Source organism: Paractinoplanes ferrugineus (assembly GCF_016862195.1).
GTDB classification, from domain to species: domain Bacteria; phylum Actinomycetota; class Actinomycetes; order Mycobacteriales; family Micromonosporaceae; genus Actinoplanes; species Actinoplanes ferrugineus.
On the sequence record NZ_BOMM01000051.1, the window covers coordinates 1 to 56,195 of the forward strand.

Consider the following 56,195-nt stretch of genomic DNA (forward strand, 5'->3'; position numbering starts at 1 on the left):
TAGTCGAGACGGGCGGTTCCGAGCAGGTGGCCGTCGGTGTCGGCGACACTCACCTCGCGGACGTTGCGCAACTGGATCGAGCTCGCCCCGATCACCTTCGCGCCGCCGGTCGGCGTCGGACCCCACACGGCCGCCTGCTCGACCTTGCCCTCCAGGCTGTGCACCTCGCAGAGGAACGGCCCCTCGCCGCGCAGCTTGGTGACGTCGAGCGCCACCGACACTCCCCACAGCTTCGGCGTCAGCACGGCCTGGCCGGTCAGACCGCTGCCCTCGGCCGCCGAGAACTGGGCGGTCACCAGGTTGGCGCTGGGCAACACCGTCGTCGGCTCGGTCGTCCGGTTGGTGCGGATCACACCGGCACCGACGGCGATCGCGATCACCACCGCGGCGGCCGCGGCCAGCCAGCGTACGTTTGCCGCGCGCCGCTCCCGGCTGCGCTCCGACCGCATCCGCCGGAGCAGGCCCTCGACATTTTCCGGCGAGGGGCGGGCGGACATGCTTATCGGTGGTTGCGCCGCGACCCCGGCCGTCCGCTGCGCGTCGGGCAGGCGTTGCAGCAGCTCCGGTACGGGCGCCAGCCGGTCGAGCTCGTCCCGGCAGTCGTCACAGTCCCGCAGGTGGGCATCGAGCCGATCGGTGTCGGCCTCGTCCAGGCCGCCCAGAAGGTAACCACCGAGAAGCCGCCGCAGTTCGTCGTGCTCCGCGCTCATCGGAGAACCCCCATCTCCTCGAACGCCGTCCGCAACGCCCGAACCGCGTAGTACGCCCGGGACTTGACCGTGCCCTCCGGTACGGAAAGTTGCCGGGCCGCCTCGGCCACGCTCCGCCCCTCGTAATACATGGCGCGGACCACGGCCTGGTGGTCGTCGGACAGGCGCTCCAACGCCTCGGAAACCAGCCAGCCCTCCACCATCTGGTCGACGTTGTCCTCGGCCGGCATGGAGTTGACCGCGTTCTCGTCGGCCACCAGATGCGGGCGGCGCTGCTCGGCCCGCCAGGCGTTGGTGACCACGTTACGGGCAATGGTCAGCAGGTAGGAGCGGGTCCGCCGGTGATCGGCGTCGAGATGGTCGATGTGCTTCCAGGCCCGCAGCAGAGTTTCCTGCACCATGTCCTCGGCGCGATGCCGGTCGTGCACATAACGCAGGACGAAGCTGAGCAGGACCGCGTAGTGCTCGGTGTAGAGCGCGGTCATCAGCTCCTCGTCGGGGCTCCCCCGTCGCCTCATCCGCGTGCCCCTCGCTGGTCGCCGTCCCCCGTCGCCAACAACTTGTACACCGCGTTGCTGAATTCGGTTCGAACGACAAGCCCCAGGAAAAGGACGATGCCCGGTCCCCCTCGCCGGGACCGGGCATCGCGTCACGAGAAACCTAGCCGACGACGCACGCAGTCTGTTTGGCGTTCGTGCCCCGGCCGCCGTACCGGAAGGAGTCGGTTCTCGGCACACCCTTGCTCGTCACGAACTTGAACCCGTAGAGATTACGTTCACCGGCCGCACCGGTCACCTCTTTGCTGAGGACCGGGGTCGTCGGCGAGTCGACGTAGGAGACGGCGGCGAAGTAGGAGGCCGCGGATTCTTCCTGGGTTACGTCCGTCACCGGGTTGTTGCCGTTGCCCATGCAGGTTTTCGGCGTATCGCTGGTCGCGGCCACTTCGCCGAAGGTCTGAACCGCCTCGGTCTGCACGAACTTGATGCCCTCGTTCTCCCAGATCGAATCCGGGTAGAACCCCAGCCACTCCGATTCGAAGGCGACCCACCAGCCGCCGTTGGTGTGCTGGATGCCGAACTTACGGGGCGTTCCGGGGGCGAGAGTGTCTCCGGGCTTGACGCTCTTGCTGTACTGGACGAAGCCGCAGTTGTTGTAGCAGCTCGGCTTGCCGTTGACCCAGCGATAGACGAACAGGTGCGGGTCGTCGTCACCGTTGGTGACGCGGTCGACCGTCCAGCCGACCTCCACCGCGTTGAGCGTCTTCCGGTCCTTGGTCTGCACGGACAGCTCGGCGAGAGAATGGAAGTCGCCGTCGGCAAGGTAGGGCTTGCTGACCATCACGGTCGCATAGAGGCCGCTTGTCGTGGCCTCTTCCCAACCGCGGGCGTAGGTGTAGACGACTTCGCCGTCGTCGGCCTTAGCGGCCAACGGCGTGCCGATCGACATCGGCTTCGGCGGCGCGATGTCGGTCTTCTCCGACTCGAGCACCGTGTTCTCGTCGGCATTGCCCTTCGGCGCATAACTGCCACGGGGCTGCCACGCGCCGCTCGTGTCGGCACGCGCGGCGACGGCGCCGGATCGGCGAATTTCTCGGCTCGTCGCACCGGCCTTACCCAGTCGGATCGGCTTGGGGCGCTCGCCCCAGGGGAGAAGCGCCGGCGGGGTGACACTGCCGGGTGCGCCGGTCGGGGTGTCGGCGACGGGGACCTGGTCGCCGGCGGCGGCCGGGCTGCTGGGGGCGCCCGCAATCTGCTCCGCACCCGCGTTCAGCGTGGAGGCGACACCAATGGCGCCGACCACTGCCACGGCAAGGCCGGCGGCGAGTAGACCGCGGCGTGACTTCAACACGTGTCCGTCCTCGTTGATCGGGGGGGTCGGAGGTCGGGCGAGGTGACTCCGGCACCGGTTTCTCGGCGGCGCTCGCCACCATATAGCCATCTCGATTGACGGCGCGCCTGCCGACAGGATTTCCGTCTTAACGGCTGAGGCGCCTAGCCGATCCGGTGATTGGAAACTCCACTTTTGCCACCCAGCGTGTTCGATCGGTTGCTGAGGGACGCTTTTTCACGTGCTGTTCGGAAAGAGGCAAAGCGCTACGAGCTTCTTTCAGGTCCAGACTGGAAGCCGCGGCCGGGAGCCGGGGCCGGAGGCGCTCCGCCGGAACTCTGCGGTAGCAGCCCGGCACACCGGCCCGGATGGACGTTCGTTTGCCCGGAGGTGGCGATCTTCCTGCGCACACTCGCTATCGGGGCGCGCGTCGAAAGTCTGCGACCGGCGGTCACGGAACCTGACGCCACGTGTCCTGATTTATCCGCATCAGCGGCCGTTGATCCTTCACGCCCCGGAGCGACGCCCACCCGGCTGCCCGAACTCGAAAAGGTAATGAACGAAAAACGCGGCGCGACCGTTCCTCGGCGATCAATCCGGCGCTTTCGTGAATGCGGCCCTCGAGGCGACCGAAGAGGTGCGCCGCCGGCCGCCGATCGAGTCGCTTATAAGCCGTTCCCGGAACAAAGATCAGCGCCCGGCCGACCCGGACCGAGCGCCGGGGCCGGCGGCGACGATCGCTCGCTCCCAGTTGTCGGAACCGGGTTGACCGTCGATCACCGTCGGGCCAACATGGTGGTCATGCAGCGGACGGGCATCCCTCTCGTCGCCGACCTGGCGACCGATCTGGCGCACTGCGCCAGCGCTTGCTGTCCCAGCTGACCAGCTGCTCCGCGTTTTCCCACTGATTTCTCCCCGGACCACCCGGGGTACCGCTACCCTGGGCCACAGTCGGGCGTTAAACCTATAGGATTGATGGGCAATGTATGCAAACCGAGGAGCTTCCGTGACCGCCGTCGACACACGCCTCGACCACCTCGCCATCGCGAACCGCTACGCGGCCATGCCCGAGGAGTGGCCCGTGGCCCCCCGGTTCAACCCGGTCAACCGCTGGTACGAGCGACTGACGGTCGCCGACGATCATGAGGTCTGGCTGCTCACCTGGCTTCCCGGCCAAGCCACCGAACTGCACGACCACGGCGGCTCGGCGGGCGCGTTCCACGTCTTCGCCGGCACGCTCACCGAGGACACCGTCACCGTGCCGGTCGGCGGCCCGGCCCGGATCGCCGGTCGTGAGCTCGGCGAGGGCGCCGGCCGCCGCTTCGGCACCCGGCACATCCACCGCATCACCAACCGGTCGTCGCGGCCGGCCGTCAGCATCCACGTCTACGGCCCGGCGCTCACCACCATGACGAAGTACCGCTTCGGCGCCGACGGCCTCGAGGCGCTCAAGATCGAGAAGGCCGGTCGCGAATGGTGACCATCGCGCCGATGAGCATCGACGAGATCCTCGACCGGGCCCGCGCCCGCCTCACCCGGCTCGACCCGCACGAGACGGCCGCGGCCGTCGATCGGGGCGCCGTGCTCGTCGACATCCGGCCGGCCGCGCAGCGGGCCGAGTTCGGCGAGATCCCGGGCGCCGTGGTGATCGAGCGCAACGTGCTGGAGTGGCGTCTCGACCCCCGCAGCGAGGCCCGCCTGCCGTGGGCCGGCAGTTACGACCTGCAGGTCATCGTGACCTGTCAGGAGGGTTACACCAGCAGCCTGGCCGCGGCCTCGTTGCAGGACCTGGGCCTGGCCCGGGCGACCGACCTGGCCGGCGGGTACGCCGCGTGGCGCGCCGCCGGCCTGCCGGTGAGCGCCTGATCCTTCGCGGGTCTGACCTTCTGCGGCAGAGGGCCAGACCGAAGGCGACCGGCTTATCGGCGGGCTGGTCAGTTTTGTCCGTAATAGGCGATCAACGAGGTCTTCAACATCGGTGACCCGCTCTGTTGATCTGAACGGTTTTGTTGATACTGATCGGATGGAAGGTGACAGCCGGCTACCCGTGCCGGTCACGGCTTTCGGTCCGCTTCATCTTCTGGCGACCCGAGTGCACCGGCTGGCCAACACCGGCCGGTGCCACGACGCACTGGCCGCCGCCGACGCATACCTCGAGATAGCCCGCCGTTGCGGGGACAATCGCACCGCGCACTTCCTGCTCCAGGGCAAGATGTATGCCAACCTCCACATGGGGCGGTTCCGCGAGGGGGCCGAGCTCGCCGACCGGCTGCTGAACGCGCACCGCGCCGCCGGAAGCCCGATGGGCGAGGCCAAGACACTCTGTGACCTCGCCCACTTCGACGTACTACGTTCCCGCTACGTCGACGCCATGCGCAACCTGGCCCGCGCCGCCGTCCTTCTGGACGCCCCGCATCCCGGCCGTAACCGGCGCACCTCCGCGCTCTGCTCGTTCGCCGAGGCCGCCACCGCCGCCGAGATGTACGAGACCGCTTCCGCCACCTACGATCAGCTGAGCGAGGCGACCAGCGCGTTCGACCTGGTGCACGCGATGACACTGCTCTACTGGGGCCTTCGGCTCGACCACATCGGACGCCACGACGAGGGCGCGAGCCGCCTGCGCCGCAGCGCTGCGATCACCCGGCCGTACGTCGAGGAACGCCCCGACGACGTGGTCGCCGCCGCGATGCTGGCGCTGGCCCTGGCGAAGCTCGGCGACCTGATCCCGGCGGAGAAGCTGGCCCGCGAGGCGATCATGCCGCTGCGCGTCGCCGAGGACCACCAGCCGGCCCGGATGGCTCATCTCGCGCTGGGCATCGTGCTGCGCGCGCAGGGCCAGCTGGCCGAGGCCCGCCGCGAGTTCGTCGCCGCCCGTGAGCTCTGCGAGTTCGGCGGCCGCCCCGATGAGAAACCGATAATTCGGTACGAGCTGGCCCGCACCGCTCTGGAGATCGAGGAGAGCCAGTCGGTCCGGGACATGTTCGACGCGATCGAGGTCCAGACCAGAGAGCTGTGGCGGGTCCGTCTCCAACGGCTGGCGATGCTGCGCCAGGCCCGCCAGCAGGAGGAGGCGGAGGCGGCTCGGGCCCGGGCGGAACGCGAGATCCTCCGCGACCCGCTCACCGGCCTCGGCAACCGACGCCGCTTCGATCTGCTGCTCAACCGCATCGACTCCGGCCGGCTGGCCGCCCCACTGGTGCTGCTGCTGGTCGACATCGACTACTTCAAGGCGGTGAACGACGCCTACTCCCACTCGGTCGGCGACCGCGCCCTCCGCGAGGTGGCACACATCCTGCGAGCTCACTGCCGAGTCGAGGACGTCCCGGTCCGCTATGCCGGCGACGAGTTCACCCTGTTCCTGCGGGGCGACCTGACCGTCGGCCGAGAGGTCGCCGAGCGAATCCGGACCGCGGTCGCGAGAACCGACATAATCCCCGGCGTGAAGCTGACGGTGAGCGTCGGCTTGGCCACCTTGACCGACGGCATGTCCGGCGACGCCCTGTTCCGCCAGGCCGACGACCGTCTCTACGCCGCCAAATTCAGCGGCCGGAACACCATCGCCTCCTGAGGCCGACCGCCTTAGAGCGGTTTCACCACGCCGGATTTACCGCTGTAAAGGCTCCGGGAACCCACCGCGTCGCGCGGGGTGGCGGGGGCGTCGAGCCAGATTATGTACGGGGCGCCCGACGTCAAGCCGGAGATGGTGGCCGACACCGTGCAGTTGTCGCCGGCCTGCACGCTTTGCCAGGACGGCTCCGGCTGGGGGCCCACCACCAGTTCCTGCGGGACCGCGGTGATCCGGTAGTAGGAGCCGTATTTCGCCGGCCACTGGACGGTGAAGCCCCGGGAGATCGGGGTGATCACCATCGGGATCAGGACCTGGCCCACGTTGTCCGGCCACGGGATCGCGCACGCCGACGAGGTGGGCAGGAACGAGACCTTCGGCAGGGCGCTCTTCGGCGCGAACGTGCTGGCCGTGCTGGGGACGGCGGTGGGGCTGCCGGAGGTGACCCGCACCCACGGGGCCAGGGTCGCGGTGGGGGAACCCGAGGCGGCCGGTTTTGCCGGGCCGGCGCCGCAGCCGCTCAGGGCAAACGGCAGCACCGCCCAACCCAGGGCGATTTTCCCGATCCACCGCATAACCTTCCGATCGGCCCACCCGCCGTCTCGCTTAGCCGCGCGACGCGGGCGCGGCGGGCGAGCGGGGCGGGGGCGCGGCGCGGTATGGCGGGCGCTGAGGTCAGCCGCGGGGTGCGGCGGTGGTGCCGCGGATGACCAGCCGGGGCGGGATGACCACCTCGCGGTTGGTGATGCCGGCGCCGGCGATCCGCTCGACCGCCCGGGCCACCGCGAGCGTGGTCATCGTGTCGATGTCCTGGGCGACCGTGGTCAGGTCGATGTGCGCCAGCCGGCTGAAGCTGGTGTCGTCGTAACCGACGACGCTGATGTCGCCCGGCACCGACAGCCCGAGCCGGGGCAGTACGTCGAGCATGCCGGCCGCGCTCAGGTCGTTGAAGACGGTGACCGCGGTGGGCGGATCGTCGAGCAGCTCCCGGGCGGCTCGCACCCCGTCCTCCTCGCCGCTGCCGCCGACCACGACCCGGAGGTGTTCGTCGAGCCCGTGCCGGCGCATCGCCTCCTGATAGCCCTGCCGCCGCTCGGCCGAGGCGATCATGCGGCCGCCGTCGACGTGCGCGATCCGGGTGTGCCCGAGCGTGACCAGGTGGTCGACGGCCAGGCGCAGGCCCCGGACGTCGTCGGTGCGCACCACGTCGACGGCCCGGTGCCGGACCCCACGCATCATCGCGACCACCGGCATCCGGTCGCTCAGCGCGGCCAGCTCGGCGACCGGGATCTGCGGGCCGAGCAGGATCAGCGCGGCGCAGCGGTCCTGCAGCAGGCTGCCGATCGCGGTACGTTCGTCCCGGCGCGGGGTGACGGCGCTGAGGGCGAGCTCGTAGCCCTGCTTGTCGGCGGCGTCGTAGAGCCCGGTGAGCACGTCGTGCTGGAACGGGTGCTGCACGCCGAAGACGACCCCGATCAGCCGGCTCTCACCGCTGCGCAACAGCCGGGCGCGGCTGTCGGGTTGATAGTCGAGCCGGCGGGCGACCTCGAGGACCCGCTGCCGGGTGGCGGCGCTGGCGCCCGGGGCGTCGCGCATGACTATCGAGACCAGCGCGACCGACACGCCCGCCTCGGCGGCGACGTCGGCCAGCGTGGTCCGGCGCTCCCCTGCTCGCATGGGCCGGGATTTTACGTGTGATTACTAGAACGTTCTAACGCGCCACGCTCTAGAACGTTCTAGAGTCGGTGTGGTGGAGAAACTCACCGCCGGTCGCCGCTATGCGGCCCTGCTCGCCCTCGCCCTGGGTGGCTTCGGCCTCGGCCTCACCGAGTTCGCGGCCATGGGGCTGCTGCCCGAGGTGGCCCGCGATCTCCTGCCGGAGGCCTACGCGCGGTCCTCGGCGGAGGCGGTCGCCACGGCCGGTTGGATCATCACGGTCTACGCACTCGGCGTGGTCGCCGGCGCGCCGACGATCGCTGCCCTGACCGCCCGGGTCGCCCGCCGCAAACTGGTGCTCGGCCTGCTCGCGATGTTCCTGATCGGCACGGTCGCCTCGGCGCTCGCGCCGACGTTCGGGCTGATCCTGGCCGGGCGGTTCGTGGCCGGGTTGGCCCACGGGGCCTACTTCGGGGCGGCCGGGCTGCTCGCCGCGGCCATCCTCGGCCGGGGCAACCAGGGCAAGGGGTTCGCGATCGTGCTGGGCGGCCTGACGGCGGCGAACGTCTTCGGCGTACCGCTGATCACCGGACTGGGGCAGGCGGCCGGCTGGCGCATCGCGTACCTCGCGGTGGCCGCGGTGTTCGCGCTCACCCTGCTCGCCGTGCTCGCGGTCGTGCCGGAGGTGGCGGCGGCGCCGGGCGGATCGCCCCGGGCCGAGCTCGCCGCGTTCGGCAAACCGCAGGTCTGGCTGGTGGGTCTGGTGGCGGCGGTCGGCTTCGGCGGCTTCTTCGCGGTGAACACCTACATCGCGCCGGTCACCACACACGTGACCGGGCTGTCCGAGTCGGCGGTGCCGTGGGTGCTGGCCGTGATGGGCCTCGGCATGACAGTCGGCAACGTGCTCGGTGGCATCGCCTCCGACCGCGACCTCCGGCGCAGCGTGCTGTTCGGCTTTGTCGGCATGATCTTCACGATTGCGCTCTTCGGGCTGCTCGCCGGTAACCCGATCGGGTTGTTCGTCAGCGTCTTTCTGATCGGCGCGGCCAGCCTGTTCATGGGTCCGGCCCTGCAATCGCTGCTGATCTCGGTGGCTCCGGGCGCCCAGTTGATGGGTGCGGCGGTCAATCAGTCGGCCACGAACCTCGCCAACAGCCTCGGCGCCGCCCTCGGCGGTCTGGTGATCGCGGCCGGCTGGGGCTACCTGTCATCGGCCTGGCTCGGGGTCGTACTGGCGGTCGGCGGCCTGCTGTTGGCCCTGGCCAGCAACCGGTTGGACGCGCGGCAGCGGGCCGTGGCCGAGTCTCAGGCCACCGGTCCGAGGCGGTGGCCGGCCATTTCCAGCTCACCGTCGTAGAGGGTGACCGAGGTGTGCATGCCTGAGTCCTGATCACTGAGGGTCATCAGGGCACCGTCGATGTGATAGGTGCCGCGCGCCCGACGCTTACGCCCGGCGACCTTGCCGTCGTACGTACCGTCGGTCTTGATCTCGAGCTGAACGGTGCCGTCCTGGCTCAGCCAGAAACCCACCGGTGCCGAGGTCCGGACCAGTGCGGACTTCGGTCCGCGCACCGCCGGCTGCCCGCCCATCATCAGGGTGAGCAGGGCGGCGGCATCCAGATCGATGCGAGGCTGCGGACGCATGGCGGCTCCTGAGGGGTCCGGGGGTGTGGCCCCTAACTTCGGCCGCGCGCCGCGATCCCAGGAGGGCATTTCCGGTTGCGGATCGGTAGTTCAGTTGGCGGCCTTCAGCGCCGCCGTCACCACCACGATCATCTTGTCGAGGTAACCACCGGGCAGCGGAGTGCGGGCCACCGCCAGCCGCCAGTAGAGCGGGCCGAGCAGCAGGTCGACGGCCAGGTCGGGATCGGTGCCCGGGGGCAGCTCGCCGCGGCTTACGGCCTGGCCGATCAGCTGCTCCCCGACGGCCTGCTGGTGGGTTCGCAACGCCTTCTGGAGGGTCTCGGCGATCTGCGGGTTGCGGGATGCCTCGGCCATCAGGTCGGGGATGATCTGGGAGGCGATCCGGTGCTGGAGTGCCCGGCTTACGATCATCAGCAGCAACTGCAAATCGCCGGCGAAGCTTCCGGTGTCCGGCAGGGGTACGCTGCGCCCTGCCACGTCGGACACGATCTCGAGCACCATCTCGAGTTTGTTGTTCCAACGTCGGTAGATCGCGGTCTTGCCCACGCCGGCCCGGCGGGCCACGGCCTCGATCGAGAGCCGGCCGTAACCGACCTCGGCGAGCTCGGCCATGACCGCGTCACGGATCGCCTTGGTGATGTCGACGCGGAGCACCGCGGCTCCGGCAGGTGCACGCTTCGCTGTCGCCACGCGAACACTATACGCCACGACGTAACGGTTGCGTTCCGCCGTTCGGTCGGATAACCTCACGGGACGTCGATACGAGCCCGTTCCATCGACGGCAGCTTGGCATGCTTGTCAGTTGTGTTCTCGCGGAAAGCACCAGGACCCGACTCCCCCGCCGGGCCGACGAGATCGGAGCACCACCCCATGGCCCAGACGACCGTCGTCGAGCCCTACACCGGGCCGACGCCGAAAGAGCTGGCCCGGAAGCACGGGCTGAGCACGGCCGGGCGACTGCCCAGCCTGCCGGAATACACCAGACTGCTCTGGTCGTACCGGCACTTCATCTGGGAGTTCGCCGGGGCCAAGGTCTCCGCCTCGCTCGGCAACACCAGGCTGGGGATGATCTGGCAGGTCCTCACGCCCCTGTTCAATGCCGGTGTCTACTACATGATCTTCGGCGTTCTGCTGAACACGAAGCACGGCACCGACAACTTCATCGCATACCTCTGCGCCGGTGTCTTCATCTTCGGCTACACGCAGACCGTGGTGCAGACGGGCGTGCAGGCGATCAGCGGCAACCTCGGCCTGATCCGGGCGCTGCACTTCCCCCGGGCGAGTCTGCCCATCTCGATCACTCTGGTCGAGGCGCGCAACATGATCGCCTCGATGTCCGTGCTGATCGTGATCATGCTGGTCACCGGCGAGCCGATCACCTGGCAGTGGCTACTGATCATCCCGGCCCTGCTGCTCCAGACGATCTTCAACGCCGGCGCGGCCATGCTCGTCTCGCGGCTCGGCAGCAAGCTGCACGACCTGCGGCAGCTGATCCCGTTCATCATGCGGGTCTGGCTGTACGGCTCGGCCGTGCTCTACCCGGTCACCCAGTACACCCAGCACCTGCACGGCTGGAAGCTGGCGGTGATCGAGGCGAACCCGATCCTGGTCTACATCGAGCTCATCCGGCACGCGCTGATGGAGAACGTCAAGCTGGCCGGCAGCCCGGTGCTGCTCTGGACCGAAGCGGCCATCTGGGCGCTGGTCGTCGGGATCGGCGGATATGCGTACTTCTGGCGTGGAGAGAAGGGCTACGGCCGTGGCTGACACCGAGAAGATCCCCACCGTCATCGCGGACAACGCGCACATCATCTACCGCATCCACGGCTCGATCGGACCCAACCAGTCCTCGCCGCTGAGCAGCTTCAAGCGGTTGGTCACGCGGCAGAAGAGCACCGCGGTTCGCGAGGTCCACGCGGTCAAGGGCGCCAGCTTCGTCGCCTACAAGGGCGAGGCCATCGGGCTGATCGGCACCAACGGCTCGGGCAAGTCGACGCTGCTGCGGGCGATCGCCGGGCTGCTGCCGGTGGAGCGGGGCGGCGCGATCTACGCGGCCGGCCAGCCGTCCCTGCTGGGGGTCAACGCGGCCCTGATGAACGATCTGTCCGGCGAGCGCAACGTGACGCTCGGCTGCCTGGCCATGGGGATGACCCCGGCTCAGGTCAAGGAGCAGGTCGACGACATTATCGAGTTCTCCGGCATCAACGAGCGCGGCGATTTCAGCTCCCTGCCGATGCGCACCTACTCGTCCGGCATGTCGGCCCGGCTACGGTTCGCGATCGCCGCCGCCAAGAAGCACGACGTGCTGCTCATCGACGAGGCGCTGGCCACCGGTGACGCGAAGTTCCGCAAGCGCAGCGAGCAGCGGGTCCGCGACCTGCGCGCCGAGGCCGGCACGGTGTTCCTGGTCAGCCACAGCGAGCAGTCGATCCGGGACACCTGCGAGCGGAGCATCTGGCTCGAGGGCGGCGTGATCAAGGCGGACGGCTCGACCGAGGACGTCATGAAGGAGTACGAGACCTTCGTCAAGAAGTAGGCCTCGTACCCCTCTTCAAGATCTATTTCACCGACAGATGTACGTGGTTGGTGTGGTCGCTCGACGGATCGCCGTTGCCTCTGCTGTACGACTTCCAGCCACTACTTGGTAGCCAGATGCGCCGGAACCAGATGACGTAGAGCACGCCCAGCTTGCTCGAGTTGTTGATGAAGTAGTTCGCCAGGTTCGTCCCGTACGTCTTGCTGCTGCCCGACGCGACCCCGCCGAAGCCACCCTTGTCGGCCGCGAAGTCGCAGGCCCGGCCCTTGGGGTGCTCACCGCTGTTCTGTTCGCGGAAGCAGTGCACGTAGTGGTCGTAGCCGGCGGCCTGGGCCTCCTGCATGGCGTGCAGCAACCGCTGGGTGATGCGGCCACCGCTGGTCGGGTCGTCCACCATGCCGCTGCCACCGGTGAACTTGGTGGCCGAGTCGCTCTTGCCACCGTCGGTCGGCTGCGGGTCGTCCTTGCCGGCGTTGGCCGCCTTGAGCGCGCCCTCGGCCTGGGCCTTGCGCTTGGCCATCGTGGCGACCTGCTTCTGCTGGTCGCGGATGGTGGCCTCGATCGCGAGCTTGGCCTGCTCCTGCTGGTCGCGGGTCTCGCGCAGATCCTTGACCACCGCCTGCTGCTTGACCCCGACCGTCTCCAGGGTCTGCGCCCGATCCAGGAAACCGGTCGTCGAGTTGGCCGTGAGCAGCGCGCTCATCGGCCCGAGCCGGCCGGTCCGGTAAGCCTGCTGGACGATCTGGTCGACCGCCGCCTGCTTGGGCGCCAGCTGGGTGTCCAGTTCCTTGAGCTTGGCCGTCAGCTCGGCCTGCCGAGTCTTCGACTTGGCGAGCGCCTCCTGGGCATCCACGAAGCCCTTGGAGGCAGCCTCGAGCTGCTCGATGAGCGTCTTCGAGCCGCCCTCACCGTCATCGCCGGTGTCCCCCGGCGCCGCGCTGGCCGGAGCCGCCAGCATGGTGCTCGCCGCGATCAGCGCAAGGAATGCCACTAATCGGCGGCGGACAGTTTTCTGCCGCACAACATTTCCTTCCGTCGGCCGCCGACCGAGTTAGCTGACGGGTTCGGGATGGAAGTGATCCCTACCGCTTATGTGCGGATTCACCCCAAGGAACGTGGTTCCCCGGCTCGCCCTTCGGGCGATTGAGCGGCGATCCCCGGGCGGGGATCGGCACCGACGATACCCATGACATCGACCGATAGACAGCTCTCGTACTCAGCGCATTTCGTCGACAACCTTGCGTGACGTAATCACGGAAAGTCGCCGGATTGTCACGGCATTAGCATTTACCGGGCCCTGTGGTATAGCGGGACCTCGGGTAAAGTGGTCCCGGTTCTGCCGCCGAAGGCACCGCCCCCGAGGTGCCGGCAGACCACCGCCTAATCGCCCATGCGGGCGTGCCGGGGAACCAGGTCAGTGGGGTGAATCCGCGAAAGCGGTAGGGATCGCTTCCGTCCCGAACCCGTCAGCTAACTCGGTCGGCGGTCAACTGGAAGGATCGTGCATGTCCGTACGCTCTCGCCGGTGGCTGAACTTGGCCCTGGCGCCGCTCGTTGCTGTCGCGTTCCTGGCGGCACCCGCTTCGCCCGCGAGCGCGGAACCCAACGACCCGTCGTCCTCGTCGGCCCAGCCCGACGAAAAGGGCGACGACAAGGCCGACCAGACCCTCGACGACGTGCTGGAGTCGTCGAACCGCAAGTTCGTGCAGGCCAAGGCCGCGGTCGCCAAGTCGACGGCCAACCAACGGGCCCTGAACGTCAAGGTCACGCTGGCCGAGGCCAAGCGCAACACGTTGATTCCCGAGGTCAACGTGATCGCCGCCCAGCAGTACCGCACCGGCCACCTGGGCACGGCGAGCTTCCTGCTCGGCAGCAACGGCTCGAACGACTTCCTGAAGAAGGCGGTCTCCCTCGAGGAGCTCAACACGCTGCACGACCGGAAGCTCAACGAGCTGAACGCGGCGATCGACGAGGTCAACGCGACCAAGGCGGCGCTCGACGCCGAGGTGAAGGCCGAGCAGACCAACCTCACCGCGATGAAGAAGCAGAAGGAAGCGGCCGACAAGGCGCTGAGCCTGATCGGCGGCAACAGCCTCACCGCCGGCTTCGTCGATGCGCAGTCCAAGACCGCGGCGCCCGCACCACGCAATTCGGACGGCGGTTTCTCGCCGGAGAAATGCACGGTGAACGATCCGACGACCGGCGGTTGCATCACCGCGCGTACATTGCACATGTACCAAGAGGTGAAGAAGGCCGGCTTCAGCAACTTCGTCGGTTGTCACCGCGACGGCGGCCCGTTCGAGCACCCGAAGGGCCGGGCCTGCGACTGGTCATTGCAGAAGAGCGGCTTCTCGGAGGCGCACAACGCCACCATGAAGAAGTACGGCAACGACCTGATGGCGTTCCTCGTACGAAACGCCGACCGACTCGGCATCTACTACGTGATCTGGTACGCGCAGATCTGGTTCCCGGCCAGTGGCTGGAAGGCCTACCACGGCCCGAGTAACCACAAGGACCACGTACACGTATCAATGCTCTGAAAAAAGGCCCCCGCCGAAAGCGGGGGCCTTTTCCTTGCCGGTCAGTCCTGCGGAGCCCGGCGGACCGGAGCCCGGTTGTACGGCTGGGTCGGCGGCGGGCCCACCGGACCAGCCGGCGGAATCGGCACCGTCACCGGCTTGACCTGGGTGACCTCGACGTCCTTGCCGTGATGGTGGATCACCAGGCGAGCCGAGCCACCGCCGTTGCGCAGCGAGTAGGTCACCTCGTCGGCGGTCACGTTCACCCGCAGCCGCAGACCGCGCCAGAGCAGCGAGAACTCCAGGTTGTTGATCCGGCTGGGCAGCCGCGGCGCGAACGTCAGCTGGCCGTTGAAGTCACGCATGCCGCCCAGACCGGCGACCAGCGAGATCCAGGTGCCGGCCAGCGACGCCACATGCACGCCGTCCCGCGAGTTCTGGTGCAGGTCGTGCAGGTCCATCAGGGCAGCCTCGCCCAGATAGTCGTGCGCCAGCTCGAGGTGGCCGACCTCGGCCGCCACGACCGCCTGGATGCACGCCGACAACGACGAGTCCCGGACGGTGCGCGCGTCGTAGTAGGCGAAGTTGCGCTGCTTCTCCTCCGGGGTGAACGCGTCACCACGGACGTACATCGCCATCACCAGGTCGGCCTGTTTGACCACCTGCTTGCGGTACAGGTCGAAGTACGGGTAGTTCAGCAGCAGCGGGTAGGCCTCTTCGGGGGTGTTCTCGAAGTCCCACTCCTGGAGCCGGGTGAAGCCCTCGGACTGCTGGTGGACCTGCAGCTCGCGGTCGTACGGGATGTGCATGGCCGCCGCCGCGTCGCGCCAGGAGGCCATCTCCTCGTCGTCCACGTTCAGCTGACGCGCCAGGTCGGGGTGCCGCTTGGCCGCCTCGACCGCGCTGAACATGTTCTGCTGCGCCATCAGGTTGGTGTAGATGTTGTCGTCCACCACGGCCGTGTATTCGTCGGGGCCGGTGACCCCGTCGATGTGGAAGCGGCCGTGCCGGTCGTGGTGGCCCAGCGAGCGCCACAGCCGGGCGGTCTCGACGAGCAGCTCGAGGCCGACCTCACGCTCGAAGTCGTAGTCGCCGGTGGCCTGCACGTAGCGCCGCACCGCGTCGGCGATGTCCGCGCCGATGTGGAAACCGGCGGTGCCGGCCGGCCAGTACGCCGAGCATTCCTGCCCGCGGATGGTCCGCCACGGGAACGCGGCGCCCTGCAGGCCGAGCGTCTGAGCGCGCTCCCGGGCCAGGTCGAGCGTCGAGTGCCGCCAGCGCAGCACGTCGGCCGCCGCGGCCGGCTGGGTGTAGGTGAGGGCCGGCAGCACGAACGTCTCGGCGTCCCAGAAGGTGTGGCCGTCGTAGCCGGGGCCGGACAGGCCCTTGGAGCCGATCGGCCGCTTCTCGGCGCGCGCACCGGCCTGGAGCGTGTGGAACAGCCCGAAGCGGACCGCCTGCTGCACCTCGGGGTCGCCCTCGACCTTGACGTCGGAGTGGTCCCAGAAGGCGTCGAGGTATTCCCGCTGGGCCTCGACCAGCCCCTCCCAGCCGTCCAGCCGGGCGCTGGCCAGGGCCCCGCCGACCTGGTCGCGCAGGGCGGGCAGCGAGCGGCTGCCGGACCATCCGTACGCCGCGATCTTCACGACTCGCAGCTTCTGGCCGGGGCTGACCTTGGCGGCAACCGTGGTGCGCAGCCAGTCGGGGTGGCCCTCGGTCCGGATCTCATGCTTGCCGGGCGCCTCGATGAAGTGCTCCATCGCGGCCGCCATCCGCAGGTCACTGGCCTTGGTGCGGTGCACCAGGATGCCACCGGTGCTCTGCTCGAGGACCTCTTCGGCCTGCAGCGGGTGGTCGAGCACGGCCGCGACCCGCGGGTCCTTGCTCATCGGTGGCAGCTGCTCGTTGGCGACCAGCTCGGACTGCAGGATCAGCCGGGTGGAGGCGTCGAGCGGCTCCACCTCGTAGAGGAAGGCGACGACGGCGCGCTGGGTGAAGGACACCAGGCGCACGGTGCGGACCCGGATGGCCTGGCCGGACGGGGAGACCCATTCGACGGTGCGCTCGAGCGTGCCGGCCCGCAGGTCGAGCACGCGCTCGTGGGAGCGGAGCTCGCCGTACCGCACGTCGAACGGCTCGTCGTCGACCAGCAGCCGCATGAGCTTGGCGTTGGTCACGTTGATCATCGTCTGGCCGGACTCGGGGAAGCCGTAGCCGGCCTCCGCGTACGGCAGCGGACGCAGCTCGTAGAACGAGTTCAGGTAGGTGCCCGGCAGGCCGTGGGGCTCGCCCTCGTCCAGGTTTCCGCGCATCCCGATGTGCCCGTTGGCCAGTGCGAACACCGACTCGGACTGGGCCAGCAGGTCCAGGTCGAGCCGCGTCTCCCGAATGTGCCAGGGGTCGACGGGATATGCCCGTTCACGGATCACGGTGGTGCCTCTCGCGAATGAGTAAGAGAAAAGTCTTGAAGATATAAGCGCTGATACGTGCTCAGCGCGTCAGGAGTTCGGACAGGTCCGTGACAACGATGTCGGCCCCGTGTTCCAACAAAGCGTCAGCCTGCCCGACGCGATCAACACCGATCACGATCCCGAAGCCGCCCGCCCGACCGGCGGCCACGCCGGCCTGAGCGTCCTCGAACACGGCACAGCTCTTCGGGTCGATCCCCAGAAGCTTCGCGCCGTAGAGGAACGTGTCGGGGGCCGGCTTGCCCGGCAGGTTCTGCTCTCGGGCGACCACGCCGTCCACCCGGGCCTCCAGGAAGTCCGCGATGCCGGCGGCCTCCAGCACGTCCTTGCAGTTGGCACTGGCCGAGACGACCGCCCGGCGCAGTCCGGCCTGCTGAGCCGCCTTCAGATATTCCACGGAGCCGTCGTAGACCTGAACCTTGCCTTCTTTGATCTTCTGAAGGACGAGGAGGTTCTTCTGGTTGCCGATGCCGTTCACGGTCGTCTGGTCGGGACCGTCATCCGGCGTCCCCTCGGGCAGGGTGATCCCGCGGGAGGCCAGGAAGGTGCGGACACCATCGGCGCGTGGCCGGCCGTCGACGTATCGGTGGTAGTCGGCGCCGGAGTCGAACGGCACGAAGTCTTGTCCGTGCTGCGCCGACCACGTCTCGAGGAACGTGTCGAACGTTTGTTTCCACGCAGCATTGTGCACAAGGGCGGTCTGCGTGAGAACACCGTCAAGATCAAATAGGCATGCCGTCACATGCGAAGGTAGTCCGAGCACGCGCCCAATGTAGTCGCATGGCGCGCACGGTGAGCCCCGAAGGGCACCTTCACATTTTTCCGGCGCTTTACGAGTTGTTCAAATCAGTGTTTCGGCAGCACAATGCGCATCCCGATCGTGGTACCGATCGGGCCGGTGGCCACCGTGACCTCGTCGCACAGCTGGTAGGCGAGCCAGATGCCCCGCCCACCCACCTCGAACGCCTCCGGAACCTCGGGCGGACGCAGGAACCTCGCGGGTATCCCGGGCCCCGAATCGCTCACCGAGCACCACGCCGAGTCGTCGGCCAGCCAGAGCAGCACCCGCCCCCGGCCACCGGCGTGCAGCACGACGTTGGTGATCACCTCGTTGACCGCGAGCACGAAGCCGTGGAGCCGGTCCCCGACCAGCCCGACGTCGACCAACCGGCCGGACACCTCGTGCCGGAGCACCGCGATCTCCTCCCGCCCGAAGGGGCGATCGAGCAGTCGCGAGGCGTCGACGGCGGGTGACGAGCCGGCAGCTGACGAGACGCCAGCTGACGAGATGGCGGCGCCGAACGGCTCCGCTCCCGGAGCTGTTCGCAAGCTTGGACGCAATCTCTCCTCCACCGTGGTGCAGCCTAATCGCTTTTGCCCACAGATGGCACCCATGCAGTCCGCCGTCAGCGCCAGCCGACGTCGATGCGAGCACCGCTCTCGTCGAAGAAGTGCAGCATGTCCATCCGGACCGCCACGGCGAGCGGGTGCCCCGGCGAGACCGCCGGGTAGGGCGCCAGGCGCACCGCCAGCTCGGCCGGTCGGCGATGGTGCCGGCCCGGGTCGAGCACGCTCTTCTCCTCGCGGGACTGCACGACTGTCGAGGCGGCGCTCCGGCCGGTCAGCTTCTGCAGGGTGCTGCCGAAGCGCCGCAGCGCCCCGTTGGCCTGCTCCTGCTCACGTTTGCCGGAGCCCATCTCGTCGACCACGATCGCGGTCGCCCCGATGTCGAGGAAGGCCAGCGACTCGTGCCCGTGGTGCTCGAGGTAGCGGATGCGGCCGCGTAGAACGTCACCCTGGGCCTCGGGGGCGACCGGGGTGAGCGCCTCGGCCCGCATGCCGACCACGATCTGCTCGCCGTGGTAGTGCGCCACGGCCCGCGCCCGGATGTCGGTCCAGGGCAGGTAGAGCGCCTGCTCACCGAAGTTGAGCGCCACGTACTGGTCGAGGTGGACGTAGACCTGCGCCTCGAGCAGGTTCATCCGGGGCGAACCGAGGAAGGCGGCGACGTACAGGGTGGCGGGCCGCCCGTAGACCTCGGTCGGAGTGCCGACGTCCTGCAGGACGCCCTTCCGCATGATCGCCACGCGGTCGGCCATGGTCAGGGCCTCCGCCTGATCGTGCGTCACATACATGGTCGTGACGCCGAGCTCACGGGTCAGGCCGGTGATCTCGGCCCGCAGCTCGGCGCGCAGGCCGCTGTCGAGGTTGGACAGCGGCTCGTCCATCAGGAAAAGGCCGGGGCGACGGACGATGGCCCGGCCCATCGCGACCCGCTGGCGCTGGCCGCCGGAGAGCTGGCTGGGCTTGCGAGCGAGCACGTCACCGATGCCGAGGGCGCTGGCCACGTCGCCGACGCGTTCGAGTCGGTCGCCCGGCTCGATGCCGGACAGCCGGAGCGGGAAGCCGATGTTGTCGCCGACCGTCATGTGGGGATACAGCGCGAAATCCTGGAAGACCATGGCGATGCTGCGATCCCGCGGCGCCAACTCGAGCACCGGGTCACCATTGAGGAGAATGTCCCCTTCGGACGGATCCTCCAGTCCTGCGATCATTCGCAGGATGGTGGATTTACCGCATCCGGATGGCCCGAGCAGCACGAGGAACTCGCCGTCCTTGACGTCGAGACTCACGTGATCGACGGCAACCGTGCCGTCGGGCCAAACCTTGGTGACGTCCTTGAGCAAGACGGTGGACACCGTGATAACTCCTGCCGGGAAAGTTTGCAATGATCCCGGTCCCACGACGCCCGGCGATCTAGCTCACTCTGACGAGGAGTATCTATATGGCGCCATCGGGTGAACGTGCCATTTGCTCACGGTAGTGGACTGATTACAAGGTTTCTTCACTCACTGCGAAATACCCGGCGAACCACGCGTTCCGCCGCCCCGCCGTCGTCGAGATAGCAGAACCGGGCCCGGAAGGCGGCGCGCTGGTCATCGGCATAATCCCGGCCCCGCAAGATCTCCAGCAGCTGAGCGAAGTCGGTCGCCATCGGCCCCGGCGACAGGTCGGCGAGGTCGAAATAGACGCCGCGGACCTCTCGGTAGACGATCCAGTCGGGCGCGTAGAGCACCACGGGCCGATCAAGGACCGCGTAATCAAACATCGCGGACGAATAATCTGTGATCAGTACATCGGCTGCCAGATAGAGATCTTCAACCACGGGATAGCTGGAAACATCAGTAATCGGGTGCTTCCCGGCTGCCACCGGCACGCGCGGGGCCGCCGGCACGTGCAGGTAGTGCGCCCGCACCAACAGCGTCGTGTCCGGGCCGAGCTCGGCGGAGAGCTGCTCCACATCGAGCACCTCGGTGTCCTTCGGAAGCCACTCGCGGTGCGTCGGCATGTAGAGCACCACCCGCTGCCCGGCCGGGACGCCCAGCTTCGCCCGCGCCGCGGCCGCGTCCGCCTCGGTCGCGGTCGCCAGCCGGTCGTTACGCGGGTAGCCGACCTCGAGGTTCTCGTAACCGCACGGGTAGGCCCGCTCCCAGGCGACCGTCGAGTGCGCGTTGGCGCTGACGCTGAAGTCCCAGCGGTCGGCCCGGCGCATCCGGGCCACGAAGTCCGCGTCGGTGGCCGCGCCCGGGTAATCGATCTGGTCGAGCCCCATCGTCTTCAGCGGCGTGCCGTGGTGGGTCATCACGTGCGTGGTGCCGCGCCGCTTGACCATCCAGTTCGGCCAGTTCACGTTGTTCACCAGGTAACGGGCCCGGGCCAGCGCGCGGAAGTAGGCCCAGGACCCGGCCTCCACGAAGTCGGTGCCGGCCGGCACCGAGCCCTTGCGCGCCTTACCGACCACCCAGACCGGCCGGATCTCCGGGACCAGCTCGGCCGCCTTCGCCGCGATCGCCGCCGGGTTGCAGGCCACCCCGCGATACCAGTACGCGCCGTACAGCGCGAGCGACTGGTCGACCGGAAGCCGCAGCTGGACGCGGTAGTAGAGGTGGTGAGCGAACCGCCGGAGCCGGTCGACCACCTTGCCCCGGAACCGGCGCAGCTTGGCCCGGTTGCGCCGGCCCTTGCGGATCGCCTGGTCGGCCAGGACGAACCGGCGGTAGGCGCCGCGGGCCACCAGCCGGTAACGCAGCGCCTCGCCACGACCCGGCGACGGGAAACCGGCTGGTGGCAGGTGGCGGTGGTACATCTCGGTGACCTGGGCGAAGAACCGCCGGCGGGACTCCTTCGGCAGCCGGTTGTCGTTGCGCAACACCCGCACGAGGTGCCACAACATCCGGCGGAACAGCAGGCCACGCACCTCGTCGCCGGGGTCGGCGTACTTCGCGGACAGGGCCAGCGCGGTCTCCCAGTGCTCGAAGACCTCGAAGTGCCGGTCCCCGACCGTACGGGTGATCGCCCCGGTGCGCCGCTGCCGGTAATGCACGCAGGTGCGGGACAGGGTGCTGATCCGGGGAGCGGCCACCAGCAGCGGGAAGGTGAACGAGACGTCCTCGTACCAGCCGGTCGAGAAGCCGAGGCCGAGCCGGCTGAGCAGCTCTCGCCGGATCACCCGGTTCCACGCCACGTGCAGCACGTCGAGCGCCTTCGGCCACTCCTGCAGGGAGAACACCGGGGGCGCGCCGGCCAGCACCTTCTCGGCCGAGCCCGGTTGCACCGCACCGTGCCAGTGCACCCGGTCCCAGCCGACGACGAGCAGGTCGCAGTCGGTGGCGCGGAGCCGGGCGGCGACCGCCCCGAGCGAACCGGCGGCGAGCCAGTCGTCGCTGTCGAGGAACCACACGTATTCGCCGGTCGCGTGCTCGAGACCGAGATTACGGGCCATGCCGAGGCCGACGTTGGTCGGCGACGTGACCACCCGCACCCGCGGGTCACGGGCGGCGTAGTCGGCCAGGATCTGACCGCTGTGGTCGGGCGAGCAGTCGTCGACCGCCACGATCTCGAAGTCGGTGAACGACTGGCTGAGCAGCGAGTCGAGGCATTGCCGTAGATAACCCTGCACCCGGTAGACGGGCAGGACGATGCTGAGCAGGGTCACGTGCGGTTGCCACCCCTCCAGTCGACAACGGCGTTGATCAGGAACAGGCCGCCGACCACGACCGCCAGCAGCACCTCGGCAAGCGTGGCCCGGCCGAGCAGGGTCAGCACGGTGAGCACCACCACTCGGACATCCCAGCCGAGCGCCGAGTCGAGCCGCCGGCCGGCCGGGGCGCTCTTCTCCATCCGGGCGACCGCGTCGTAGTGCCGCATGGCCAGCGCCAACAGCAGCAGGAACACCACCGGCGTGGGCACGCTGCCGATCAGCCCGGCCGCCACCACCAGAAGGTATTCCCCGGCCCGCAGGAACGCCGGTACCAGCCAGTCGAGCGGTCCGCGATGTCCGTTGCCGGCCGGCAGTCCGGCCGCCAGCACCAGCACGGCGGTCACGATCAGCTCGAGCCGGGCCGGCGGTTCGGCCCAGCCGGCAAGCAGCGCCACGGTCAGGGCGAGCGAGGCCACGGCGCCGAGTGCGGCGAAGGCCAGCGGCATCGGCCCGCCGAGCTTGGCGAGCACCTTGCGGACCAGGACTCCGTCATCGCGGCTGGCCGCTTTGTCGCGCTTGTCGAGAACGCTCACCCGCATCGAGAGCGAGCGCAACGAACGGAGAGCGAGGGTGTACGCGAAAGCCAGCAGCCCCCAGGCGACGACCGCGGCCAATGCCGTACGCCCGGTGGTGAACGCCGCGACGACCGCGATGAGCGCCCACCGCTCGCCGATCGGGAAGACCACGATCCGTTTCAACCAGTACGCCACCGAACCGGTGTCACCCTGCACCCTCGTCGAGGCCGCGCTCAGCCGGGCACCGACACCCTTCGCCGCCGCCGCGACCGGCCGGGCCGCGGCCTCGTCGTGCAGCTGGCCGTACCACGCGTCGGTCATGTGCCGGACGGTCTGGAGCAGGATCGCGGTGATCGCGAGCGGCCACGCGTAGGGCAGGCCGATCCGCTCGGCACCGGCCGCCAGACCGGCGTACGCCGCGTATTCCTTGCCCCGGTCGGCCATCGTGTCGAGCCAGCCGCCGAACGCGCCGAACGTGCGGGTGTACCGGGCCAGTTGCCCGTCCACGCAGTCGAGCACGAACCCCAGGTAGAGCAGGAGGCCGCCGGCGATCATCGCGGGCCGCGACGCCTGCCAGAAGGCGAGCCCGGCCAGGACCGCCAGCAGCACCGAGAGCCAGGTGACGCCGGTCGGGGTGAGCCGGGCCCGCGCGGCCGCCCGGGTCACGATCGGCGACCAGGTGCTCACCGCGTACGTCGTGAAGAAGTCGTCCTTCTCCTTGACCGCGAGCCGCAGGCGAGCCTTGTCCTCGTCGACCGCGGCGACCGCGGCCCGCGCCCGGGCCAGCTCCGGCTCGGTGTGCACCTGCTCGGCGTGCAGCAGCCGCACCGGGGTGGCGATCGGCACCACGCCCTCCTCGACCAGGGCCGGCAGAAGATCTTCCCGGTCGGCCACCTTGTCGAGGGCCGGCAGGTCGGCGGCCGCGACCCGGATCGCACCGGCGAAGCGGGCGGTGCCGTCACCCTCCGCAGCCGCGGTCACCTGACCGCGGTCGGCCCGCAGGTCGCCGGACGGATCGGCGACTATCAACGCGGTGGTGCGGCCGGACGGCTCGGTGGCGAGCATCCAGAGCAGGCTCGGATGGGCCACCAGATTGTCGGCGCAGATCAGCACCGGCTCGTTCGCGTCGTGCGCCCGCCGGGCGAGCTCCCGCAGCCGGGCCGGGTCGCTCCCGAGCCGCTCGACCTCGACCGCACCCGCCGCATGCAGGGCAGCCGCAAGATCGCTCGCGAGCTGGGTGGCGTCCGCGGGAGCCAGGGCAGTACCGCCGCCGGCGGTCAGGACGGCCAGCGTCACCGCTGCCTCCAAATCGATGAGGGCCGCACGCGGCCCGGAAACGGCACTCAGGTTAACAGCGAGTCGCACTCGGGTACGGGTCACCCTTACGGGAATCAAACACTGCTTCTCCCCCTGCGGACCGAGGGAAGGCGATCCCGCCGCACCTACCGTCGATGTTGGTTGAGGTGACCGCCAGTAGCTCTGCTACCAGGGTGGTTTCGCCGCACCGCAACCGAAAATTAGTGAAGGAGTGGTTCGACCATGACCCGCCGACTCGCCCGCCCTCGTGACGACCGCTGGATCGCCGGGGTCTGCTCCGGTCTTGGCCGCCGCTTCGGACTCTCGTCCGGCGTGGTTCGCCTGATCTTCGTGCTGTCCTGCCTGCTGCCGGGGCCGCAGTTCATCATCTACCTGGTGCTGTGGGCGCTGCTGCCCAACGAGTGACCGCGGAGCACCCCGGCCCGCCCCCGCCAGGGCGAGCCGGGTTCCGGCTCACGGATTGCTGAACGTGACCGTCACCGACGTGTAGCCGAGCCGGGTGAACAGGCTCTCCAGCATGCGCTGGGTGTTCTCCTCGGCTCGCTGGTTGAGGCCGCTCGACCGAGCCGCCTCGGTGATCTTCTGCTGGGCCATGGCGTAGACCCGCTGCTGCTTGTCGGTGTCGCTCTTGAACGCGTCGCCGATCGCGGTGAGGGCGCCCCGCTGCTCCTCGACCACATAGCTCTTCTGCATGTCGAGCGCCGCGTTGCCCTGCTCGGGCGCCGGGAGCGTGATCTTGATGGTCTTCTTCTCGTTGTCGACCTCGATCGCGCTGGTCGGCAGCTTGGCGAAGTCGACATATTCCTCGACGGTGCCGGAGCCGACGAACAGGATGCGCCGGTTGATCAGGAAGTCGGGGATGTTGTCCTTGCTTTCCTGCAGGTCGACGATCACCTGGAAGGTGCCGTCGGCCGCGACGTAACGACTCAGGTCGCGCATCGACTGCAGCAGCACCGGCTGGCTGCGGTCGGTCGTCTTGTTCTCGAACGGGTTGTCGAACGAGGGCAGCACGTGCAGCGCCCGCAGCCCGAAGCAGGCCGCGACCAGCACGGCGAAGACGACACCGAAGAAGATCAGGACGCGGGCGACGATGCTCCGCTGTGGGGGATCGGGTTTGGGCTCGGGAGAGGGCGCCGGCGCCTCGTCCTCGGGGACGGCCGGATACTCCCTCGTGGGTTCGTCGACATCCGGAGACTTGGCCATACCCTCACGGTACGAGGAGGGTACGACACTCGCATCCGGTCAGCTCGCGAACGCGTTCAAACCGGTCAATTTCTGGCCGATGACCAACTGGTGGATCTCCGAAGTTCCCTCGTACGTGAGCACGCTCTCGAGGTTGTTGGCGTGCCGCATGATCGGGTATTCGCCGCTGATCCCGTTGCCACCGAGGATCGTGCGGCACTGCCGGGCGATCTTGATGGCCTCGCGCACGTTGTTGAGCTTGCCGACGCTCACCTGCTCGGGCCGCAGCCCGCCGGCCGAGTCGCGCAGCCGGCCCAGGTGCAGCGCGAGCAGGAAGCCTTTCTGCAGCTCGAGGGCCATGTCGGCGAGCTTGGCCTGGGTCAGCTGGAAACCGCCGATCGGGCGGCCGAACTGCTCCCGGGTGGTGGCGTAGTCGATCGCCGTCGCCAGGCAGTCCCGAGCCGCCCCGAGGGCGCCCCAGATGATGCCGAATCGGGCTTCGGTGAGGCAGGCGAGCGGCGCCTTGAGGCCACGCGCCTCGGGCAGTTGGGCCGCGGCCGGAAGGCGTACCCCGGTAAGCGTGATCTCGCCGGTGCTCGACGCCCGCAGCGACATCTTGTTCTTGATCTCCCGGGCGGCGAAGCCCGGGGTGTCGGTCGGCACCGCGAAGCCCACCACCCCCTCGTCGGCGCGCGCCCAGATCACGGCCACATCCGCGAGCGGCGCGTTGGTGATCCACATCTTGCCGCCGTCGAGCACCCAGTCGTCGCCGTCACGGCGCGCGCGAGTCGACATGTTCGCCGGGTCGGAGCCGTGGTCGGGCTCGGTGAGCCCGAAGCAGCCGATCAACTCGCCCGCCGCCATGCCCGGCAGCCAGCGCTGCTTCTGCTCCGGCGAACCGAACTTCCACAACGCGTACATCGCGAGGGAGCCCTGCACGCTAACCAGCGAGCGCACGCCGGAGTCGGCGGCCTCGAGCTCCATGCAGGTCAGCCCGTAGGCGACGGCGGACGAGCCGGCACAGCCGTAACCGGTGAGGTGCATGCCGAGCAGACCCAGCTTGCCGAACTCCAGCGCCAGATCCCGGACCGGGGTCGTGCCGTCGAAGTACCAGTCGGCGACGGATGGGCGGACCCGGTCGTCGGCGACCCGCCGGACGAGGGCGCGGACATCGCGCTCCTCGTCGGTAAGCAGCGAGTCGAAGTCGAGCAGATCCAGCGGGGCAACGGTGACCATGCCCTTAAACTAACGGTGTTAGCTGCCGACGACCAGGACTCTGGCGTGAATCTGGTTGCGCTGCTGCAGCGCGGCCCGAAGCGCACGGTGCAGGCCGTCCTCCAGATAGAGATGGCCCTGATATTCGACGACGTGCGGGAACAGATCGCCGTAGAAGGTGGAATCCTCGGCGAGCAGCTTGTCGAGGGCGAGCTCGCGCTTCGTGGTGATCAGATCAGCCAGCCGGATCGGCCGCGGCGGAATCTCCGACCAAGCCTTCAGCGTGGTGTTGTGATCGGGGTACGGGGCTCCGTCCCGGACCGCTTTGAAGATCATGCCGGGTTGCCCCCTCTCCAAGAACCCGAACCTGTCGGTGTCAGCCTAGCCGCGCCCGCGGTCACTCGGCTGATGCCGCCCATCGGCCATGATGCACCACCTCGTCCACCGGGCGATGCCCGCGCTTCAGTGACGGTGACCTCTTGTCGGTCGCCCGGTAACCGATCGTGAGCGCGCCGATCGGGGTGTACTCGTCGGGAACGCCGAACGCGTCCTTGAACTTCTGCAGCCGGTGCGCCGGAATCCCGAAGAAACACGAGCCCAGGCCCTTGTCGACGGCACTGAGGTGGATGAGCAGCGCGGCGAACCCGGTGTCGATGTCCCAGTACGGCACCGGCCAGCGATTCTCGTCCCGGTCGGCCCAGCCCTTGTCGGACTGGGCGTAGCGCTCCAGGTAGACCGACTTGTTGGAGAGGCAGACGACGATCGCCGGGGCGTTGCGCATCCGGGTGAGCCAGTCGTCCCACTCCCCCTCGGCCGTCGTCGACCAGTAGAGGTCGCGGTCTTCCGGCGCCGTGAGCACCAGGAAGCCCCAACCCTGGGAGAAGCCGGCGCTCGGCGCCCGCAGCCCGTGCCGGACGATCCCGTCGAGGATCTCCGGCGGGACCGGGCGGTCGGGATCGTAGTTACGCACCATCCGCCGGCGGCGCACGACCTCGTCGAACTCCATCAGCTGCGGATTCCCCAGGTGGCGGTCCAGCTCTCGCCGGGCGCCAGCACGATCAGGTCACGGCCGGTGCGGAACGAGTCGGGCGGGCAGGTCATCGGCTCGATCGCGACCGAGCGGCGGAACCGCTCGCCGTGCAGGGTGTCGCCGGTGAAGATCTGCCAGTACTTGAACTTGTCGTCGGCCCAGACCACGACCTTGCGGTCGGAGTTCGGGTCGGCGATGGTCACCTCGGTGACACCGTTCGCGTCGTGCTCGATCTCACCGAACGAGACGTCCATGACCAGGTCACCGATCGCGCGGGCGGCGGTGAAATCGAACTCGGTGCCGGCCACCGGGACGTAGCCGATCGGCAGCAGCCGGCTGTCCGGCTGGATCCGGGTCTTGCCCGGCACGTGCAGCACGGTGTCGTCCACCGAGACGCCCGGGAGCTGCAGGTAGGGGTGCACGGAGTAGCCCCACGGCGCGTTGGTCGCGCTGTTGTTGACCACCTCCTGCGTGCAGGTGAGGCCGGCCGCCGAGACGCTCCAGCGCGTGCGCAGCGTCAGCCACCAGGGGTAACCGACCTGGGCGGGCAGTTCGCAGGCCACCGTGACGGCGTCGGCCGACTGCTCGACGAGCGCCCAGCGCACCCAGTTGGCCAGGCCGTGGATGGCGTTGTGCCGGGCCGGCTCGGTCAGCGCCAGCTGGTGCGCCTGACCCTCGAACTCGTAGTGGCCGTCCCGGATCCGGTTCGGCCACGGCGCGAGGATCTGCCCGGCCGACGCCGGGGAGATCTCGTCGGCCTCGAAGCCGTCGAGCACCTGCACGTCGCCGACGGAGTAGTGGCGCAGCGAGCCACCGACCTCCACGACCACGGCCCGGTGGCCGTCCGCCTCGATCGCCCACTGGGTTCCGGTCATCGCCGGCACGACGCTAGTCATGGCTTGGACACTATCGGTTCGCCTCGTTCCCGGTCTCGGCCTGGGGCTTGTAACGTGCCAAAGCCGGGAACGCCAAGCCCACGACCAGCGCGAGTCCGGCCGCGACGAATCCGCCGCCGGCCCACGATGCGGTCGTTCCGGTCAGATCGGCGGTGGCGCCGGCGCGCAGATCGCCCAGCCGCGGGCCGCCGCCCACCACCACGATGAAGACACCTTGGAGCCGGCCACGGAGCCGGTCGGGGGCGAACGTCTGCAGAATCGACTGCCGGTAGACCGCGCTGACGAGGTCGGCCGCGCCGCCCACAGCGAGCAGCATGACCATCAGCCACAGGGAATGCGCGAAGCCGGAGAAGCCGATCGCGACCCCCCACGCGACCACCGCGACGATCAGGGCCACCCCCTGACGTTTCAGCCGGCCGATCCAGCCCGACGTGAGACCGGCGATGACCGAGCCGATCGCGATCGCGGCGTACAACCAGCCGACCGCCGAACCGCCGCCGAACCGGTCGGCCGCGACCTCGGGGAACAGCGCCCGGGGCATGGCGAACACCATGGCGATGATGTCGACCGCGAAGGACAGCAGCAGCACCGGCTGGGTGACCAGGAACTTCAGGCCGTCGGTGATACCTCGCAGGCCGGCCGACGGCTTCGGCGCGCCCTCCTCGTGCACGATCGGCGGGATCGAGGGCAGCTTCCAGGTGGCCCAGAACGAGATCGTGAACAGGGCCGCGTCGACCAGGTAGGCCACCGTCACGCCGGCGCCGGTGGAGGCGATCCCGAAGATCAGACCGGCGGCCAGCGGACCGAGCACCCCGCCCGCCGTCGTGGTGGTGTAGCTGAGCGTGTTCGCCGCCGGGACCAGTCCGGCCGGCACGATCCGCGGGATGATCGCCTGCCGGGTCGGCGAGCTCACCGCGAAACCAGCCGACTGCACCGCCGTCAGCGCCAGCAGCAGCCAGCCGCTGTGCGATCCCAGCAGCGCCTGCACGAGCAGCCCGACCGTCGAGATCCAGGCCAGCATCGAGCTGGCCAGCAGCAGCTTGCGCCGGTCGACCACGTCGGCGGCGGCGCCACCCCAGAGCCCGAAGATCAGCAGCGGGATCAGTCCGGCGACGCCGAGCAGGCCGACCCAGGCGGAGGAGTGCGTCACCGAGTACATCTGCACCGGCACGGCCACCGAGGTGAACTGGAACCCGAAGAACGAGACGCCGTTGCCGATCCACATCCGGCGGTAGGCCGGCACCCGCAGCGGCCGGACATCGATCACCCAGGAGCTGCGCTCCTTCGCATCGTCGTCGACGACCTGGCTCAAGGTGCGAGCCTTTCCAAGATCCAGACCCCTTCGGCGGTACGGGCGAAGCGCAGCCGATCATGCAGCCGACTGCTGCGCCCCTGCCAGAACTCGACCGTGTCGGGCAGCACCCGGAACCCGCCCCAGTGCGGGGGCGCCGGCACCGGTCCGGCACCGAACCGGTCCTGGGCCGCTGTGAGCCCGGCCTCGACCGCGGCCCGGTCGGGCAGCACCCGCGACTGCGGGCTCGCCCAGGCGCCGAGCTGCGAGCCGCGCGGCCGGGAGGCGAAATAGTCCTCGGTCTCGGCCCGGGTCACTCGTTCCACCGACCCGGTCACGAGCACCTGGCGCTGCATCGCGAACCACGGGAAGGCCAGACTGACGTACGGGTTGGCGGCCAGCTCCGAGCCCTTACGCGACTCGTAGTTGGTGAAGAAGACGAAGCCGCGCCGGTCGTACTCCTTGAGCAGCACCGTCCGGGCCGACGGTCGCCCCTCGGCACTCGCCGTGGCCACGATCATCGCGTTGGGTTCCGCCAGGCCGTAGGCCACCGCGTCGGCGAACCAGGCCGCGAACTGGGTCGGCCAGTCGGCCGCCAGGTGGGCCTCGACCAGCTCCCCACGCTCGGTGTAGTCGCGCCGCATCGTCGCGGGCGAGGGCGGTTGCACAGTCACGAGCGCTCCCCTGATTACTTTCGGCCTCAACGACCGTAAGTCCGAGCGGCCCTTACGTCAGCTCGGTAAGGATGGGTGTCGCGGAGAGCACATCGCGGCGCCCTGGCCAACCGGGCAATATGAAAGACTCGTAGCAGTTCTTCACAGGGGAGCCCTGTCGACTTGAGTGCTGGATCCGAGTTGAGTGTTGGGTCCGGTTTCAAGCCGGGCCTCGAGGGTGTCGTCGCGTTCGAGACCGAGATCGCCGAGCCCGACCAGAACGGCGGCTCGCTGCGCTACCGCGGCGTCGACATCGAGGACCTGATCGGGCACGTCTCGTTCGGCAACGTCTGGGGCCTGCTGGTGGACGGCCGGTTCGGGCCGGGACTGCCGCCCGCCGAGCCGTTCCCGGTGCCGGTGCACTCCGGCGACATCCGCGTCGACGTGCAGTCCGCGGTGGCCATGCTCGCCCCGTACTGGGGGTTGTCCCCGCTCTTCGACATCGACGACGTGCAGGCCCGCCGCGACCTCGCCCGGGTGTCGGTCACCGCGCTGTCGTTCGTGGCACAGGCGGCGCGCGGGCTCGGCCTGCCCGCCGTTCCGCAGAAGGACATCGACAAGGCCGAGACCATCGTCGAGCGGTTCATGCGCCGCTGGCGGGGCGAACCCGACCCGCGGCACATCAAGGCCGTGGACGCCTACTTCATCGCGGCCGCCGAGCACGGGCTCAACGCCTCCACCTTCACCTGTCGGATCGCCGCCTCGGTCGGCGCCGACGTGGCCGCCTGCATCTCGGGCGGCATCGGTGTGCTCTCCGGCCCGCTGCACGGCGGTGCGCCCACCCGGGTGCTGCACATGATCGAAGAGGTCGAGCGCATGGGCGACGCCACGGCGTACGTCAAGCATGTTCTTGATCGTGGGGAACGCCTGATGGGCTTTGGTCACCGCGTCTACCGCGCCGAGGACCCCCGCGCCCGGGTGCTCCGGCAGATCGCCCGCGAGCTCGGCGCCCCGCGCTTCGAGGTGGCCGCCGAGCTGGAACGGGCGGCCCTCGCCGAACTGGCCGAACGCCGACCCGAACGGCCGCTGCGCACCAACGTCGAGTTCTGGTCGGCGGTCGTGCTCGACTTCGCCGAGGTGCCGGCGCACATGTTCACGCCGATGTTCACCTGCGCCCGGGTCGCCGGCTGGAGCGCGCACATCCTCGAGCAGAAGCGGCTCAACCGCATCCTGCGCCCCGGACTCCACTATGTGGGAGCACCGGCCCGCAAGCCGGAGCAGGTCGATGGCTGGGAGCAACTCCCGCATAATGTGTGACCGTGGCCGAGCCGACTCCGCAGCGGAAGACCGAGGCAGAACCCTTGACTGACATCCGGATTCCTGAAGAGATCAAGCCGGTCGACGGGCGCTTCGGTTCGGGGCCGAGCAAGGTGCGGCCGGAGGGCGTCGAGGCGCTGGCCGCGGTGTCCCGCACCTACATGGGTACGTCCCACCGCCAGAAGACGGTGAAGGACCAGGTCGCCCGCCTGCGCCGCGGTCTCGCCGAGTTCTTCTCGCTGCCCGACGGCTACGAGGTGATCCTCTCCAACGGCGGCACCAGCGCGTTCTGGGACACCGCGGCGTTCGGCCTGGTCCGCGACAAGGCTCAGTTCGCCGAGTTCGGCGAGTTCGGCGCCAAGTTCGCCAAGGCCGTCACCGACGCGCCGTTCCTCGCCGCCCCGACCGTGCACAAGGCACCCGGTGGCCAGGCGTCCTTCCTGACCGCCGAGGCCGGCGTCGACGTCTACGCGAGCGTCCACAACGAGACCTCCACCGGCGTGGCCGTGCCGGTCCGCCGGGTGGCCGGCGCCGACGAGGGCGCGCTGCTGCTGACCGACGCCACGTCCGGGGGCGGCAGCCTCGACGTCGACCTGCGGGAGACCGACGTCTACTACCTCGCCCCGCAGAAGGCGCTCGGCTCCGACGGCGGCATCTGGCTGGCCCTCATGTCGCCGGCCGCCATCGAGCGGGCGTTCGAGATCAAGGGCAGCGGACGCTACATCCCGCAGTTCCTCGACCTGGTCACCGCCATCGAGCAGTCCCGCCTCGAGCAGACCTACAACACGCCGGCACTCGCGACGGTCTACCTGGCCGCCGAGCAACTCGACTGGATGAACGCGCAGGGCGGCCTGTCCTGGGCGGTCAAGCGGAGTGCGGAGAGCGCCGCCGCGATCTACGGCTGGGCCGACCGCTCCTCGTTCGCCACGCCGTTCGTCACCGACCCGACGCTGCGCTCGGCGGCCGTCGCCACGATCGACTTCGACGGGGTGGACGCCGCGGCGATCGCCAAGGTGCTGCGCGCCAACGACGTGGTCGACACCGAGCCCTACCGCAAGCTGGGCCGCAACCAGCTCCGGGTGGCGCTCTACCCCACTGTCGACCCGGCTGACGTCACCGCCCTGACCGCGTGCATCGATTACGTGGCCGAACGGCTCGACTAGTCTCGCTCGCGCTGCGCGGGAGGCGGCAGCGGTGCACGGGTTTGAATGGGTTTGCCCGGCGAAACAATGAAGATCATCTCCGCAGCTCAGAGCAATACCACGGTGTGTCTTCTCCCATCGAGTGACCAAGGCGCGTACCGTGTTCCGAAACGCGCCCGAGTGGCTGACTCTCGGGAGCACAGGCCAACGAACGTGACGGGACGGAGGCAACGCATGCGGCCGGTACGCTTCGTCGCCCTCTCCGAGGACGGTCAGGCTCTGGTGCTCGCCGACGAGGTCGGCCGGCTCCTGGCACTCCCCATCGACGACCGGGTGAGCGGCGCGGTTACCCACGAGGCCCACCCCGTCTCACCGGGCGGCTCCGTGGCCGTGATGCACCCCGAGAACGCGACGGCGTCCCTGTCACCGCGAGACATCCAGGCCCGCATTCGATGCGGCGAGTCCGCGGAGGACGTCGCCCGCGTCGCCGGCGTGCCGGTCGACCGCGTGCTGCGTTACGCCGGCCCCGTCCTGCAGGAGCGGGCCATGCTCGCCCAGCACGCCCGCCGCACCCGGCTGAAGACGTCCGACTCGGGTGCCCCGCTCGCCGACGTGGTCGACAGCCGCCTCGCGCAGCACGGCATCGACACCGAGAAGATCTCGTGGGATGCGTTCCGCCGCGACGACGGCACCTGGCGCATCGTCGCCACCTGGCCGTCCGGCAAGGCCACCGCGCAGGCGCTGTGGGATCTCGACAAGGGCCGCCAGGTCGTCTCCCCGCACGATGACATGGCGCAATACCTGTGCGCCGAGCGCCCCACCCAGATCCTCGGCCAGGACCCGGTGCCCGAGCGCAACTTCCTCGCCGAGCGCAGCGGTCACGGCCTTCCCGGCCCGTCCCGCAATGCCGAGCCCACCCGCGGTGGTCACGGCCTGCCGGCGGCGGAGACCAAGACGCCCAACCGCCCGACCCGGGACCCGATCCGGGCCGGCCGCGATGCTCTGCTCGCCTCCCTCGACCGCCCGCTGAGTGGCGGCCGCGGTCTGGAGACGGCCGGCTCGGAGCCTCGCCGCCCGGTGGCCGGCGGCGCCGCCGCCCTGCTCGGTGGCGGTTCCGGCTCGGCCTTCGACGACGACGCCGACCTGCCCAAGGAGGTGCCCGCCGTCCCGTCACTGGCCGTGCTGCGCCCCCGCCGCACCGTCGGACAGCAGGGTCAGCAGGCCTCGGAGACCGACGAGACCAAGCCTCGCAAGCGCCTCCCGAGCTGGGACGACGTCCTGTTCGGCGGCGGTCCCGCAGCCCGCGAGTCCTCCTGACCCGCGAAGCGGTGCCCAGCAGGCCGTCCAGGCCTGCAACGTCGCCAGGTTCTCGGTCCGGACCCGCCACCTGATCCCGTCGTCGGTCAGGTCACGTCGCCTCGCTGCCGCAATCAACGCCTGCGGAACACGGCCTAATGCAACGCCAGCCCGGCGGCCTGCAGCACGTGTTCCATCCGCAGGCGTTCGAGGTCGCGGTCCATGCCCTGGAGCGGGTCCAGATGCTCGTCGAGCCCCAGGCACTGGCAGGCGAGGCGCAACCGGTCGTCGTAGGCCCGCTGCACCGCGGCCAGCCACTTCTCCGAGTGCTGGGTCGGGCCCGAGTGGCGTTGCCGGGCGAGTCGGCGCAGGTCGAAGGCGAGCTGTTCGATCGACGGGCGGTCGAGCCGGGCCGGTGACTGCGTCGGGTCGTCGGTGCACAGCGTCGGGTCGTCGGTGCACAGCGTCGGGTCGAGACGGCACAGCGCTCGGTCGAGGCGGCGCAGCGCACGGATCCGCCGGCGGCCGTCTCGCGTCCAGGGCCGCTCCGCCAGCACGTCGGCGCACACCACGGCGGCCACGACGCAGGGTAGACACAGCAGCGTCAGTAGGGCCGCGGTGAGCACAGCAATGTGCACGATAGCCACCCGAAGACGCTAAGCCGCCTGACCCGAGCGCCGGAATACCCGTTCGGCCGACCCGGTCTGCCAATCGAGCGGGCGGTACCGTCGTTCGCCATGCGGCTCAACACGGTTCTCGGCGTTCTCGCGGAACTGGCTCCCGCCGCCGGCGATCGCGTTCTCGACGTCACCCGGGGCGGCCAGCCGCTGGTCTGGCTGGACGACGCCGAGCGGGCGCCGCGCCGGGCCGAGGTCGATCGGCTCGCCGCCCTGGACGCACTGCACCGCGACGAGCGCCTGCTCCGCCGGGGTTGGGGGTTCCTGGCCGGCGAGCTCACCGACGACAAGCCGCGCAAGGTCCGGGTTCCGCTGCTGAGCCAGCCGGTCCGGCTGGAACGGTCACTTACCGGATACCGGGTGGTTCCCGCCGGTGACATAGAGCTGACGCCCTTGGTGACCGACCGTGAGCTGGCCGCCGCGCTGGAGGCGGCGCCGGGGGTGGCCGCGCCGGGTTGGCTGTCCGCGACCGGGAGCACGGCCTGGATGCAGACGGCGGCCGAGGCGACCGGCATCGCCGTCTTCACCGTCACTTTTGACCACCGGCACCTGCCGAAGAACCGTGTCGTGCTTGTCGCGCAAGCGGGGCTCTATGTGGCTCGGGACGTGTTCGGCGGCGGGCTCGCGGACAGTCTGCGCAGCTGGGCGGCGCGGGACCTGACCGGGACGGCGCTGGCCGCGATCTACGGCGAGCCGCGCGTCGAACAGCCGGACGACTCCCCCGTGCTCTCCCCGCTGCCGCTGACCGACGCGCAGTCCGAGGTGGTGGCCCGCGCGCGTACCGAATCGATCGTGGTGGTCTCGGGTCCGCCCGGCAACGGCAAGAGCCACACCGTGGTCGCCGCCGCGCTCGAGGTGGTCCATCGAGGTGGTTCGGTGCTGGTGGCGACCCAGTCGCCGCACGCGGCCGAGGTCCTGGCGGCCTTGCTGGCGCGCTATCCGGGCCCCACACCGGTGCTTTTCGGTGACGCCGGGCGCCGGGCGAGCCTGGCGGCCGAGCTCACGGCGGGCGCGGCGCAAGGCCCGAGCGAGAAAGAGCTGCGCGCGGACGTCACGGCCGTCCGTTCCAAATTCGATGAGGTACGGCTACAACGCGCCGCCGTGGCCGATGCTCTGCGCCTGGAAACCACGGCCGCGACCCTGGAGCACTGGCAGCCACAGCTGCCGTCGCTGGCGTCCGACGTCCCGGGGGCCTTCAACGGCGACCTGGAGCGCCCCGGGCTGCTCGGCTGGTGGGCGCGCCGCCGTACCCGGGAAATCCCGCCCCAGCGCGTGGCGGACGCCCGAGCCGCGGCCGCCGCCCAGCGTGCCGCCGCCCGGCTGGCCGCAACCGGCGGCACCGACCTGGCCCCGCTCTGGCCGTCCCTGCACGCCGCCGAGCAGGCCCTGGCCACCGCCGTCGGGGACGCCATGCGCCGGGCCGCCCACAGCGAACGTCGCTGGAGTGCCGAGGCTCGCCGGGGTGCCGCGGCCCTGGCCGCCGCCCTGCGCGCCGGCCGCAACCGCCGTCGCGAGCTGCTGGCGAAGCTGGACGCCAAGCCTCTGGTGCGGGCGCTCCCGCTGTGGATCGGCACCGTCTCCGACGTGGAGGACCTGCTCCCGGCCGCCGCGGGCATGTTCGACCTGGTGGTGATCGACGAGGCCTCGCACGTGGACCAGATCCGGGCCGCCCCGGTGCTGGCCCGAGCTCGACGGGCCCTGGTCGTCGGCGATCCGAGGCAGTTGCGTTTCGTCTCCTTCGTCAGCGACGTCGACGTGGCCGGTGTCCTCGCCGCACACGGCGCCGACGAGCGCCTGGACGTGCGCCGGGTGAGCACCTACGACCTGGCGGCCGGCGCCGGCCCGGCCACTTGGCTGGCCGAACACCACCGCAGCACCCCGCACCTGATCGGCTTCTCGGCGCACCGGTTCTACGGTGACCGGATCGCGGTGCTGACCCGCACGCCGGCGGCCGAGGCCACCGACGCGATCGACGTGGTGCGGGCGCCCGGTCCGGGGCTGGCCGACGAGGTGACCACGGTCCTGAAGGTGATCGAGGACCTGGTCGCCGACGGCCACCGGGGCATCGGGGTGATCTCCCCGTTCCGCCCGCAGGCCGAGGCGCTGGAGGCGGCGCTGGTGGCCGCCTACCCGGTGGAGCGGATCGAGGAGCTGGGCCTGCGGGTCGGCACCGTGCACGCTTTCCAGGGCAGCGAGGCCGACGTGGTCGTGGTGTCCCTGGGCCTGCTGCCCGGCGACCCGGCGGGCCGCCGCCGCTTCGTCTCCGACCCGCACCTGTTCAACGTGATGATCACCAGAGCACGCCGGCGCATGGTCGTGGTGAGTTCGCTGGCGGATGCCGACGGCCTGCTCGGCGACTACCTGACGTACGCGAGTGCCGCGCCGGCCCGCACCGGCGGCCAGATGCCCGTCCCGACGGGGTGGGCAGCCGAACTGGCCGACGAACTCGCCCGGCTCGACGTTCCCGTGCTGCCCGCCTATGCCGTCGGGCCCTGGACGATCGACCTGGTGCTCGGCGAGGTCGGCGTCCTCTGCGGACCGCATCCGGGCGGCCCGGACGCCCACCTGGCCCGCCAGCGAGCCCTCCATCAGGCCGGCTGGCAGCTGGTGGACGCGTTCCCGAGCCGCTGGAACGGCGACCCGCGCCGCGCTGCGCTCGAACTGGCGGCGACGCAGCGCCCGCTCAGCGTCCCGAACTGAGCGCGACGGCCGGCGCCTCATCGGCCGGCACCCGGCTGGCCGGTCCCTTGCCGGCCGGCACCGCGTCGGCTGGCATGTCGTCGGCCGGCACCTCGTCCCGGGTCGCGCGGACCAGCTCGACCCGCGGCCGGCCGGACCAGCGCACCCTGATTCGATCCCCACTCACCTTGAGCTGCCAGATCAGTGCCACCACGGCCGCGACGAAGCAGATCAGACCGGCACACCAGATGCTGGCCGGCACCCCGAACCGCTCGCCCCACCAGCCGACCGCGGTCGCCCCGATCGGCGTGGTGCCGAGGAAGACGAGCACGTAGAGCGCCATCACCCGGCCCCGGTACTCGGCGTCGACGCCCATCTGAACGCGGTGGTTGGCGGCCTGCGCCAGGTAGATCGAGAAGAACCCGGTGGGTAGCAGGATCACCATCGCGACCACGAAGTTGGGGGCGAACCCGACGGCGAACTCGAGCAGTCCGAAGGCCAGCGCCGCCCCGAGCACGAGATAGACGCTGGGCCGGGCCCGGCGCCCGCTGCCGGCCAGGGCCCCGCCGAGTGCCCCGACCGCGAGGGTCGTGGTGAGCAGGCCGAACGAGGACGGACCGGCGTGGAAGTTGATTTTCGCGAGGGCGGCCAGGGTGACCGGGAAGTTGAAGCCGATCATGCCGACGACCGCGATGAGGGAGATCGGCAGCAGCAGGTCGGGCCGCTTGCGTACGTAATGCAGGCCGTCCATGACCCGAGCGCCCTTCTTGGCCGCGGGCGCGTTGCGGTAGAGGTCGGCCGGCCGCATCCGGGTGTAGCTGAAGACCGGCGCGATCGACAGCACCGTGGCGATCAGGAAGACCGGGCCGGTGCCGAAGACCGCGAGCGCGACCCCGGCCAGGGCCGGTCCGGCGATCCGGGCGCAGTTGAAGGTGGCCGCCGAGAGCGCGAGGGCGTTCGGCAGCAGCGGAAGCTCGACCAGCTCGGAGACGAACGCCTGCCGCACCGGGGTCTCGACCGCGTTCGCGATGCCGAGCAGCCCCGCGAACAGGTAGACGTGCCACAGGACGACGGCGCCAGAGGCGACGAGCACGGCGAAGACGATCGCGGTGACCGCGAAGACGGCGTTCGCGGCGATCAGGAGCAGGCGCTTGTCGTAGCGGTCGGCGAGGCGCCCGCTGTAGAGGGTGAGCAGCAGCACCGGCAGGAACTGCAGGGCGGCCACGGTGCCGAGCGCACCCGGCGAGTTCCCGGATAGATCGAGTACGAGCCAGTCCTGGGCGGTGAACATCATCCAGACTCCGACCAGCTTCACGAGCTGACCGGTGGAGAAGAGTCGGTAGTTACGAACTCCCAGGGAGTGGAACGTGGTACTCAGCACTGCCCGCACTAGGCTGCGCCTCCTTCTCGGCCGTACGCGTCTTCGGCGAGGGTTTCGTGCAAGAAATCCTCGGTGATGAAGCTCGGCGACTGATCGAGGCGGTCAGGCTTGGGCGACCTGCTGCATGATCTGGGCGGCGCGGGCGAGCACGTCACGTTCGTCGGGGCTCAGAGCGGCCAGCTGTTCGGCGAGCCACTCGTTTCGCACCTGTTCGAATTGCGCGTACATCGTCCGCCCCTGCTCGGTGGGCGCCAGGATGACCTGCCGTCCGTCGGTCGGGTGCGGGGTGCGGGCGACGAGCCCGCGGTCCTCCAGCTTCCCGACGATCTTGGTCATCGTCGGTGGCTGGACCCGTTCGACGTCGGCGAGCTCGCGAGGAGTCAACGCGCCGTGCAGCTGGAGGCTGGTCAGGGCGGAGAGCTGGCTGAACGTGAGATCACCGACTGCGCGGGTCTGCCGGACCCGCCGGTTGAGTCGCAGAATGGCCTCGCGCAGCGTCCTGGCCAGCTCGTCGGCTGTCCCTCGCTCCGTAGCCACCGGCCACTCCATCACGATTCTTAGCTTAGCTAATGAGCTTGGCTAACGACTATGACTGCCGTCACCGGCCCGCCCGGGAGCGGAGGGACCGGTGCCGGCAGTCAAGATAACCAGCTCAGCTGACCCAGGTCTCCAGGGGACCCCGGATGAAGTAGAGAACGAAGAGCACGGCCACCCCGTACAGAATCGGGTGGATCTCCCGCGCCCGGCCGGTCGCGACCTTCAGCACGACGTACGCGATGATCCCGGCGCCGATGCCGTTGGAGATCGAGTAGGTGAACGGCATCAAGGTGATCGCCAGGAACGCCGGCACCGCGATGGTGTAGTCGGTCCAGTCGATCTGCCGCACCGCGGTCATCATCAGGAAGCCGACCACCACGAGCGCGGTCGACGCCGCCTCGAACGGCACCACCTGCACCAGCGGTGCCAGGAACATGGCGAGCAGGAAGAGCACGCCGGTGACCAGGTTCGCGACGCCGGTCCGGGCACCCTCGCCCACTCCGGCCGCGCTCTCGATGTACGAGGTGTTGCTCGACACACTGGCGGCACCGCCCGCGACCGCCGCGACCGAGTCGACGAGCAGGATCTCCCGGGTGCGCGGCGGCATCCCGGACTCGTCGAGCAGGCCGCCCTCCTGGCCGACCGCGACCATCGTGCCCATGGTGTCGAAGAAGTCGGTGATCAGCAGCGTGAAGACGAACATCACGCAGACCAGCCAGCCCGCCCTGGACCACGAGTCGAGCACGTTGAAGTGGCCGATCAGCGAGAGGTCCGGGGTGCTGACCACCTTGTCCGGCCAGGTCGGCACGTTCAATGACCAGCCGTGCGGGTTGGTCACCGACGAGCCGGCGCCCGCGATCGCCTCCACGATGATGGCGAGCACGGTGGAGCCGAGGATGCCGATCAGGATCGCGCCCTTGACCTTGCGGACGAACAGCACGAGCGTGAGGAGCAGGCCGAGCACGAAGACGAGGGCCGGCCAGCTCACCAGCTTGCCGCCGAGACCCATCTCGACCGGCACGGTGGTGTTCTCGGCGTCCGGCACGCGGTGCACGAAGCCCGCGTCGACGAGACCGATGATCATCAGAAAGAGGCCGATACCGACGCCGATGGCGGTTTTCAGCTGGGTGGGAACGGCGCGGAAGACGAGCGTGCGCAGGCCGGTGAGGACCAGGACGGCGATCAGCACACCCTCGATGACGACCAGGCCCATCGCGTCGGCCCACGTCATTTCCGGTGCTATCTCGTACGCCACCAGGGCGTTCACGCCGAGCCCGGCGGCCAGCGCGAGCGGGAAGCGGGCGACGACCCCCATCAGGATGGTCATCACGCCGGCGACCAGTGCGGTTCCGGCCGCGAGGGCGGCGATCGGCAGCTTGCGGTCCGCGGAGTCGACGCCGGCGCCGAGGATGAGCGGGTTGAGTACGACGATGTAGGCCATCGTGAAGAACGTGGCGAATCCACCACGGATCTCCTGGCCGAGCGACGATCCACGCGCACTTATCTGGAAATATCGATCAAAAGCGTTACGTGCTCCTGCATCGGTGGCAGCAGACGACATGCAGGGTCCCTTCCGAGATCGGTGACCCGCGCATGCTTTCAGACGGAATGACCTGCGCAAAGCCGGGAAAGGCACCGCATACCCACGGATGATCGCTCCGCACGTACCCTGTCGGTGTGACGCAGCCGAAGCCCCGGGTCGAACCACTGGACCCGCCGATGGTCCCGTTCGCGGCGGCCGGCCTCGCCGCCTTCGCGCTCGCCGGTCTGATCGTCTGGCTCGCGAACGGCCCCGACAGCTGGCTGGACACCTGCACAGCCGGTTTCCTGGTCGGCATCCCCGGCCTGATCACGATGCTCATCCACGACCGGAACCGCAAGCGACGCCGGTCGATCACCCACGCGGAGTTCCGCGAGCTCTAGCTGTGGCCGTAATCCTCGGCCGGTTCCTCGTCCTCGACCGAACCGTGGCCGCGGCTGACCGCCACCGCCTCGACCTCGGTGTCGTCGTAGATCGTGGGCAGTTCCTCGACCGGCTGCTCAGCCGTGCCGAGCAGCGCCTCGGAGTGGGCGCCGCAGCCGTGGTCGGCGCTCACCGCGCGAGAGTCGTCGGGGGCGTAGAGGTTGCCGCAGACGCCGAACATCGCGCGCAGCGTGCCGGCCAGCGGGAGGTAGAAACCGCAGGTGCCGCAGCGGGCGTTGCGCGGGGCCGCGGTCGAGATCGGCGCCTCGGGGCCGGCCTCGCCCTCGTACCACCGCTGAGCCGTCTCGATCCGGCCCTCGCGGGACATCACCCGGGACCGGCCGAGGCCCAACTCCCAGCTGACCTCCTCGACCGCGGGGTCGTCGCTGAGCACATAACCCTGGGCGAGCCGCTCGTCGTCGGGCGCGGTCGGCATGAGATCGCCCACACCGAGGTCGCCGGGCTGCAGCCGCTCGTTCCACGGCACCCAGCCCGGGGCCATCAGCGCGTCGGGCCCGGGCAGCAGCACCGTCTCGCAGACCGTCACGTGGCGGCTGCGCGGCACCCGGGTCACCGTGACCGCCCACCGCCAGCCGCGGTAGCCCGCGAGGTGACTCTCGAAGAAGTGAGTCACCACACGGTCGCCTTCGGCGATCGCCTCGAGGTGCTCGCCGATGTCGGACGCATCCACATCGGTGATCGCGCCCCGGGCCACCCCGATTGCATCAGCACAAACCTGGTCGAGGCGGGCGGCGCGAGCGGAGGTCCGAGTCGTCACATATTCATTGTCCCCTACCGGGACAGGTGAGGCACACCGACTCCCCCGAATTCGGCGGCCACCGGACGGGACGCGGCTGGCCCGGATGGGTCAGGATGGTTTCCATGCCGCTGCTTCCCACACTCGGACGCACCGTCGGCACCGGGATCAAGGCCGCCCGCGTGCTGGTGCGCGGTTCCGTGCGCGGCGGGGCCTGGGCGACCCGCCGGGTCGGCAGCGCGCGAGCCAAGGGCGCCGCCAACGAGATCGGCATGATCCGCCTCTTCGACCTGCACGCGCTCTCCTGCGCCGGCGACGCCCTGATCACCATCGGCCTGGCCGGCACGATCTTCTTCAACGTGCCGCTCGGCGAGGCGCGCAGCAAGGTCGCCCTCTACCTGCTGATCACGATGGTCCCGTTCGCCCTGCTGGCACCCGTGGTCGGCCCACTGCTCGACCACTTCCGGCACGGCCGCCGCTATGCCCTCGCCGTCACCATGCTCGGCCGCGCGTTCCTGGCCTACGTGATCTCCGATCACCTGTTCGGCTGGGGACTTTATCCGGCGGCCTTCGGGGTGCTCGCGCTCTCCCGGGCGTACGGCGTGGCCCGCTCCGCCGCGGTGCCCCGCCTGCTGCCCGAGGGCGTCGGGTTGTCCCAGGTCGGCGCCCGCGCCAGCGTCTACGGCACGTTCGCCGGCGCCGTGGTCGCCCCGATCGGCCTGCTCGCCTTCAAGTTCGGCCCACAGTGGCCGCTGCGGGTCGCCACGATCATCTTCGTGATCGGCATGGTGGTGTCCCTGCGCCTGCCTCCACGAGCCGACTCCGACCCGCCCGAGGAGGTCCCCCGCCCCTGGCGGGCCGCCCTGGGCCTGGGCCGGGGCGGGGTGCGCCCGCTCTCCGGCAAGCTGGTGATCGCCACCCTGATCGGCAGCGCCAGCCTGCGCCTGCTCTACGGCTTCCTGCTGCTCTTCCTGGCCTTCGTGATCATGGCCAATCAGCTCGACACCAACGTCCTCGGCCAGGACATCGGCCGCCAGGGCGCGGTCGGCCTGATCGGCGGCGCCCTGGCCATCGGCACGTTCCTGTCCACCGCCGTCGGCACCCGGCTGCGTATCCGCCGGCCGCTGGCCCTGCAGTCCGCCGGCATCACCATCACGGCCGGCGTGGCGGTGCTCTCCGCCCTCTTCTTCAGCCTGCCGATGCTCGCCCTGCTGGCCCTGATCACCGCCATCTTCAGCGGCATCGCCAAGCTGGCTGTGGACGCGAGCATCCAGGAGCGCATCCCCGAGCGTCAGCGAGCAAGCGCCTTCGCCCACTCCGAGACCGTCCTGATGATCGCCTGGGTCTCCGGCGGCGCGCTGGGCATCATCCCGCTCTCCGGCCGCGTCGGAATCGCCCTGGCCGCCCTGCTGGCAGTGGCCGCCGCCGGCCGAGCCGGCTGGTCCGCCACCCGTCTGCACAACGAACGCCTGAGCGGCCGGGCCGACCCCCCACCCACCGACTCCGGCGCCGAGCAAGACCCCGCCGACAACGCCGCTTCCGACCGCCCCACCGTCGCCGGGCACAGCGGCACGGCCGCCGGCGAAGGGCGCCAAGCGGGCGGCGGCCGGGTCGGACCGGACGGCATCGCCGAGCCCACCGATCCCTGGCCGGAGGCACCGACCGTGCCGCACCGCAATCGACCGAGCGCCCCGGCGCCGCGCCGACCGCAACCCGGTCGGCCAGGCTCGACGTCGACACTGCCGACGGGCGACGGTCGTGGGCTCAGTCCCACCCTTCCCGACCTCGCCGAGAAGCCGGATCGCGGCAAGCGGAAGTGGGGCTTCGGCAAGCGCAAGCAAGATCCCGCGCGCCCGGACGCGCCCGCCGCCCCGCCCTCGCGGTCCGAAGCGGGACCGGCGGCGAGACCGGCACGGGAGTCGGCAGTTCCGGCCGACGACCGGCCGACCCAGTCGTCCGCGCCGAAGCCGGACCCGGCGCCGGCCCCACCCGGCTTCCACGTCTACCGGCCCTCCTCGGCCGGCAGTTCCGGCAACGGCGCGCAGCCGGTCGCCGGGGAGGACGACCGGTGACAACGCTCACGCCGGCACCCCCCCTGCTCGTGGTCACCGCGGTGGCCGCCGAGGCCGAAGCCGTGCGCGCCGCCACCGACCGGAGCCGGGTGGCCGTCGAGCCGGTCGGGGTCGGGCCGGCGGCGGCCGCGGCCGGGACCGCTCGGCTGCTCGCCACCGGCCGCTACCGGGCGGTGCTCAGCGCCGGCATCGCCGGCGGCTTCGTCGGGCGGGCGCCGGTCGGCGCGACGGTCCTCGGGGGGCGCAGCATCGCGGCCGATCTGGGGGCCGAGACGCCCGACGGGTTCCGGTCGGTGGAGGAACTCGGCTTCGGCCACAGCGTCCTGGCCGCCGACCCGGTGTTGTTGAAAGGCCTGACCGCCGCACTCCCCGAGGCGATCGTCGGCGACGTGCTGACGCTCGCGACGGTGACCGGCACCGGCGCGACCGCCGCGGTTCTCGCGCGGCGCTTCCCGGATGCCGTGGCCGAGGCGATGGAGGGCTTCGGGGTGGCCACGGCGGCGGCCGACGCGCGGGTCCCGTTCGTCGAGTTGCGCACGATCTCCAATCCGGTTGGGCCGCGTGACCGGGCCGCGTGGCGGCTCAAGGAGGCGTTCGCCGCGTTGTCCACAGCTTCTGAGGCCCTGTGGACAGCCTGTGGATAACCTCACCGTGTGGGGTGGAAGACAGGTGGTGTTTCGGGCGGGGCGGCGGTTCCGGGTCTAGCGTGACAAGCGTGGCGCTTTCACTCGCGGTCTCGCCGTGTCCCAACGACACCTTCGTCTTCCACGCCCTCGTGCACGGCCTTGTGCACGGCGCGCCCGAGGTCAACCTGACCTTCGCTGATGTGGACGTCACCAACACAGCGGCCGAGCGTGGCGAGTTCGACCTCGTCAAGGTCAGCTATGCGGCGCTGCCCTGGCTGCTCGACGACTACGAGTTGCTGCCGACCGGCGGCGCGCTCGGCCGCGGGTGTGGCCCACTCGTGCTCGCCCGCACCCCCGAGCAGGAGGTCACCGGAGCCACGGTGGCCGTCCCGGGTGACCGCACCACGGCGTACCTCTTGTTCCGCCTGTGGGCCGAGGGCAAGCAGCCGGCCAAGATCGAGGTGGTTCCGTTCCACCAGATCATGCCGGGGGTCGCCGACGGGAGGTACGACGTCGGCCTGGTCATCCACGAGGCGCGGTTCACCTATCAGCGTTTCGGTCTGATCGCGTTGGCCGATCTCGGCGAGTGGTGGGAGGGCGACACCGGCCTGCCGATCCCGCTCGGTGCGATCCTGGCCCGCAAGGGCGCTGTCGACCCGGCACAGGCGACCGAGTGGATCCGCAACTCGGTGAGCATGGCCTGGGCCAATCCGGCCGCCAGTCAGGAGTTCATCCTGGCCAACGCCCAGGAGATGGAGCCCGAGGTGGTGCAGCAGCACATCGATCTGTACGTCAACGAGTTCACCCTGGAACTGGGCCGGGACGGACTCGCCGCCGCCGACGCCCTGCTTCAGCGTTCAGCGGCGGCGGGTATCACGCCGTCGGTCAAACCGTTCCTCTGATCAGGCCTCGAACTCTCGCGCCACCGCGTGGACCAGCTGCGCGATCTTTGCCGAGGTCTTCTTGTCGGGGTGGCGACCTCGGGACAGCCCCGGCTGCACCTGCTGCTCCAGCACCTTGATCATGTCTTCGATCATGCCGTGCAGCTCTTCGGCCGGGCGCCGCCGCAGCTCCGCCAGGGACGGCGGCGCGTCGAGCAGCTTCACGCCCATCGCCTGCGCGCCCTTACGGCTGTCCACGACACCGAACTCGACTCGTTGACCGGACTTCAACTCGGCCGTTCCGTCCGGCAGCGCACCCTTGGGCAGGAAGACATCCCCACCCTCATCGCTGGTGACGAAGCCGAATCCCTTCGCCGCGTCGTACCACTTCACTCGACCCGTGGGCACCGCTGACCTCAACTTCACTGGTGAGGATTACTCAGGGCGATGGAGACCTGGGCGCGAACGGTGCGGCTACGCGCGGGTCGAGGTGGGCCCTGAACAACCCTCAAATGGAAACAACCGCTCACCCAAGGCTACTGAAGGTGGGCACTACGGCCCAACTGCAATCTCAGTCAGCAGGTCGGGAAACGGGACGAGGTCGGGCAGGACGTACGAAGCGCCAGCGGCACGGAGGTCCGTCGCGTCGCAGGGGCCGGTGGTGACGCCGATTCCGGGGACGCCGGCGGTGCGGGCCGCGACCATGTCGGCCGTGTGATCGCCCACATACCACCGCACGCCGTGTTCGGTCAGGGCCGCCGCTTTGCCCTCGGCGAACAGGTCGCCGGCCAACTCGTCGACGACGATGCCGAAGTGATCGAAGTGCATCCGGGCCAACCGGCCCAGCTTCGAAGTGACCACGACCACGCGCAGCCCGTGTGCTCGCACGGCGGCCAAGGCCTCGATCGCGCCCGGCGTGGGGACGGTCGGGGTGATCGCGTAATCCGGGTAGAGGTCCCGGTAGGTGGTGACCGCCTCTTCGACGTCCTCGGCCGGGAACCATTCGCTCAGCTCGGTGCGCAGCGGCGGCCCGAGCCGGCTGACCGCCAGGTCGGCGTCGACGAAGACGCCGGTCTTGGCGGTCAGCGCCCGATAGGCGGCGCGGATCCCCGGCCGGGAGTCGATCAAGGTCATATCAAGATCGAAACCAACCGCGGGTACGGTCACGCGGGTGTCGACGGGATGTAGTTCAGGTTGTCCACGGGCAGCGGGAAAGTCTGGTCGTCGCCGAACGGCGACGGAGCGGCGGCCCGATCCGAGATCAGCTCGGAGACGTTCAGGTGGCCTTTCATCGACACCGACTGCGCCCGCCGAGCCCCGGCACCCCCACGCACCTCTGTACCCGGCATCTTGTTCTGAGCGGCCACGGATCTCCCCTTCAGGTGTTCAGTGAGCCGGACGCCTCGCCCGGACACTTCAATATCGTCCCACGGCGGCTAGCGTTGAACACGATGGCCACCACATTCGCCGATCAACTCCGGTCGCTCACTGACGAGGCGCTGGGCGCGCTCGTACAGCTGCGCCCCGACCTCGTCGTGCCCGTGCCCGCCGACATCTCGGCGCTGGCCGTGCGCGCCCAGTCCCGGGGCTCGGTCGCCCGCTGCCTGGACGGCCTCGACGAGTTCACCCTGCGCATCCTCGACGCGGCCCGGCTGACCCGCTCCGCCGACACCGCCCTGACCTCCGTCGACGCCATCCTCGAGCTGGCCGGCGGCACCTCGGCCGACGACGTACGCGTCGCGATCGACCGGCTCCGCGTCCGTTTCCTGCTGCACGGCCCGCCGGAGGCGATGGCCGTCGTGGGCGCCGTCGACGAGGTCACCTCGCCCTACCCGGCCGGTCTGGGCCGGCCCGCCGATTTCCTCGACCCGCGGGCCGCCGCGCTCTGCGCCGACAAGGCCAAGCTGCGCCGCACCGTGCTGGCCGCCCCGGCGGGGGCCCGCGCCGTGCTCGACCGGCTCGCCGCCGGACCGCCGATCGGTGCGCTGACCCGCGACACCGTGGCCGAGCCGGTGCGCTGGCTGGTCGAGCAGCACATCCTGGTGCCGATCTCGGAGGCCGGCCGGGCCCCGAACGCCGACGGCGAGCTGGTCGAGCTGCCCCGTGAGGTCGGCATGCTGCTGCGCCGCGAGGCCGGTCCGCTCGGCGAGCTGCGCCCGTTCCCGCCGCTGCCGGAGGGGTCGGCGCGGGACCCGAAAGCGGTGGACTCGGCCGGCGCCGGGCAGACGATGGAGGCCGTCCGCAGTGCCGAGGCGCTGCTCGAGGCCCTTGCCACGGAGGCCGCACCGGTGCTGCGAGCCGGCGGTCTCGGCGTGCGGGAGCTGCGCCGGCTGGCCCGCGCGGCCGGCCTCGACGAGGTCGCCGCCGCGCTGCTCATCGAGATCACCTACACCGCCGGCCTGCTCGGCGAGACCGACGCGACCGGCACCTCCCGCTCGGTGACGGTGAGCCGGGCGGGCGGCGCGGCCGACGAGATCTTCCTGCCGACCGGCGCGTTCGACCTGTGGCGGGCGCTCAGCATCGCTCAGCGCTGGCACACCCTGGCCCGAGCGTGGCTGTCGATGAGCCGGCAGCCGAGCCTGGTCGGCGCCCGCGACGAGCGGGACCGGCCGATAAACGCCCTCGCCCCGGAGGCGGAGCGGGCCGGTGCGCCGCAGGCCCGCCGGGAGGCGCTGCTCGTGCTCGCCGATCTCGAGGCGGGCACCGCCCCGGCCGTCGACGAGGTGCTCGAGCTGCTGGCCTGGCAGGCCCCCCGACGCGCGCGCGGCCGGGAAGGGGCGCATCGGGACGCGCTGTCCGGGGCCGCCCTGCTCGGCGTGACCGCGCTCGGGGCGCTCACGTCGTACGCGAGGTTGCTGCTCGAGGATCCGGACGACGACGAGAACGATCCGCTGGGCGTGCGGGCGACCGCCTCGGCGGCGCCGCATGACGCGGTACGCATCCTGGACGCGCTGCTCCCGGCCCCGGTCGAGCACGTGCTGCTGCAGGCCGACCTGTCGGTGGTGGTGCCCGGACCACCCGAGCCGGAGTTGGCCGGTGAGCTCGATGTCATCGCCGAGCCGGAGTCGGCCGGTGGCGCCAGCGTCTTCCGGGTCACCCCGGCCAGCGTGCGGCGGGCCCTCGACGTCGGCTACACGGCGGCCGACCTGCACTCGTTGTTCCGGCGCCGGTCGCGCACGCCGGTGCCGCAGACCCTGACCTACATGATCGACGACGCCGCCCGCCGGCACGGTGGGTTGCGTGCCGGGTCGGCCGGGTCCTACCTGCGCAGCGACGACGAGGCACTGGTCGCCGAGGTGCTCGCGGACAAGCGACTCGCCCCGCTCGGGCTGCGTCAGATCGCGCCGACCGTGCTGGTCAGCCCGCTTCCGGTGGCCCGGCTGCTGACGCAACTGCGCGACGGCGGTTTCGCCCCGGTCGCCGAGGACGCGGGCGGTGCGGCCGTGCTGTCCCGGCCCAAGGTCCGGCGGGCTCCCACCCGTACCACCCTGGCCGGTCGACCGGCCGAGCAGGCCGGGCCCCCGGTCCTCGCCGGACCTCGTCTCGCCGGGGTGGTCGAGCAATTGCGCCGGGGCGACATCGCCACCCGCGCGGCTCGCCGCGCGCCCGTCACCGTGCGCGCCGCCAATGGGCAGAGCGTGACCGGTCTCACCTCGGTGCAGCGGCACGGCGAGGCGATGGCGGTGCTCCAGCAGGCGGTCCGCGACAAGGCGCGGGTGTGGGTCGGTTATGTCGACTCGCACGGCGCCACCCTGTCGCGGCTGGTACGCCCGGTGTCGTTGAGCGCCGGCTACCTGCGCGCCGAGGACGAGCGGACCGAGACGCTGCACACGTTCGCCCTGCACCGGATCACCGCGGCGGTCACCGACGAGGAATGAGCCGGCTGCCGTGGCAAACTGGAGGGTCGGCTTCAAAAGGGGGATTTCCGGTGAGCGACGGACCACTGATCGTGCAGTCGGACAAGACGCTGCTGCTGGAGGTTGATCATCCGGACGCGAAGGCGTGCCGCATGGCCATCGCGCCGTTCGCCGAGCTGGAACGTTCGCCGGAGCACGTGCACACCTACCGGTTGACGCCGCTCGGTCTGTGGAACGCGCGGGCCGCCGGGCACGACGCCGAGAGCGTGGTCGACTCGTTGATCAAGTTCTCCCGCTACCCGGTGCCCAACGCGCTGCTGGTCGACGTGGCCGAGACGATGGACCGCTACGGCCGCCTGCAACTGGTCAACGACCCGGCCAACGGCCTCGTGCTGCGCGGCCTCGACAAGATCGTGCTGGTCGAGGTGGCCAAGTCGAAGAAGCTGGCCGGCATGCTCGGCGCCCGCCTCGACGACGAGACCATCGTGGTGCACCCGTCCGAGCGTGGCCGCCTCAAGCAGGCGCTGCTCAAGCTGGGCTGGCCGGCCGAGGACCTGGCCGGTTACGTCGACGGCGAGGCGCATGAGATCTCCCTCGCCGAGAACGGCTGGACGCTGCGGTCATACCAGCAGGAGGCAGTCGACGGCTTCTGGGCCGGTGGCTCCGGCGTGGTCGTGCTCCCGTGCGGCGCCGGCAAGACGCTCGTCGGGGCGGCCGCGATGGCGACCGCCAAGGCCACCACGCTGATCCTGGTGACCAACACGGTGGCCGGCCGGCAGTGGAAGCGGGAGCTGATCGCCCGCACCTCGCTCACCGAGGAGGAGATCGGCGAATACAGCGGCGAGCGCAAGGAGATCCGCCCGGTCACCATCGCGACCTACCAGGTGCTGACCTCCCGGCGCGGCGGCGCGTTCACCCACCTCGACCTGTTCGGCGCCCGCGACTGGGGCCTGGTCGTCTACGACGAGGTCCACCTGCTGCCGGCGCCGATCTTCCGGTTCACCGCCGACCTGCAGGCCCGCCGCCGGCTCGGCCTCACCGCGACCCTGGTGCGCGAGGACGGCCGCGAGGGCGACGTCTTCTCCCTCATCGGTCCCAAGCGCTACGACGCGCCCTGGAAGGACATCGAGGCGCAGGGCTGGATCGCGCCGGCCGAGTGCGTCGAGGTGCGGGTCACCCTCACCGAGGCGGAGCGGATGACGTACGCGGTGACCGACGCCGAGGAGCGTTACAAAGCCGCCGCCACCGCGCGCACCAAACTGCCCGTGGTGAAGGCCCTGGTCGACAAGCACCCCGACGAGCAGGTGCTGGTCATCGGCGGCTTCCTCGACCAGTTGCACACCCTCGGGGAATACCTGGACGCCCCGATCGTCGAGGGGTCGACCACCAACAAGGAGCGGGAACGGCTGTTCGACGCGTTCCGGGCGGGCTCGCTGAAGACTCTGGTGCTGTCCAAGGTCGGCAACTTCTCGATCGACCTGCCCGAGGCGGCGGTGGCGATCCAGGTGTCCGGCACGTTCGGCTCGCGGCAGGAGGAGGCGCAGCGGCTCGGCCGGGTGCTGCGCCCCAAGGCGGACGGGCGGCAGGCGCACTTCTACACGGTCGTGTCCCGCGACACGATCGACACCGAGTACGCCGCGCATCGGCAGCGTTTCCTGGCCGAGCAGGGCTACGCGTACACCATCGTGGACGCCGACGACGTGCTCGGCCCGCCGCTCCCGCAGATCGACTAGGGACCGGAGGTCGCCGCCGACGGAGCCGGGACCTCGTGGGTCGACGATTGCGCGAAGAAGGCGAACGCGCAGAAGAAGAGCACGAGCAGCAACCCGACGGCCCCGGCGAGCAACCACTGCCAGCTGAATCTCCGCTTGGCCGGGGCCGCCGGGGCCGGCCCGAACTCCTCGTGCGCGGCGGCCGCCACCACGTCGGGGGTGCCGAGCCGCTCGAGCACCTCGATCAGCTCACCCTCACTCTGCAGGTTGCGCTCGGCCCGCTCGCTGGCGATGTGCGCGGCCAGGTCGGCGAGCAGTTCGCGGCGCTGCAGCACGGGGAGTCCGGCCAGCCGGACGTCTACCTCGTGCAGGTACTCCGCGACGACGTCGGTGTTCTTGGTGGTCATGCTGCTTCACCGGTCCCCACGAGACGGTCGACGGTCTGACGGAACGAAACCCATTCGGTGCGGAAGTGCTCGAGCGCGGTGCGCCCGTCGGTGGTGAGCGCGTAGTAGCGCCGGGGCGGCCCGGCCGGCGACTCGGCCCACTTGCTGTCGAGCCAGCCCACCCGGCGCAGGCGGGACAGCAGCGGATAAATGGTGCCCTCGCTGGCCGCGAGATTGGGCTCCTCGCCGAAGCGGCGGACTATCTCGGTGCCGTAGCGATGCTCGTGCTCGACCATGGCCAGCACGCAGAACTCCAAGGTCCCGCGGCGGAGGCTGGTCGCCAGTTCTGCCATGCGAGACACAGTACCTTGCGATGCAAGGTAGGTCCATACACGAGATCGCCTCCGGGGGGTCGATCAGGAAGTCGGCAGCTCCGGGCCCTGAACCAGCAGCTCGTTCAGCAGGTCACCATGCTCGTCGATGCGGTCGAGAACCTCGTACGGGCGGTAGTGGTGCGGCTCGGCGGCGCCGGTGCCGACCGCTTCGACCTCGTCCCAGGTGAGCGGCGTCGACACGGTCGGATGCTCCTGCGCCCGCAGCGAATAGGGTGTGACGGTCGTCTTCGCCGCGGCGTTCTGGCTCCAGTCGATGAAGATCTTGCCCGGCCGGACGGCTTTCGCCATCTTCGCGGTGATCGAGCCCGGGACCATCGCCGCCAGCTCCTCGGCGACCTTCCTGGCGTACGCGGTGACCAGCTCGGCATCCTGCGTCCCGGAGACCGGGCAGCACAGTTGCATGCCCTTCTTGCCGGACGTCTTCGGGTACGCCGCCACCCCGTCCACCGCCAGCCGGTCCCGCATCAGCACCGCCACCGCGGAGCACTCCCGCAGCCCGGCCGGCGGGCCCGGGTCGAGGTCGACCACCAGCAGATCCGGGTCGGCCCCGATCCGCCACTGCGGAGTGTGCAGCTCCAGCGCCGCCAGGTTGGCCAGCCAGACGAGGGTCGGCAGGTCGTCCACCACCACGAAGTCGATCGTCTCGCGGCTCTTGGTGGACCCCGGCACCGGCAGCGTCGCCAGGCGCACCCATTCCGGCGTACCCCCCGGCTTGTTCTTCTCGAAGAAGTGCACGCCGTCGACCCCGTTGGGGTAGCGGATCCGGGTGACGGCCCGCCCGGCCAGGTGCGGCAGGAGCACCGGCGCCACCCGGGTGTAGTAGTCGATCACCTCGCCCTTGGTGAATCCGGCGGCCGGGAACAAGATCTTGTCGAGGTTGGAGAGCTCCAGATCACGGCCCTCGATCGAGACGGGGAACCGGTCAGGAGACATCCTCGTCCTCCTCCGCGCACTCGGCCGGGCTCTTGTCGTCGCGGATCCGCAGGAACCGCGGGAAGCGCAACCGGCCGTCCGGGGTCCGGTTGCCGTAGCGCACCTCGACCACCAGCTGCGGATCTACCCAGTGCGCGCCCCTCGAATCCTCCCGCGGGACGGCGCCGGGCGCGAACGGGGAGGTCTTGCGGGCCAGCGGCTCCAGCGCGCAGAGCAGTTCCTTCTCGGACACCGCGCCGATGCCGCCGCCGACCCGGCCGCGGAAGATCAGACCGTCCGGGCCCGGCATCCCCACCAGCAGACCGCCGAGTTTGCGCACCCCGGCCCGCCAGCCGCCGATCACGTAGTCGCCGGTCCGATCGAACTTGACCTTTATCCAGTCGGGCGAGCGGGTCCCCGGCAGGTACACCGAGTCGCTGCGCTTGGCGACCACACCCTCGAGACTGTTCTCCCGGGCCGCCGACGCGGTGGCCGGCCCGTCGCCGAACGAGGGCGGCACCATCCACCGCGGACCGGCCAGCCCCAACTCCTCGAGCCGTTCCCGCCGGGCCAGATAGGGCAGCCCGGTGTAGTCGTCACCGTCGTGATAGAGCAAGTCGAAGACCATGTACGTGACCGGCGCGGTGATCGCCAAGCGCGCTGCCCGGGTGTGGTCCCGCACGTGCATGCGCTCGGCCAGCGCGGTGAACGAGGGCCGCCCGGCCGCGTCCAGCACCACCATCTCGCCGTCGAGCAGCGTGCCCTCCGGCAGGTGCAGGTCGGCGATCTCCGGGTACGCCGAGGTCACCACCGCCCCCGAGCGCGCGAACAGGGCGGGCGGGCCACCGCCGAACAGGGCCAGCACACGCACCCCGTCCCACTTGAACTCGTAGCTCCACTCCGGCCCGACCGGCAGCGCACCGGCGGTGGCGAGCATCGGGGAGAGCGGCGCACCGGGCACACGATCACCTTAGGCAGGACGGAACACCTTACGCAGGCGTCTCACAAATGCCATCCTGATCGAGTCTACGAGGGGATATTCGTCATGCGCGCGATCTGGAAGGGCGCGGTCTCGTTCGGCCTGGTGTCGATCGCCGTGAAGCTCTACTCCGCCACGGAGGAGAAGGACATCCGGTTCCACCAGGTGCACCGCACCGACGGCGGCCGGATCAAATACCAGCGCACCTGCTCGGTCGACGGCGAGGTGGTCAGCTACGACGACATCGCCAAGGGTTACGACATCGGCGGCGGCGAGATGGTGATCCTCACCGACGAGGACTTCGCCGACCTGCCGCTGACCACGTCCCGGGCGATCGACGTGCTGCAGTTCGTTCCGGCCGAGGACATCGACCCGATCCTGTTCGCCAAGGCTTACTACCTCGAGCCGGAAGGGCAGGCCGCCAAACCGTACGTGCTGCTTCGGGACGCCCTGCGCGACGCCGACCGGGTGGCCATCGTCAAGATCGCCATTCGCCAGCGGGAACAGCTCGCCACCTTGCGCGTGCACGACGACGTGCTGGTGCTCAACACCATGCTGTGGCCCGACGAGGTGCGCACCCCCGAGTTCGGCTTCCTGGACGACGACGTCGAGGCCCGGCCGGCCGAACTGGCCATGGCGAGCTCGCTCATCGACTCGATGGCCGGCAGTTTCAAGCCGGAGGAGTTCACCGACAACTACCGGACCGCGTTGCAGGAGGTCATCGACGCCAAGGTCGAGGGTCGCGAGATCGTCCAGCCGGAGGAGGCCGAGGAGGCGCCGGCGGCGGCGATCGACCTGATGGCCGCGCTCAAGGCGTCGGTGGAGCGGGCCAAGAAGGCGCGCGGCGAGACCGGCGAGCCGACTCCGGCCAAGAAGTCCGCCCCCACCAAGAAGGCCGCTCCCGCCAAGAAGGCCGCCCCGGCGAAGAAGGCCGCGTCCGCCACTTCCGCCACGAAGAAGGCCGCACCGGCCAAGAAGGCGGCCAAGAAGTCCGCCTGACTAGAGTTGCCCCGTGGCATTGACGTGGGCAGAGTCTTATCTCGGCAAGGTGCGGGCGAGCGTCGGCGACGCCGAGACCATCCTCTTCGTGGGCGCGCGCGGTGTGCTCTTCGACGACCAGGGCCGATTGCTGCTGATCCAGCGGTCCGACAACCATCGGTGGGCGATCCCGGCCGGCGCGATGGAGTTGGGCGAAAGCATGGAGGAGTGTGCGATCCGGGAGGTGTGGGAGGAGACCGGGCTGCGGGCCACCTCGCTCACCCCGTTCGCGTTCTACACGGCGTACACGTACACCAACGATTACGGGCACACCTACCAGCAGGTCCTGATGAGCTTCCGGATCGACACCTGGGAAGGTGAGCTGCTGCGCCAGACCGACGAGTCGGTCGACGCCGGCTTCTTCGCGCTCGATCAGCTGCCCGGCGGCGCCGAGAAGTCGCTCGTGATCGCCGAATCTCTCCGTGACCTTCAGCTATTTCAGGAGACCGGGCGCCTCGTGCTCAAGTAGCGTCGCCGCTCGTGAGCAAGCGCAAGCGCTTGGGGATGGATCTCAGTCCCCTGCGGCACCGGGATTTCCGGCTCGTCTTCGCCGGTGGCACGATCTCCGGTTTCGGATCGTTCATCACTTACGTCACCATCCCGTACCAGGTCGCCAAGCTCACCGACGACCCGCTGATGGTCGGCCTGCTCGGGGTGTGCGAGCTGGTGCCGCTGCTCGTGATGGCGTTCGTCGGTGGCGCGCTCGCCGACTACGTGGATCGCCGCCTGCTGGTGCGCGGGGGCGAGTTCGCGCTGGCCGCACTCACCGGAGTGCTGCTCATCAACGCTCTGGGTGACGAGCCCCACCTGTGGTTGCTCTACGTGCTCGCCGCGCTGGCCGCGACCGTCGATGGCCTCCAGCGCCCGGCGCTGGAGGCGATGATCCCCCGCCTGGTCGAGCCGGCCGAGCTGCCGGCCGTCATGGCGATCAACTCGCTCGGCTTCCAGTTCGCCCAGCTGGGCGGTCCGGCCCTGGCCGGCCTGCTCATCTCGGCGGTCGACCTGGCCTGGGTGTACGCGTTCGACCTGCTCACCTTCGCGGTGTCACTGACCTGCCTGACGCTGGTGCGCGCGGTCCCGCCCCCGCCGTCGGCCGATCGCCCGTCGATCAACTCGGTGATCACCGGCCTGCGCTACGCGAAGTCCCGCCCCGAGCTGCTCGGCACCTATCTGGTCGACATCAACGCCATGTTCTTCGGCATGCCGCAGGCCCTGTTCCCGTTCCTGGCCACCCAACTGGGCGGCCCGAAGATCCTCGGCCTGCTGTACGCCGCCCCGGCGGCCGGCTCGATGATCGCCACCGTGACGTCGAGCTGGACCGGCCGGGTCCACCGGGACGGCTTGCTGGTACTGATCGCGGCCGCCTTCTGGGGCGTGGGGATCATCGGCGTCGGCCTGTCGGACACCCTCTGGCTGACGCTGTTCTGCCTGGCCTTCGCCGGTGCCGCCGACATGATCTCGGGCATCTTCCGCTCCGTGATGTGGAGCCAGACCATCCCCGACCACCTGCGCGGCCGCCTGGC

54 protein-coding genes and 2 riboswitches (1 of these 56 running past the window's edge) are annotated in these 56,195 nt (G+C 70.0%); of the genes, 21 read left to right on the forward strand and 33 right to left on the reverse strand.

Annotated elements, in window-relative coordinates; all coding sequences use genetic code 11:
- The 3 genes from Afe05nite_RS28335 to Afe05nite_RS28345 all read right to left on the reverse strand — a co-directional run.
- The coding region (locus Afe05nite_RS28335) for a zf-HC2 domain-containing protein (protein WP_203820286.1) at positions 1–710 on the reverse strand (710 nt) is incomplete at its 3' end.
- Positions 707–1,228: a sigma-70 family RNA polymerase sigma factor gene (locus Afe05nite_RS28340; RefSeq protein WP_203820287.1), complete on the reverse strand. Its 522-nt coding sequence runs from the start codon at positions 1,226–1,228 to the stop codon at positions 707–709. The genes Afe05nite_RS28335 and Afe05nite_RS28340, both read right to left, overlap by 4 nt.
- Positions 1,229–1,370: 142 nt before the next feature.
- Positions 1,371–2,558, reverse strand: coding sequence for a neprosin family prolyl endopeptidase (locus Afe05nite_RS28345; protein WP_203820288.1), 1,188 nt, complete (start codon positions 2,556–2,558; stop codon positions 1,371–1,373).
- A gap of 985 nt (positions 2,559–3,543) precedes the next feature.
- On the opposite strand from Afe05nite_RS28345, the gene Afe05nite_RS28350 reads away from it, so the two are divergent.
- The 3 genes from Afe05nite_RS28350 (at position 3,544) to Afe05nite_RS28360 (ending at position 6,105) form a co-directional block, all read left to right on the forward strand.
- A complete protein-coding gene (locus tag Afe05nite_RS28350; protein WP_239118254.1) occupies positions 3,544–4,017 on the forward strand; it encodes a cysteine dioxygenase in 474 nt (157 codons plus the stop codon).
- A gap of 11 nt (positions 4,018–4,028) precedes the next feature.
- Entirely contained in the window at positions 4,029–4,403 is a 375-nt protein-coding gene (locus Afe05nite_RS28355; protein ID WP_203820290.1) for a rhodanese-like domain-containing protein, read from the forward strand.
- 157 nt (positions 4,404–4,560) lie between these two features.
- Positions 4,561–6,105 carry a GGDEF domain-containing protein gene (locus Afe05nite_RS28360; protein WP_203820291.1) on the forward strand — a complete coding sequence of 515 codons (1,545 nt, stop codon included), beginning with the start codon at positions 4,561–4,563 and terminating at the stop codon, positions 6,103–6,105.
- 11 nt (positions 6,106–6,116) lie between these two features.
- Here the strand turns inward: Afe05nite_RS28360 and Afe05nite_RS28365 are convergent, their stop codons facing one another.
- Together Afe05nite_RS28365 and Afe05nite_RS28370 are read right to left on the reverse strand one after the other, a co-directional pair.
- Entirely contained in the window at positions 6,117–6,641 is a 525-nt protein-coding gene (locus Afe05nite_RS28365) for a hypothetical protein (protein ID WP_203820292.1), read from the reverse strand.
- A 136-nt stretch (positions 6,642–6,777) separates the two neighbouring features.
- Positions 6,778–7,779: a LacI family DNA-binding transcriptional regulator gene (locus Afe05nite_RS28370; RefSeq protein ID WP_203820293.1), complete on the reverse strand. Its 1,002-nt coding sequence runs from the start codon at positions 7,777–7,779 to the stop codon at positions 6,778–6,780.
- Positions 7,780–7,852: 73 nt separating this feature from the next.
- Between Afe05nite_RS28370 and Afe05nite_RS28375 the strand changes: the two genes are divergently transcribed.
- The gene (locus Afe05nite_RS28375; RefSeq protein ID WP_203820294.1) at positions 7,853–9,115 is read left to right on the forward strand and encodes an MFS transporter; all 1,263 of its coding nucleotides are present in this window, start codon (positions 7,853–7,855) and stop codon (positions 9,113–9,115) included.
- Here the strand turns inward: Afe05nite_RS28375 and Afe05nite_RS28380 are convergent.
- Both Afe05nite_RS28380 and Afe05nite_RS28385 read right to left on the reverse strand, forming a co-directional pair.
- Positions 9,064–9,402: an Atu4866 domain-containing protein gene (locus Afe05nite_RS28380; protein WP_203820295.1), complete on the reverse strand. Its 339-nt coding sequence runs from the start codon at positions 9,400–9,402 to the stop codon at positions 9,064–9,066. The genes Afe05nite_RS28375 and Afe05nite_RS28380 overlap by 52 nt on opposite strands.
- A gap of 90 nt (positions 9,403–9,492) precedes the next feature.
- On the reverse strand, positions 9,493–10,092 hold the full coding sequence (locus tag Afe05nite_RS28385; protein WP_239118255.1) for a TetR/AcrR family transcriptional regulator: 600 nt from the start codon (positions 10,090–10,092) through the stop codon (positions 9,493–9,495).
- A gap of 180 nt (positions 10,093–10,272) precedes the next feature.
- Between Afe05nite_RS28385 and Afe05nite_RS28390 the strand changes: the two genes are divergently transcribed.
- Both Afe05nite_RS28390 and Afe05nite_RS28395 read left to right on the forward strand, forming a co-directional pair.
- Complete coding sequence (locus Afe05nite_RS28390; RefSeq protein ID WP_203820296.1) at positions 10,273–11,169, forward strand: ABC transporter permease; 897 nt, start codon at positions 10,273–10,275, stop codon at positions 11,167–11,169.
- A complete protein-coding gene (locus Afe05nite_RS28395) occupies positions 11,162–11,938 on the forward strand; it encodes an ABC transporter ATP-binding protein (protein ID WP_438869022.1) in 777 nt (258 codons plus the stop codon). Before Afe05nite_RS28390 ends, Afe05nite_RS28395 begins: the two co-directional genes overlap by 8 nt.
- A gap of 22 nt (positions 11,939–11,960) precedes the next feature.
- On the opposite strand, the gene Afe05nite_RS28400 is transcribed toward Afe05nite_RS28395, so the two are convergent.
- Positions 11,961–12,929 (reverse strand): coiled-coil domain-containing protein, encoded by a 969-nt coding sequence (locus Afe05nite_RS28400; protein ID WP_203820298.1) that lies wholly within the window; start codon positions 12,927–12,929, stop codon positions 11,961–11,963.
- 33 nt (positions 12,930–12,962) lie between these two features.
- A riboswitch (cyclic di-AMP (ydaO/yuaA leader) is annotated at positions 12,963–13,098 on the reverse strand.
- A gap of 207 nt (positions 13,099–13,305) precedes the next feature.
- A riboswitch (cyclic di-AMP (ydaO/yuaA leader) is annotated at positions 13,306–13,438 on the forward strand.
- Positions 13,439–13,443: 5 nt separating this feature from the next.
- On the opposite strand from Afe05nite_RS28400, the gene Afe05nite_RS28405 reads away from it, so the two are divergent.
- Positions 13,444–14,478, forward strand: coding sequence for a coiled-coil domain-containing protein (locus Afe05nite_RS28405; RefSeq protein WP_203820299.1), 1,035 nt, complete (start codon positions 13,444–13,446; stop codon positions 14,476–14,478).
- A 41-nt stretch (positions 14,479–14,519) separates the two neighbouring features.
- Here Afe05nite_RS28405 and Afe05nite_RS28410 read toward each other — a convergent pair whose 3' ends face one another.
- From Afe05nite_RS28410 to Afe05nite_RS28435, 6 genes are all read right to left on the reverse strand, one after another.
- A complete protein-coding gene (locus Afe05nite_RS28410; RefSeq protein ID WP_203820300.1) occupies positions 14,520–16,886 on the reverse strand; it encodes a glycoside hydrolase family 65 protein in 2,367 nt (788 codons plus the stop codon).
- Positions 16,887–16,947: 61 nt separating this feature from the next.
- The gene (locus tag Afe05nite_RS28415; RefSeq protein WP_203820301.1) at positions 16,948–17,688 is read right to left on the reverse strand and encodes an HAD family hydrolase; all 741 of its coding nucleotides are present in this window, start codon (positions 17,686–17,688) and stop codon (positions 16,948–16,950) included.
- An 83-nt stretch (positions 17,689–17,771) separates the two neighbouring features.
- Positions 17,772–18,254, reverse strand: a complete 483-nt coding sequence (locus Afe05nite_RS28420; RefSeq protein WP_239118256.1) for an ATP-binding protein — start codon at positions 18,252–18,254, stop codon at positions 17,772–17,774.
- A 77-nt stretch (positions 18,255–18,331) separates the two neighbouring features.
- Complete coding sequence (locus tag Afe05nite_RS28425; RefSeq protein WP_203820303.1) at positions 18,332–19,624, reverse strand: ABC transporter ATP-binding protein; 1,293 nt, start codon at positions 19,622–19,624, stop codon at positions 18,332–18,334.
- Positions 19,625–19,770: 146 nt separating this feature from the next.
- On the reverse strand, positions 19,771–21,921 hold the full coding sequence (locus Afe05nite_RS28430) for a bifunctional glycosyltransferase/CDP-glycerol:glycerophosphate glycerophosphotransferase (RefSeq protein ID WP_203820304.1): 2,151 nt from the start codon (positions 21,919–21,921) through the stop codon (positions 19,771–19,773).
- The gene (locus Afe05nite_RS28435) at positions 21,918–23,777 is read right to left on the reverse strand and encodes a DUF5941 domain-containing protein (protein ID WP_203820305.1); all 1,860 of its coding nucleotides are present in this window, start codon (positions 23,775–23,777) and stop codon (positions 21,918–21,920) included. The genes Afe05nite_RS28430 and Afe05nite_RS28435 overlap by 4 nt, the downstream gene beginning before the upstream one ends.
- Before the next feature lie 243 nt (positions 23,778–24,020).
- Here Afe05nite_RS28435 and Afe05nite_RS28440 point away from each other — a divergent pair, with 243 nt between their 5' ends.
- Positions 24,021–24,203 (forward strand): PspC domain-containing protein, encoded by a 183-nt coding sequence (locus Afe05nite_RS28440; RefSeq protein WP_203820306.1) that lies wholly within the window; start codon positions 24,021–24,023, stop codon positions 24,201–24,203.
- A gap of 48 nt (positions 24,204–24,251) precedes the next feature.
- Here Afe05nite_RS28440 and Afe05nite_RS28445 read toward each other — a convergent pair whose 3' ends face one another.
- From Afe05nite_RS28445 to pdxH, 7 genes are all read right to left on the reverse strand, one after another.
- Positions 24,252–25,001 carry a DUF4230 domain-containing protein gene (locus tag Afe05nite_RS28445; protein ID WP_203820307.1) on the reverse strand — a complete coding sequence of 250 codons (750 nt, stop codon included), beginning with the start codon at positions 24,999–25,001 and terminating at the stop codon, positions 24,252–24,254.
- 39 nt (positions 25,002–25,040) lie between these two features.
- On the reverse strand, positions 25,041–26,216 hold the full coding sequence (locus Afe05nite_RS28450) for an acyl-CoA dehydrogenase family protein (RefSeq protein WP_203820308.1): 1,176 nt from the start codon (positions 26,214–26,216) through the stop codon (positions 25,041–25,043).
- A gap of 18 nt (positions 26,217–26,234) precedes the next feature.
- The gene (locus Afe05nite_RS28455) at positions 26,235–26,531 is read right to left on the reverse strand and encodes a type II toxin-antitoxin system VapB family antitoxin (RefSeq protein ID WP_203820309.1); all 297 of its coding nucleotides are present in this window, start codon (positions 26,529–26,531) and stop codon (positions 26,235–26,237) included.
- Positions 26,532–26,592: 61 nt separating this feature from the next.
- Positions 26,593–27,201, reverse strand: coding sequence for a nitroreductase family protein (locus Afe05nite_RS28460; protein ID WP_203820310.1), 609 nt, complete (start codon positions 27,199–27,201; stop codon positions 26,593–26,595).
- A complete protein-coding gene (locus Afe05nite_RS28465) occupies positions 27,201–28,121 on the reverse strand; it encodes an aldose 1-epimerase family protein (protein ID WP_203820311.1) in 921 nt (306 codons plus the stop codon). The genes Afe05nite_RS28460 and Afe05nite_RS28465 overlap by 1 nt, the downstream gene beginning before the upstream one ends.
- A 10-nt stretch (positions 28,122–28,131) precedes the next feature.
- Positions 28,132–29,433: an MFS transporter gene (locus tag Afe05nite_RS28470; protein WP_203820312.1), complete on the reverse strand. Its 1,302-nt coding sequence runs from the start codon at positions 29,431–29,433 to the stop codon at positions 28,132–28,134.
- Complete coding sequence (gene pdxH, locus Afe05nite_RS28475) at positions 29,430–30,056, reverse strand: pyridoxamine 5'-phosphate oxidase (protein WP_203820476.1); 627 nt, start codon at positions 30,054–30,056, stop codon at positions 29,430–29,432. Before pdxH ends, Afe05nite_RS28470 begins: the two co-directional genes overlap by 4 nt.
- 210 nt (positions 30,057–30,266) lie before the next feature.
- Between pdxH and Afe05nite_RS28480 the strand changes: the two genes are divergently transcribed.
- The 3 genes from Afe05nite_RS28480 (at position 30,267) to sepH (ending at position 33,841) form a co-directional block, all read left to right on the forward strand.
- Positions 30,267–31,382 (forward strand): citrate synthase 2, encoded by a 1,116-nt coding sequence (locus Afe05nite_RS28480; protein WP_203820313.1) that lies wholly within the window; start codon positions 30,267–30,269, stop codon positions 31,380–31,382.
- 53 nt (positions 31,383–31,435) lie between these two features.
- On the forward strand, positions 31,436–32,545 hold the full coding sequence (serC, locus tag Afe05nite_RS28485; RefSeq protein ID WP_438869081.1) for a phosphoserine transaminase: 1,110 nt from the start codon (positions 31,436–31,438) through the stop codon (positions 32,543–32,545).
- 213 nt (positions 32,546–32,758) lie between these two features.
- Complete coding sequence (gene sepH, locus Afe05nite_RS28490) at positions 32,759–33,841, forward strand: septation protein SepH (RefSeq protein ID WP_203820315.1); 1,083 nt, start codon at positions 32,759–32,761, stop codon at positions 33,839–33,841.
- Positions 33,842–33,975: 134 nt separating this feature from the next.
- On the opposite strand, the gene Afe05nite_RS28495 is transcribed toward sepH, so the two are convergent.
- Positions 33,976–34,467 (reverse strand): hypothetical protein, encoded by a 492-nt coding sequence (locus tag Afe05nite_RS28495; RefSeq protein WP_203820316.1) that lies wholly within the window; start codon positions 34,465–34,467, stop codon positions 33,976–33,978.
- A gap of 90 nt (positions 34,468–34,557) precedes the next feature.
- Between Afe05nite_RS28495 and Afe05nite_RS28500 the strand changes: the two genes are divergently transcribed.
- Positions 34,558–37,197, forward strand: a complete 2,640-nt coding sequence (locus tag Afe05nite_RS28500) for an AAA domain-containing protein (RefSeq protein ID WP_203820317.1) — start codon at positions 34,558–34,560, stop codon at positions 37,195–37,197.
- Here the strand turns inward: Afe05nite_RS28500 and Afe05nite_RS28505 are convergent.
- The 3 genes from Afe05nite_RS28505 to Afe05nite_RS28515 all read right to left on the reverse strand — a co-directional run bounded on the left by Afe05nite_RS28505 (position 37,181) and on the right by Afe05nite_RS28515 (position 40,655).
- Positions 37,181–38,566 (reverse strand): MFS transporter, encoded by a 1,386-nt coding sequence (locus Afe05nite_RS28505; protein WP_203820318.1) that lies wholly within the window; start codon positions 38,564–38,566, stop codon positions 37,181–37,183. The two genes, Afe05nite_RS28500 and Afe05nite_RS28505, sit on opposite strands and share 17 nt — an antisense overlap.
- Before the next feature lie 93 nt (positions 38,567–38,659).
- The gene (locus Afe05nite_RS28510; protein ID WP_203820477.1) at positions 38,660–39,106 is read right to left on the reverse strand and encodes a MarR family winged helix-turn-helix transcriptional regulator; all 447 of its coding nucleotides are present in this window, start codon (positions 39,104–39,106) and stop codon (positions 38,660–38,662) included.
- 103 nt (positions 39,107–39,209) lie between these two features.
- On the reverse strand, positions 39,210–40,655 hold the full coding sequence (locus tag Afe05nite_RS28515) for an NCS2 family permease (protein WP_203820319.1): 1,446 nt from the start codon (positions 40,653–40,655) through the stop codon (positions 39,210–39,212).
- Positions 40,656–40,813: 158 nt separating this feature from the next.
- Between Afe05nite_RS28515 and Afe05nite_RS28520 the strand changes: the two genes are divergently transcribed.
- Positions 40,814–41,017: a DUF2530 domain-containing protein gene (locus tag Afe05nite_RS28520; RefSeq protein WP_203820478.1), complete on the forward strand. Its 204-nt coding sequence runs from the start codon at positions 40,814–40,816 to the stop codon at positions 41,015–41,017.
- Here Afe05nite_RS28520 and Afe05nite_RS28525 read toward each other — a convergent pair.
- On the reverse strand, positions 41,014–41,835 hold the full coding sequence (locus tag Afe05nite_RS28525) for a DUF3027 domain-containing protein (RefSeq protein WP_203820320.1): 822 nt from the start codon (positions 41,833–41,835) through the stop codon (positions 41,014–41,016). The genes Afe05nite_RS28520 and Afe05nite_RS28525 overlap by 4 nt on opposite strands.
- 104 nt (positions 41,836–41,939) lie before the next feature.
- Here Afe05nite_RS28525 and Afe05nite_RS28530 point away from each other — a divergent pair, with 104 nt between their 5' ends.
- The 3 genes from Afe05nite_RS28530 (at position 41,940) to Afe05nite_RS28540 (ending at position 45,414) form a co-directional block, all read left to right on the forward strand.
- Entirely contained in the window at positions 41,940–43,886 is a 1,947-nt protein-coding gene (locus tag Afe05nite_RS28530) for an MFS transporter (RefSeq protein ID WP_203820321.1), read from the forward strand.
- Entirely contained in the window at positions 43,883–44,530 is a 648-nt protein-coding gene (locus Afe05nite_RS28535) for a futalosine hydrolase (protein WP_239118257.1), read from the forward strand. Before Afe05nite_RS28530 ends, Afe05nite_RS28535 begins: the two co-directional genes overlap by 4 nt.
- Before the next feature lie 71 nt (positions 44,531–44,601).
- Entirely contained in the window at positions 44,602–45,414 is an 813-nt protein-coding gene (locus Afe05nite_RS28540; RefSeq protein ID WP_203820322.1) for a 1,4-dihydroxy-6-naphtoate synthase, read from the forward strand.
- Here Afe05nite_RS28540 and Afe05nite_RS28545 read toward each other — a convergent pair whose 3' ends face one another.
- The 3 genes from Afe05nite_RS28545 to Afe05nite_RS28555 all read right to left on the reverse strand — a co-directional run bounded on the left by Afe05nite_RS28545 (position 45,415) and on the right by Afe05nite_RS28555 (position 46,760).
- The gene (locus Afe05nite_RS28545; RefSeq protein WP_203820323.1) at positions 45,415–45,801 is read right to left on the reverse strand and encodes a cold-shock protein; all 387 of its coding nucleotides are present in this window, start codon (positions 45,799–45,801) and stop codon (positions 45,415–45,417) included.
- Between the two features lie 144 nt (positions 45,802–45,945).
- Positions 45,946–46,560: an HAD family hydrolase gene (locus Afe05nite_RS28550; RefSeq protein WP_275407517.1), complete on the reverse strand. Its 615-nt coding sequence runs from the start codon at positions 46,558–46,560 to the stop codon at positions 45,946–45,948.
- The gene (locus Afe05nite_RS28555; protein ID WP_203820325.1) at positions 46,557–46,760 is read right to left on the reverse strand and encodes a hypothetical protein; all 204 of its coding nucleotides are present in this window, start codon (positions 46,758–46,760) and stop codon (positions 46,557–46,559) included. Before Afe05nite_RS28555 ends, Afe05nite_RS28550 begins: the two co-directional genes overlap by 4 nt.
- 84 nt (positions 46,761–46,844) lie before the next feature.
- Between Afe05nite_RS28555 and Afe05nite_RS28560 the strand changes: the two genes are divergently transcribed.
- Positions 46,845–49,271, forward strand: coding sequence for a helicase-associated domain-containing protein (locus tag Afe05nite_RS28560; protein WP_203820326.1), 2,427 nt, complete (start codon positions 46,845–46,847; stop codon positions 49,269–49,271).
- Between the two features lie 50 nt (positions 49,272–49,321).
- The gene (locus Afe05nite_RS28565) at positions 49,322–50,983 is read left to right on the forward strand and encodes a DNA repair helicase XPB (RefSeq protein ID WP_203820327.1); all 1,662 of its coding nucleotides are present in this window, start codon (positions 49,322–49,324) and stop codon (positions 50,981–50,983) included.
- On the opposite strand, the gene Afe05nite_RS28570 is transcribed toward Afe05nite_RS28565, so the two are convergent.
- From Afe05nite_RS28570 to ligD (Afe05nite_RS28585), 4 genes are all read right to left on the reverse strand, one after another.
- Positions 50,980–51,369, reverse strand: coding sequence for an HAAS signaling domain-containing protein (locus Afe05nite_RS28570; protein ID WP_203820328.1), 390 nt, complete (start codon positions 51,367–51,369; stop codon positions 50,980–50,982). The genes Afe05nite_RS28565 and Afe05nite_RS28570 overlap by 4 nt on opposite strands.
- Positions 51,366–51,701 carry a PadR family transcriptional regulator gene (locus Afe05nite_RS28575; RefSeq protein ID WP_239118258.1) on the reverse strand — a complete coding sequence of 112 codons (336 nt, stop codon included), beginning with the start codon at positions 51,699–51,701 and terminating at the stop codon, positions 51,366–51,368. Before Afe05nite_RS28575 ends, Afe05nite_RS28570 begins: the two co-directional genes overlap by 4 nt.
- Positions 51,702–51,764: 63 nt before the next feature.
- Entirely contained in the window at positions 51,765–52,676 is a 912-nt protein-coding gene (gene ligD, locus Afe05nite_RS28580) for a non-homologous end-joining DNA ligase (RefSeq protein WP_203820330.1), read from the reverse strand.
- Entirely contained in the window at positions 52,666–53,616 is a 951-nt protein-coding gene (ligD, locus tag Afe05nite_RS28585; protein WP_203820331.1) for a non-homologous end-joining DNA ligase, read from the reverse strand. The genes ligD (Afe05nite_RS28580) and ligD (Afe05nite_RS28585) overlap by 11 nt, the downstream gene beginning before the upstream one ends.
- Before the next feature lie 84 nt (positions 53,617–53,700).
- Between ligD (Afe05nite_RS28585) and ku the strand changes: the two genes are divergently transcribed.
- The 3 genes in view from ku to Afe05nite_RS28600 are tightly spaced (at most 13 nt apart) and all read left to right on the forward strand, a layout consistent with a single transcriptional unit that may run on beyond the window.
- Positions 53,701–54,633, forward strand: a complete 933-nt coding sequence (gene ku, locus Afe05nite_RS28590; protein ID WP_203820332.1) for a non-homologous end joining protein Ku — start codon at positions 53,701–53,703, stop codon at positions 54,631–54,633.
- Between the two features lie 13 nt (positions 54,634–54,646).
- Positions 54,647–55,141, forward strand: coding sequence for an NUDIX domain-containing protein (locus Afe05nite_RS28595; protein WP_203820333.1), 495 nt, complete (start codon positions 54,647–54,649; stop codon positions 55,139–55,141).
- 11 nt (positions 55,142–55,152) lie between these two features.
- Positions 55,153–56,195, forward strand: the 5' portion of a protein-coding gene (locus Afe05nite_RS28600) for an MFS transporter (RefSeq protein WP_307835653.1). Its footprint extends 235 nt past the window's final position; only the first 1,043 of its 1,278 coding nucleotides appear in the window; its start codon is at positions 55,153–55,155; its stop codon lies off the right edge, out of view.

Excerpts from the sequence above, each read along its gene's own strand:
- Afe05nite_RS28340 (WP_203820287.1), bottom strand. The coding sequence starts at position 1,228 with ATGAGGCGACGGGGGAGCCCCGACGAGGAGCTGATGACCGCGCTCTAC.
- Afe05nite_RS28355 (WP_203820290.1), top strand. The coding sequence starts at position 4,029 with ATGAGCATCGACGAGATCCTCGACCGGGCCCGCGCCCGCCTCACCCGG.
- Afe05nite_RS28360 (WP_203820291.1), top strand. The coding sequence starts at position 4,561 with ATGGAAGGTGACAGCCGGCTACCCGTGCCGGTCACGGCTTTCGGTCCG.
- Afe05nite_RS28370 (WP_203820293.1), bottom strand. The coding sequence starts at position 7,779 with ATGCGAGCAGGGGAGCGCCGGACCACGCTGGCCGACGTCGCCGCCGAG.
- Afe05nite_RS28380 (WP_203820295.1), bottom strand. The coding sequence starts at position 9,402 with ATGCGTCCGCAGCCTCGCATCGATCTGGATGCCGCCGCCCTGCTCACC.
- Afe05nite_RS28390 (WP_203820296.1), top strand. The coding sequence starts at position 10,273 with ATGGCCCAGACGACCGTCGTCGAGCCCTACACCGGGCCGACGCCGAAA.
- Afe05nite_RS28405 (WP_203820299.1), top strand. The coding sequence starts at position 13,444 with ATGTCCGTACGCTCTCGCCGGTGGCTGAACTTGGCCCTGGCGCCGCTC.
- Afe05nite_RS28440 (WP_203820306.1), top strand. The coding sequence starts at position 24,021 with ATGACCCGCCGACTCGCCCGCCCTCGTGACGACCGCTGGATCGCCGGG.
- Afe05nite_RS28445 (WP_203820307.1), bottom strand. The coding sequence starts at position 25,001 with ATGGCCAAGTCTCCGGATGTCGACGAACCCACGAGGGAGTATCCGGCC.
- Afe05nite_RS28450 (WP_203820308.1), bottom strand. The coding sequence starts at position 26,216 with ATGGTCACCGTTGCCCCGCTGGATCTGCTCGACTTCGACTCGCTGCTT.
- Afe05nite_RS28455 (WP_203820309.1), bottom strand. The coding sequence starts at position 26,531 with ATGATCTTCAAAGCGGTCCGGGACGGAGCCCCGTACCCCGATCACAAC.
- Afe05nite_RS28460 (WP_203820310.1), bottom strand. The coding sequence starts at position 27,201 with ATGGAGTTCGACGAGGTCGTGCGCCGCCGGCGGATGGTGCGTAACTAC.
- Afe05nite_RS28465 (WP_203820311.1), bottom strand. The coding sequence starts at position 28,121 with ATGACTAGCGTCGTGCCGGCGATGACCGGAACCCAGTGGGCGATCGAG.
- pdxH (WP_203820476.1), bottom strand. The coding sequence starts at position 30,056 with ATGCGGCGCGACTACACCGAGCGTGGGGAGCTGGTCGAGGCCCACCTG.
- sepH (WP_203820315.1), top strand. The coding sequence starts at position 32,759 with ATGCGGCCGGTACGCTTCGTCGCCCTCTCCGAGGACGGTCAGGCTCTG.
- Afe05nite_RS28500 (WP_203820317.1), top strand. The coding sequence starts at position 34,558 with ATGCGGCTCAACACGGTTCTCGGCGTTCTCGCGGAACTGGCTCCCGCC.
- Afe05nite_RS28510 (WP_203820477.1), bottom strand. The coding sequence starts at position 39,106 with ATGGAGTGGCCGGTGGCTACGGAGCGAGGGACAGCCGACGAGCTGGCC.
- Afe05nite_RS28515 (WP_203820319.1), bottom strand. The coding sequence starts at position 40,655 with ATGTCGTCTGCTGCCACCGATGCAGGAGCACGTAACGCTTTTGATCGA.
- Afe05nite_RS28520 (WP_203820478.1), top strand. The coding sequence starts at position 40,814 with ATGGTCCCGTTCGCGGCGGCCGGCCTCGCCGCCTTCGCGCTCGCCGGT.
- Afe05nite_RS28530 (WP_203820321.1), top strand. The coding sequence starts at position 41,940 with ATGCCGCTGCTTCCCACACTCGGACGCACCGTCGGCACCGGGATCAAG.
- Afe05nite_RS28560 (WP_203820326.1), top strand. The coding sequence starts at position 46,845 with ATGGCCACCACATTCGCCGATCAACTCCGGTCGCTCACTGACGAGGCG.
- Afe05nite_RS28570 (WP_203820328.1), bottom strand. The coding sequence starts at position 51,369 with ATGACCACCAAGAACACCGACGTCGTCGCGGAGTACCTGCACGAGGTA.
- Afe05nite_RS28575 (WP_239118258.1), bottom strand. The coding sequence starts at position 51,701 with ATGGCAGAACTGGCGACCAGCCTCCGCCGCGGGACCTTGGAGTTCTGC.
- ligD (WP_203820330.1), bottom strand. The coding sequence starts at position 52,676 with ATGTCTCCTGACCGGTTCCCCGTCTCGATCGAGGGCCGTGATCTGGAG.
- ku (WP_203820332.1), top strand. The coding sequence starts at position 53,701 with ATGCGCGCGATCTGGAAGGGCGCGGTCTCGTTCGGCCTGGTGTCGATC.